Origin of the sequence: Microbacterium sp. 18062 (assembly GCF_902706225.1) — a bacterium.
Taxonomy (GTDB): Bacteria; Actinomycetota; Actinomycetes; order Actinomycetales; family Microbacteriaceae; genus Microbacterium.
This window is the reverse complement of the sequence record NZ_CACSKB010000021.1, coordinates 1-56,913: the sequence shown is the minus strand read 5'-3', so window position 1 is coordinate 56,913 and position 56,913 is coordinate 1. Positions and strand designations below refer to the sequence as shown.

50 protein-coding genes and 1 pseudogene (1 of these 51 only partly in view) are annotated in these 56,913 nt (G+C 69.5%); 31 read left to right on the top strand and 20 right to left on the bottom strand.

Features of this window, described 5'->3' with window-relative positions; translation table 11 throughout:
- Positions 1 to 922 carry the 3' end of a bifunctional [glutamine synthetase] adenylyltransferase/[glutamine synthetase]-adenylyl-L-tyrosine phosphorylase gene (locus GVL03_RS09755; RefSeq protein WP_159500798.1) on the top strand. The gene continues 2,084 nt to the left of window position 1, outside the view, so 922 of the gene's 3,006 nt are visible here — the last part of the coding sequence; its start codon lies beyond the left edge, outside the window; its stop codon occupies positions 920 to 922.
- Positions 923 to 992: 70 nt separating this feature from the next.
- On the opposite strand, the gene GVL03_RS09750 is transcribed toward GVL03_RS09755, so the two are convergent.
- Positions 993 to 1,685, bottom strand: a complete 693-nt coding sequence (locus GVL03_RS09750) for a DJ-1/PfpI family protein (protein ID WP_159500797.1) — start codon at positions 1,683 to 1,685, stop codon at positions 993 to 995.
- Positions 1,686 to 1,813: 128 nt separating this feature from the next.
- Between GVL03_RS09750 and GVL03_RS09745 the strand changes: the two genes are divergently transcribed.
- Genes GVL03_RS09745 through GVL03_RS09730 form a run of 4 tightly spaced genes read left to right on the top strand, consistent with a single transcriptional unit; the run spans position 1,814 to position 4,571 of the window.
- The gene (locus GVL03_RS09745; protein ID WP_159500796.1) at positions 1,814 to 2,191 is read left to right on the top strand and encodes a helix-turn-helix domain-containing protein; all 378 of its coding nucleotides are present in this window, start codon (positions 1,814 to 1,816) and stop codon (positions 2,189 to 2,191) included.
- A 34-nt stretch (positions 2,192 to 2,225) separates the two neighbouring features.
- A complete protein-coding gene (locus GVL03_RS09740) occupies positions 2,226 to 3,290 on the top strand; it encodes an LLM class flavin-dependent oxidoreductase (RefSeq protein ID WP_159500795.1) in 1,065 nt (354 codons plus the stop codon).
- Positions 3,287 to 3,901: an FMN reductase gene (msuE, locus tag GVL03_RS09735; protein WP_159500794.1), complete on the top strand. Its 615-nt coding sequence runs from the start codon at positions 3,287 to 3,289 to the stop codon at positions 3,899 to 3,901. Before GVL03_RS09740 ends, msuE begins: the two co-directional genes overlap by 4 nt.
- 40 nt (positions 3,902 to 3,941) lie before the next feature.
- A complete protein-coding gene (locus tag GVL03_RS09730) occupies positions 3,942 to 4,571 on the top strand; it encodes a superoxide dismutase (protein WP_159500793.1) in 630 nt (209 codons plus the stop codon).
- A gap of 103 nt (positions 4,572 to 4,674) precedes the next feature.
- On the opposite strand, the gene secA2 is transcribed toward GVL03_RS09730, so the two are convergent.
- Together secA2 and glnA are read right to left on the bottom strand one after the other, a co-directional pair.
- Positions 4,675 to 7,050, bottom strand: coding sequence for an accessory Sec system translocase SecA2 (gene secA2 / locus GVL03_RS09725; protein ID WP_200847129.1), 2,376 nt, complete (start codon positions 7,048 to 7,050; stop codon positions 4,675 to 4,677).
- A 175-nt stretch (positions 7,051 to 7,225) separates the two neighbouring features.
- Positions 7,226 to 8,650, bottom strand: coding sequence for a type I glutamate--ammonia ligase (gene glnA / locus GVL03_RS09720; protein WP_159500792.1), 1,425 nt, complete (start codon positions 8,648 to 8,650; stop codon positions 7,226 to 7,228).
- A 134-nt stretch (positions 8,651 to 8,784) separates the two neighbouring features.
- Between glnA and GVL03_RS09715 the strand changes: the two genes are divergently transcribed.
- A complete protein-coding gene (locus GVL03_RS09715) occupies positions 8,785 to 9,186 on the top strand; it encodes an RDD family protein (RefSeq protein ID WP_159500791.1) in 402 nt (133 codons plus the stop codon).
- 81 nt (positions 9,187 to 9,267) lie between these two features.
- On the opposite strand, the gene GVL03_RS09710 is transcribed toward GVL03_RS09715, so the two are convergent.
- Complete coding sequence (locus GVL03_RS09710) at positions 9,268 to 9,978, bottom strand: DUF4191 domain-containing protein (protein ID WP_159500790.1); 711 nt, start codon at positions 9,976 to 9,978, stop codon at positions 9,268 to 9,270.
- A gap of 118 nt (positions 9,979 to 10,096) precedes the next feature.
- Here GVL03_RS09710 and GVL03_RS09705 point away from each other — a divergent pair, with 118 nt between their 5' ends.
- Positions 10,097 to 11,407 carry a hypothetical protein gene (locus tag GVL03_RS09705; protein ID WP_159500789.1) on the top strand — a complete coding sequence of 437 codons (1,311 nt, stop codon included), beginning with the start codon at positions 10,097 to 10,099 and terminating at the stop codon, positions 11,405 to 11,407.
- A 14-nt stretch (positions 11,408 to 11,421) separates the two neighbouring features.
- Here GVL03_RS09705 and sucB read toward each other — a convergent pair whose 3' ends face one another.
- The 3 genes from sucB to GVL03_RS09690 are packed head-to-tail and all read right to left on the bottom strand — an operon-like array spanning position 11,422 to position 16,033.
- Positions 11,422 to 13,152: a 2-oxoglutarate dehydrogenase, E2 component, dihydrolipoamide succinyltransferase gene (gene sucB / locus GVL03_RS09700; protein WP_159500788.1), complete on the bottom strand. Its 1,731-nt coding sequence runs from the start codon at positions 13,150 to 13,152 to the stop codon at positions 11,422 to 11,424.
- A 54-nt stretch (positions 13,153 to 13,206) separates the two neighbouring features.
- A complete protein-coding gene (gene lpdA / locus GVL03_RS09695) occupies positions 13,207 to 14,571 on the bottom strand; it encodes a dihydrolipoyl dehydrogenase (RefSeq protein ID WP_159500787.1) in 1,365 nt (454 codons plus the stop codon).
- A gap of 1 nt (position 14,572) precedes the next feature.
- A complete protein-coding gene (locus tag GVL03_RS09690; RefSeq protein WP_159500786.1) occupies positions 14,573 to 16,033 on the bottom strand; it encodes a leucyl aminopeptidase in 1,461 nt (486 codons plus the stop codon).
- Between the two features lie 64 nt (positions 16,034 to 16,097).
- Between GVL03_RS09690 and GVL03_RS09685 the strand changes: the two genes are divergently transcribed.
- The 6 genes from GVL03_RS09685 (at position 16,098) to GVL03_RS09660 (ending at position 22,394) form a co-directional block, all read left to right on the top strand.
- Positions 16,098 to 17,027: a proteasome assembly chaperone family protein gene (locus tag GVL03_RS09685; protein ID WP_159500785.1), complete on the top strand. Its 930-nt coding sequence runs from the start codon at positions 16,098 to 16,100 to the stop codon at positions 17,025 to 17,027.
- 260 nt (positions 17,028 to 17,287) lie between these two features.
- Complete coding sequence (locus GVL03_RS09680) at positions 17,288 to 18,622, top strand: RNA polymerase sigma factor (protein WP_159500784.1); 1,335 nt, start codon at positions 17,288 to 17,290, stop codon at positions 18,620 to 18,622.
- Positions 18,623 to 18,629: 7 nt separating this feature from the next.
- Entirely contained in the window at positions 18,630 to 19,925 is a 1,296-nt protein-coding gene (locus GVL03_RS09675) for a MurT ligase domain-containing protein (RefSeq protein WP_235038105.1), read from the top strand.
- The gene (locus GVL03_RS09670; RefSeq protein WP_159500783.1) at positions 19,922 to 20,677 is read left to right on the top strand and encodes a glutamine amidotransferase; all 756 of its coding nucleotides are present in this window, start codon (positions 19,922 to 19,924) and stop codon (positions 20,675 to 20,677) included. Before GVL03_RS09675 ends, GVL03_RS09670 begins: the two co-directional genes overlap by 4 nt.
- A gap of 41 nt (positions 20,678 to 20,718) precedes the next feature.
- A complete protein-coding gene (locus GVL03_RS22315; protein WP_235038104.1) occupies positions 20,719 to 21,363 on the top strand; it encodes an alanine racemase in 645 nt (214 codons plus the stop codon).
- Positions 21,360 to 22,394 (top strand): alanine racemase, encoded by a 1,035-nt coding sequence (locus tag GVL03_RS09660; protein WP_159500782.1) that lies wholly within the window; start codon positions 21,360 to 21,362, stop codon positions 22,392 to 22,394. Before GVL03_RS22315 ends, GVL03_RS09660 begins: the two co-directional genes overlap by 4 nt.
- A 178-nt stretch (positions 22,395 to 22,572) precedes the next feature.
- Here the strand turns inward: GVL03_RS09660 and GVL03_RS09655 are convergent, their stop codons facing one another.
- Complete coding sequence (locus GVL03_RS09655) at positions 22,573 to 22,797, bottom strand: hypothetical protein (RefSeq protein ID WP_200847128.1); 225 nt, start codon at positions 22,795 to 22,797, stop codon at positions 22,573 to 22,575.
- Between the two features lie 166 nt (positions 22,798 to 22,963).
- Here GVL03_RS09655 and GVL03_RS09650 point away from each other — a divergent pair, with 166 nt between their 5' ends.
- Positions 22,964 to 25,042, top strand: coding sequence for a type IIA DNA topoisomerase subunit B (locus GVL03_RS09650; RefSeq protein WP_373683837.1), 2,079 nt, complete (start codon positions 22,964 to 22,966; stop codon positions 25,040 to 25,042).
- An 81-nt stretch (positions 25,043 to 25,123) separates the two neighbouring features.
- Here the strand turns inward: GVL03_RS09650 and GVL03_RS09645 are convergent, their stop codons facing one another.
- Positions 25,124 to 27,583, bottom strand: coding sequence for a DNA topoisomerase (ATP-hydrolyzing) subunit A (locus tag GVL03_RS09645; RefSeq protein WP_159500781.1), 2,460 nt, complete (start codon positions 27,581 to 27,583; stop codon positions 25,124 to 25,126).
- Between the two features lie 57 nt (positions 27,584 to 27,640).
- Here GVL03_RS09645 and GVL03_RS09640 point away from each other — a divergent pair, with 57 nt between their 5' ends.
- The gene (locus tag GVL03_RS09640; RefSeq protein ID WP_159500780.1) at positions 27,641 to 28,756 is read left to right on the top strand and encodes an alkaline phosphatase family protein; all 1,116 of its coding nucleotides are present in this window, start codon (positions 27,641 to 27,643) and stop codon (positions 28,754 to 28,756) included.
- A 137-nt stretch (positions 28,757 to 28,893) separates the two neighbouring features.
- Here the strand turns inward: GVL03_RS09640 and sepH are convergent, their stop codons facing one another.
- A complete protein-coding gene (gene sepH / locus GVL03_RS09635) occupies positions 28,894 to 29,907 on the bottom strand; it encodes a septation protein SepH (protein WP_159500779.1) in 1,014 nt (337 codons plus the stop codon).
- Positions 29,908 to 30,121: 214 nt separating this feature from the next.
- On the opposite strand from sepH, the gene GVL03_RS09630 reads away from it, so the two are divergent.
- Entirely contained in the window at positions 30,122 to 30,415 is a 294-nt protein-coding gene (locus GVL03_RS09630) for a DUF4193 domain-containing protein (RefSeq protein ID WP_159500778.1), read from the top strand.
- On the opposite strand, the gene GVL03_RS09625 is transcribed toward GVL03_RS09630, so the two are convergent.
- Complete coding sequence (locus tag GVL03_RS09625) at positions 30,390 to 30,875, bottom strand: DUF3093 domain-containing protein (RefSeq protein WP_235038103.1); 486 nt, start codon at positions 30,873 to 30,875, stop codon at positions 30,390 to 30,392. The genes GVL03_RS09630 and GVL03_RS09625 overlap by 26 nt on opposite strands.
- A gap of 21 nt (positions 30,876 to 30,896) precedes the next feature.
- Between GVL03_RS09625 and dut the strand changes: the two genes are divergently transcribed.
- The 5 genes from dut to dxs all read left to right on the top strand — a co-directional run bounded on the left by dut (position 30,897) and on the right by dxs (position 37,766).
- On the top strand, positions 30,897 to 31,349 hold the full coding sequence (gene dut / locus GVL03_RS09620) for a dUTP diphosphatase (protein WP_200847126.1): 453 nt from the start codon (positions 30,897 to 30,899) through the stop codon (positions 31,347 to 31,349).
- Positions 31,346 to 31,945 carry a DUF3710 domain-containing protein gene (locus GVL03_RS09615; protein ID WP_159500776.1) on the top strand — a complete coding sequence of 200 codons (600 nt, stop codon included), beginning with the start codon at positions 31,346 to 31,348 and terminating at the stop codon, positions 31,943 to 31,945. Before dut ends, GVL03_RS09615 begins: the two co-directional genes overlap by 4 nt.
- A gap of 38 nt (positions 31,946 to 31,983) precedes the next feature.
- The gene (locus GVL03_RS09610) at positions 31,984 to 32,703 is read left to right on the top strand and encodes a DUF3159 domain-containing protein (protein WP_159500810.1); all 720 of its coding nucleotides are present in this window, start codon (positions 31,984 to 31,986) and stop codon (positions 32,701 to 32,703) included.
- Between the two features lie 138 nt (positions 32,704 to 32,841).
- A complete protein-coding gene (locus GVL03_RS09605) occupies positions 32,842 to 35,676 on the top strand; it encodes an aconitate hydratase (RefSeq protein WP_159500775.1) in 2,835 nt (944 codons plus the stop codon).
- 134 nt (positions 35,677 to 35,810) lie between these two features.
- The gene (gene dxs / locus GVL03_RS09600) at positions 35,811 to 37,766 is read left to right on the top strand and encodes a 1-deoxy-D-xylulose-5-phosphate synthase (RefSeq protein ID WP_159500774.1); all 1,956 of its coding nucleotides are present in this window, start codon (positions 35,811 to 35,813) and stop codon (positions 37,764 to 37,766) included.
- Positions 37,767 to 37,949: 183 nt separating this feature from the next.
- Here dxs and GVL03_RS09595 read toward each other — a convergent pair whose 3' ends face one another.
- The 4 genes from GVL03_RS09595 to GVL03_RS09580 all read right to left on the bottom strand — a co-directional run bounded on the left by GVL03_RS09595 (position 37,950) and on the right by GVL03_RS09580 (position 43,163).
- Positions 37,950 to 40,097, bottom strand: a complete 2,148-nt coding sequence (locus tag GVL03_RS09595) for a 3-hydroxyacyl-CoA dehydrogenase NAD-binding domain-containing protein (protein ID WP_159500809.1) — start codon at positions 40,095 to 40,097, stop codon at positions 37,950 to 37,952.
- An 11-nt stretch (positions 40,098 to 40,108) separates the two neighbouring features.
- Positions 40,109 to 41,314, bottom strand: a complete 1,206-nt coding sequence (locus GVL03_RS09590) for a thiolase family protein (protein WP_159500773.1) — start codon at positions 41,312 to 41,314, stop codon at positions 40,109 to 40,111.
- Between the two features lie 72 nt (positions 41,315 to 41,386).
- On the bottom strand, positions 41,387 to 42,583 hold the full coding sequence (locus GVL03_RS09585) for a ribonuclease D (protein ID WP_159500772.1): 1,197 nt from the start codon (positions 42,581 to 42,583) through the stop codon (positions 41,387 to 41,389).
- Complete coding sequence (locus GVL03_RS09580; protein WP_159500771.1) at positions 42,576 to 43,163, bottom strand: DUF3000 domain-containing protein; 588 nt, start codon at positions 43,161 to 43,163, stop codon at positions 42,576 to 42,578. Before GVL03_RS09580 ends, GVL03_RS09585 begins: the two co-directional genes overlap by 8 nt.
- A gap of 25 nt (positions 43,164 to 43,188) precedes the next feature.
- On the opposite strand from GVL03_RS09580, the gene GVL03_RS09575 reads away from it, so the two are divergent.
- Positions 43,189 to 44,412, top strand: coding sequence for a S9 family peptidase (locus GVL03_RS09575; RefSeq protein ID WP_159500770.1), 1,224 nt, complete (start codon positions 43,189 to 43,191; stop codon positions 44,410 to 44,412).
- A 129-nt stretch (positions 44,413 to 44,541) separates the two neighbouring features.
- Here GVL03_RS09575 and GVL03_RS09570 read toward each other — a convergent pair whose 3' ends face one another.
- The gene (locus GVL03_RS09570; protein WP_159500769.1) at positions 44,542 to 44,982 is read right to left on the bottom strand and encodes a SufE family protein; all 441 of its coding nucleotides are present in this window, start codon (positions 44,980 to 44,982) and stop codon (positions 44,542 to 44,544) included.
- A gap of 130 nt (positions 44,983 to 45,112) precedes the next feature.
- A complete protein-coding gene (locus tag GVL03_RS09565) occupies positions 45,113 to 46,015 on the bottom strand; it encodes a sulfurtransferase (RefSeq protein ID WP_159500768.1) in 903 nt (300 codons plus the stop codon).
- A gap of 120 nt (positions 46,016 to 46,135) precedes the next feature.
- Here GVL03_RS09565 and zapE point away from each other — a divergent pair, with 120 nt between their 5' ends.
- The 9 genes from zapE (at position 46,136) to GVL03_RS22625 (ending at position 54,349) form a co-directional block, all read left to right on the top strand.
- Complete coding sequence (zapE, locus tag GVL03_RS09560; protein ID WP_159500767.1) at positions 46,136 to 47,170, top strand: cell division protein ZapE; 1,035 nt, start codon at positions 46,136 to 46,138, stop codon at positions 47,168 to 47,170.
- Between the two features lie 195 nt (positions 47,171 to 47,365).
- Entirely contained in the window at positions 47,366 to 48,592 is a 1,227-nt protein-coding gene (locus GVL03_RS09555) for an ammonium transporter (RefSeq protein ID WP_159500766.1), read from the top strand.
- Between the two features lie 79 nt (positions 48,593 to 48,671).
- On the top strand, positions 48,672 to 49,166 hold the full coding sequence (locus GVL03_RS09550) for a type II toxin-antitoxin system PemK/MazF family toxin (protein WP_159500765.1): 495 nt from the start codon (positions 48,672 to 48,674) through the stop codon (positions 49,164 to 49,166).
- Between the two features lie 484 nt (positions 49,167 to 49,650).
- Positions 49,651 to 50,811 (top strand): sensor histidine kinase, encoded by a 1,161-nt coding sequence (locus tag GVL03_RS09545; protein WP_159500764.1) that lies wholly within the window; start codon positions 49,651 to 49,653, stop codon positions 50,809 to 50,811.
- Positions 50,808 to 51,455 (top strand): response regulator transcription factor, encoded by a 648-nt coding sequence (locus GVL03_RS09540; RefSeq protein ID WP_159500763.1) that lies wholly within the window; start codon positions 50,808 to 50,810, stop codon positions 51,453 to 51,455. Before GVL03_RS09545 ends, GVL03_RS09540 begins: the two co-directional genes overlap by 4 nt.
- A gap of 140 nt (positions 51,456 to 51,595) precedes the next feature.
- Positions 51,596 to 52,276: an ABC transporter ATP-binding protein gene (locus GVL03_RS09535; RefSeq protein WP_235038102.1), complete on the top strand. Its 681-nt coding sequence runs from the start codon at positions 51,596 to 51,598 to the stop codon at positions 52,274 to 52,276.
- Between the two features lie 209 nt (positions 52,277 to 52,485).
- Complete coding sequence (locus GVL03_RS09530; protein WP_159500761.1) at positions 52,486 to 53,049, top strand: hypothetical protein; 564 nt, start codon at positions 52,486 to 52,488, stop codon at positions 53,047 to 53,049.
- Positions 53,050 to 53,056: 7 nt separating this feature from the next.
- The gene (locus GVL03_RS09525) at positions 53,057 to 53,800 is read left to right on the top strand and encodes an ABC transporter permease (RefSeq protein WP_159500760.1); all 744 of its coding nucleotides are present in this window, start codon (positions 53,057 to 53,059) and stop codon (positions 53,798 to 53,800) included.
- A 138-nt stretch (positions 53,801 to 53,938) separates the two neighbouring features.
- Entirely contained in the window at positions 53,939 to 54,349 is a 411-nt protein-coding gene (locus GVL03_RS22625; RefSeq protein ID WP_306770327.1) for a hypothetical protein, read from the top strand.
- Positions 54,350 to 55,006: 657 nt separating this feature from the next.
- On the opposite strand, the gene GVL03_RS09515 is transcribed toward GVL03_RS22625, so the two are convergent.
- From GVL03_RS09515 to GVL03_RS22310, 3 genes and pseudogenes are all read right to left on the bottom strand, one after another.
- Entirely contained in the window at positions 55,007 to 55,681 is a 675-nt protein-coding gene (locus GVL03_RS09515; protein ID WP_200847125.1) for a DUF6036 family nucleotidyltransferase, read from the bottom strand.
- The gene (locus GVL03_RS09510) at positions 55,678 to 56,169 is read right to left on the bottom strand and encodes a hypothetical protein (RefSeq protein WP_159500759.1); all 492 of its coding nucleotides are present in this window, start codon (positions 56,167 to 56,169) and stop codon (positions 55,678 to 55,680) included. The genes GVL03_RS09515 and GVL03_RS09510 overlap by 4 nt, the downstream gene beginning before the upstream one ends.
- A gap of 305 nt (positions 56,170 to 56,474) precedes the next feature.
- A pseudogene (locus tag GVL03_RS22310) lies at positions 56,475 to 56,913 on the bottom strand (hypothetical protein); the annotation flags it as partial.

Sequence of the window (56,913 nt, the reverse complement as noted above, 5' to 3'; positions counted from 1 at the left end):
GACGATCACCGAGGTCACGATCCAGGCCACGCTCCGTGCGGTGCGGCGCGAGGTCGTGCCGCCGGAGGACGACGCGCTCGACTTCTCGGTGATCGCGATGGGGCGCTTCGGCGGGCGCGAGCTCGGGTTCGGGTCGGATGCCGACGTGCTGTACGTGTATCGCGCGAACGGGGTGGACCCCGAGCGGGCGCACGCGCTGTCGCTCAAGCTCGTCGCGGGCCTCCGCGCCCACTCCGAGGACCACCGGGTGCCGCTCGACCTCGACGCCGGCCTCCGCCCGGAGGGGCGCAACGGTCCGCTCGTGCGCTCGTTGGACTCGTACGTCGAGTACTACGAGCGCTGGTCGCTGTCCTGGGAGGCGCAGGCGCTGCTGCGTGCTCGCGGGGTGGCCGGCAGTCTGAAGCTCATCCGGGAGTTCACGGCCCTGGCGGACCGGGTGCGCTATCCGGCACGCGCCGACCCGCAGGGACTGCGCGAGATCAAGCGGATCAAGGCGCGGGTCGAGAGCGAACGGCTCCCTCAGGGCGTCGATCCCGCGAGACACCTGAAGCTCGGTCCCGGCGGACTCAGCGACGTCGAGTGGCTGGTGCAGCTGCTGCAGCTTCAGCACGCGCACGACATCGCGGGCCTGCAGACGACCTCGACGATCGCGGCGCTCGATGTCGCGGGCGAGGCGAACGTCATCCCGGCCACCGCCGTTCCGCGGCTGCGCGACGCATGGCGCCTGGCGAGCCGTCTCCGCTCGGCGAACACCCTGCTGTCGGGCCAGACGAGCGACGTGCTCCCGAGCGATCGTCGTCGTCTCGACGGCATCGGGCGTCTCCTGGAGTATCCGCCGCATTCGGCGACAGAGGTCGAAGAGGACTGGATGGGGACGGCGCGCCGCGCGCGGCGGCTCTTCGAGAAGCTCTTCTACGGCTGACGTGTGGCTCTCCCCGTGCGATGCGGGCATCGTTCCGACCTCTCCGGAGGGCATCGAGGACGGGCCGTTCTCAGTGGGCCTCGGCGAGTTTGCGTGCTGCGCGATCGACGAGCGGGCCGCGGTGCCGATCGACGCTCGCGATCGTGTCGGCGACGTGGACGGGGTCCGCATCCGGACGTCGCGGCGATCCCGCGTCGAACGGCGGCGCCGGGTCGTACTCGATGGCGAGCTGCGCCTGCTTGGCCGTCTCCGCACCGAACAGCTCGGAGGCGAGCGTCAGCGCGAAGTCGATCCCGCTGGACACTCCGGCTCCGGTGAAGATGTCTCCGTCACGGACGACACGTTCTGCGACCGGGACGACGCCGAGACGCTCCAGAAGGTGGAGCGATGCCCAGTGGCTCGTCGCTCGTCGTCCATCCAGGAGACCTGCGGCGGCCAGCGCGAAGGAACCCGTGCACACACTCGTGATGTATCGTGCCCCGGCTGCCTGTCGGCGGAGGAACGCGAGGGCGATCTCGTCCTCGAAGAGATCGAACGCCCCCTGTCCGCCCGGCACGAACAGCACGTCGGCCTGCGGAGCCTCCGCGAGCGTCGTCGTCGGCAGGATCGAGAATCCCGCGTCGGTCGGCACGGGTTCGACCCGATGCCACGCGAGGTGCTGCTCCGCGTCCGGCAGACGCGAGAACACCTGGGCAGGACCCGTCAGGTCGAGCTGAGTGACGGCGGGGAACAGCAACGACACGAAGCGCACTGGCTGCGGCATGATTCCGAGCGTACTCGGGGAGCGGACAGCCGCCGGACGTCGCCGTGTCTTCCTGGCACGTCCGAGGCCTGACGCGCGCGAAGCCCACGGGCCGCGCCGCCCCGCCTCGGATGCGTTACTCTGTTTTTATGAGTAAAGAGACGACGGATGGCGCGGCGACGGCGTCAGCGCCGGACGCTGCTCTGTGTCCCTCGTTCCTGGCGGCGATGGACATCCTGGGCAAGCGGTGGAACGGCGCTCTGATCCAGGTGCTCCGCGGCGGCGCGCTGCGTTTCGTCGATCTCAAGAGCACGGTCCCGGGGATCAGCGACGCGGTGCTGACGACGCGCTTGGGGGAGCTGCTGCGGTGCGGGCTGGTCGAACGCGTCCTCCCCGGCACGGGCTCGACCCGAGGCGTGTACGCGCTGACCGAGAAGGGTCGTGCGCTGCTGCCGGTCCTCGACGATCTGACCGCGTGGAGCGAGAGATGGGTGCCGGCCGACGCCCATCGTTCCTCCCGATCCTGAGTGTTTCCGCAACGACTGAGAGAAGAGAGTTCTGATGGTGTTCGAGATCGGTGTCTATCACTTCGGCGAGCTGACGCCCGACCCGGTGACGGGGGAGACGGTGTCGCCGTCGCAGCGTCTGCATCAGCTGATCGAACAGGCCGAGGTGGCCGATGAGGCGGGCCTCAGCGTGTTCGCGGTGGGGGAGCACCATCGCCCCGACTTCGCCGTGTCGGCCCCCGCAGTGGTGCTCGCGGCGATGGCCGCACGAACGAGTCGTATCCGCCTCTCGAGCGCGGTGACGGTGCTGAGCTCCGACGACCCGGTCCGGGTCTTCCAGCAGTTCTCCACGCTCGACAACATCTCCGACGGTCGCGCCGAGATGATCGTCGGACGCGGCTCGTATACGGAGTCGTTCCCCCTGTTCGGGTATGACCTGGCTAGCTACGGCGACCTGTTCGAGGAGAAGCTCGACCTGCTCGCGCGCATCCAGGACAGTGACCCGGTGACCTGGTCGGGCGACCTTCGCCCGCCATTGCACGAGGCGAGCATCGCGCCACGTCCTTACGAGGGCCGCAGAATCCCGCTCTGGGTCGCCGTGGGGGGCACCCCCGCCTCCGTGATCCGCGCCGCGACGCGTGGACTGCCGATGGCATTGGGGATCCTCGGCGGCCGGGTCGACGGGTTCACGCCCTTCGTCGACGCCTATCGCGCGGCGGGCGAGGAACATGGTTTCTCGTCCGACACCCTGAGGGTCAGCGTGAACGGGCCCGGCTTCGTGGCGAAGACGAGCCAGGCCGCACTCGACATCTCCTACCCGTACTTCGCGGCGGGGATGAAGGAGAACTTCCACCAACGCGGCCAGGGTCACCTCATGCCCCGACGCGCATACGAGGCGTCGGCCTCGGAGATGGGCGCGCTGTTCATCGGGAGCCCGCAGCAGATCATCGACAAGATCCTGCTGCAGCACGAGGCGTACGGTCACGAGCGGTACATCATGCAGCTCGGATTCGGGAACAGCCCCCAGAAGGAGTCGCTCGAGGCGATCGAGCTGCTCGGCACCGAGGTGCTGCCGGTCGTGCAGCGCGAGCTGGCCTCCCGCGATGCTGCCGCCGCATGAGCAGGCCGCTTCGGACCGTCACGGTCAACGGCAGCTACAGCACGCCGAGCAAGACCGGCGCGCTCATCGAGCTGATCACCGATCAGATCGCATCGACCCGCGAGATCGAGGTCCGTCGCATCGAGGTGTCCACGCTCGGACCGGGGCTCACGAGTGCGCTCGCGCGCGAGGACCTCTCCGCAGAGGTCCGCGCAGAGGTCGCCGCTGTCGAGGACGCCGACCTCGTGATCGCGGGCACCCCGGTGTTCCGCGGCTCGTACACCGGCCTGTTCAAGCACTTCTTCGACTTCGTCGACCAGTACGCCCTGGCCAACAAGCCGGTGATGCTCGTGGCGACCGGCGGAAGCGACCGGCACGCCCTGGTCATCGAGCACGAGCTGCGCCCGTTGTTCGGGTTCTTCCAAGCAGCGACCGTCCCGGTGGGGATCTACGCCAGCGCAGGCGACTTCGATCGCACGACACTGCTCGCCCCCGAGACCTACGCGCGCATCGAGATCGCCGTCCGTGACATCGTCCCGGTCCTCGACGCGCTCACCGCCGCACCGGCGACAGCCGCAGTCCCCTCCGGCCCCGGCAGGCCGGAGGGAGCCGGGGCCACCGCACTTCATTGACGCGCATTCCGCGCACTCCATCACATCGAGAGGAATCCCCATGACCGTGTACACACTCCCCGAGCTGGGCTACGACTATGCCGCGCTGGAGCCGGCGATCAGCGGCACCATCATGCAGCTGCACCACTCCAAGCACCACCAGGCGTACGTCACCGGTGCCAACACCGCCCTCGAACAGCTGGCGGAGGCGCGGGACTCGGGCAGCCTCGGCAACGTCAACAAGCTCCAGAAGGACCTGGCGTTCAACCTCGGCGGACACACGAACCACTCCGTCTTCTGGACGAACCTCTCCCCGAACGGAGGCGACAAGCCCACCGGCGAGCTCGCCTCCGCGATCGACGACCACTTCGGCTCGTTCGACAAGTTCCGCGCTCATTTCACTGCCGCCGCGCTCGGCGTGCAGGGTTCCGGCTGGGCCGCCCTGGTCTGGGACTCGATCGGGAGCCAGCTGATCGTGCAGCAGTTCTTCGACCAGCAGTCGAACTTTGCCGCCGGCACCATCCCGGTCCTCCTTCTGGACGTGTGGGAGCACGCCTACTACCTCGACTACAAGAACGTGCGCGCCGACTACGTCACCGCCTTCTGGAACATCGTCGACTGGGCGAATGTCGCCGACCGCCTCGCCGCGGCTACCGCGAGGACCAGCGGCCTGATCGTCCCGACCGCGTAGCAGTCCCTCGAATCGCCGTCGGGCCACGTCTACGCGCATCCATCGCGCCGGACGTGGCCCGACGTGATCTCCACGATGCGGCCGGGGCGGAGGCCGTGTCCGGTCAGTCGGCCTTCGCGCGGACGACTCTGCGCACGAGACCGCGGATGCTCTCGGCGGCGCGGCCGCCTGCGGTTCCCAGGGGGTTGTCGCGGATCATGTAGGTCCAGGTGGCCGACGGCCGCCGCCGCCCGAGGAACTCGAGCGCGTCCTGGATGCGTTCTGGCGGAACCGCCCGGATGTCCTCGGCGACAGCGTCATCCACGGCGTCGAAGAAGCCGCGGAACTCGCGGAGCGCGATGCGGTGGAACTCCTCCACCGGATTCTGGCCGGCCAGCACCCGTAGGTGGATGCCGTCGCGTATCTCGGTGAGCAGTTCCAGGTGCTGCTGCCATCGCTCGTCGAGGTGGTGGAGCCTCAGGGCTGCGAGGGCACGGTCGACGGCCTCACCGCCCGCGGCACGCGCGAGGTGCGCGAGCTCGTCCGCCACGAGGGCGTGGACGCGGTCATCCCGGGCGGCGCCGCTCAGGACTCGCTCCCGCACGGCGAGCACCTTCTCCCGCTGTGCGGCGATGGCGCGGTTGTACTCCCAGGTACCGCGGTGCCGTCCCAGCCGCACGCTCTCGGCGATCCTCTGCGCCTCGGTCACGATCGCGCGACGGGCGTGCGGGTCGAGTCCCGAGCCGCGCTCTGCCCGGCGAAGGCTCCGCCGGGTCGCATTCTGCCGCACGAGATCGTCGTCCAGGCAGGCGAAGGCGATCGTCGTGCCGGGGTCTCCCTGTCTGCCCGATCGTCCACGCAACTGCTGATCGAGGCGTCTGGACGGGTACAGCGCCGTCGCGACGACTGCCAGTCCGCCTGCTGCGACGACCCGCGCTCGGTCACGTTCATCCGATCCGCCGAGGCGGATGTCGGTGCCGCGCCCCGACATCTGTGTGGAGATCGTCACCGCCCCGCGCTCGCCCGCCCGGGCGACGACGGCGGCCTCTTCCGCGTCGTTCCGGGCATTGAGGACCCGTGCCCGCAGCTCCGCCGGAAGCCGGGCTGCGAGCTGTTCGGATTCCGCGACGCTCTGCGTCCCGACGAGCACGGGCTGGCCGGTCGCGTGGCGGCGGAGGATCTCCGCGACGATCTGTGCGGTCTTCTCCTCCTGTGAGACGAGTACGCGCATCGACTCGTCCGTGCGTATGCGCGGACGGTGCCGTTCGATCCGACCGGAGCGCAGCTCATAGAACTCCATCAGCTCGTCGGCGACGGCCAGGATCGTTCCGCTCATCCCGGACAGCGTGCGATAGTGCAGGAGAAGGTCCTGGACGGTGATCGTGTCGAGGACTACGCCCGGAGGCGTGACCGGCAGGTGCTCCTTCGCCTCGATCGCGCGATGCAAGCCGTCCGGCCAGCGCTGCTGCTCGGCGATGCGTCCCCGTGCGGTGTTGATGAGCCGGATGCGGCCGTCCGCGATCAGATAGTCGACGTCGCGGCGGACCAGAGCACGCGCGTGCAGGGCCAGGTTCACATGGGTGAGCGTCGCGCTGTGGTCGAGGTCGAACAGATTCACCCCACCCAGGCGCGCCTCGATCAGGTCGAGACCCGCATCGGTCAAGGAGACGGTCGCCCCGTCCTCGTCCACCGTGAAGTGCTGCTCCGGATCGAGCGAGCCGACCAGTTCCGTCGCGGCACTGACGTCCTCGGCATCCTCCGGACCGGAGCCGGCGAGCACGAGCGGAGCCATCGCCTCGTCGATCATGACCGCATCGGCTTCGTCCACGATCGCGACGTCGAACACCGGTGCCACCCGATCCGCATCGACCGTGGCCTGGCGATCGCGGAGCACGTCATACCCGACCTCCGACACCGGCGCATATACGACCTGCGCTCGGTACGCGTCACGACGTGCGGCCGTCGTGGACGTCTGTCCGATCCACGCGACGCGCACCCCGAGCAATGCGAGCAGCGGAGACATCCACTCGGCGTCCCGCCGGGCGAGGTAGTCGTTGATCGAGAGCACATGCACCCGCCGCCCGGCGAGGGCGTGGGATGCTGCGGCCAGCGCACCGACGAGGGTCTTGCCCTCGCCGGTGTCCATCTCGATGGCATAGCCGTCGAGAAGCGCCGCCACCGCCAGCAGCTGCTCCTCGTACGGCGCGAATCCGAGACTGCGCGCCGCGGCTTCCGCCACGAGCGCGAGCAGCCGCGGCGACAGCGCCCCATCTGCCGCCGGGGAGTCGCGCAGCCCTCGGAGATCCTCTGCGAACTCGGCTTCAGTGAGCTGCTGCAGGGCAGCGGCGTATCCGGCGCGCGCAGCCAGGATTCCGGACATTGCCCGGAACGATGCCGCGCCGGGCAGTCCGAGAACTCCGGCCAGCCGCGACGGCAGGAACCGGCGGAGATCGAAGCCCGGCGTGTCGACCCGAGCAGCGGTGCGGTCGTCGGACGTCATCCGCGTGCGTTCCGGTGAGCCGCGGCGGTCCGCCCCGTCTTCCGATCCACTGCTCGGCTCAGGCCCGTGACTCTGCAATGAGGGTCGCCGCGTCGATAGGGCTCTGGAGACAGCGCACCGGCCCGGCTCCCTCGGATCTGAGCGGGAGTCGGGCCGATGCGTGTCGTGCGAGGAGTCAGACGCCGAAGTACAGCTCGTACTCGAACGGGTGCGGACGAGCCGCGAGCGGCTTGATCTCGTTCTCGATCTTGTACTCGATCCACGTCTCGATGAGCTCGGGCGTGAACACGTTGCCGCGGGTCAGGAACTCGTTGTCGGCGCGCAGCGCCTCGAGCGAGTCGAGCAGCGAGTTCGGCACCTGCGGGATGTTCTTGGCCTCCTCGGGGGGAAGCTCGTAGAGATCCTTGTCGACCGGCTCATGCGGCTCGATGCGGTTCAGGATGCCGTCGAGTCCGGCCATCATCTGCGCCGCGAACGCGAGGTACGGGTTGCCCGACGCATCCGGAGCGCGGAACTCGATGCGCTTGGCCTTGGGGTTCGATCCGGTGATCGGGATGCGGATCGCCGCCGAACGGTTGCCCGCCGAGTAGACGAGGTTGACCGGCGCCTCGTAGCCCTTGACCAGTCGCTTGTAGCTGTTCAGGGTCGGGTTCGTGAACGCCAGCACGGCGGGCGCGTGGGCGAGGAGGCCGCCGATGTACCAGCGCGCGATGTCGGAGAGCCCGCCATAGCCCTTCTCGTCGTAGAAGAGGGGCTTGCCCTCGAGCCACAGCGACTGGTGCGTGTGCATGCCCGAGCCGTTGTCGCCGAAGAGCGGCTTCGGCATGAAGGTCGCGACCTTGCCCCACTGCTCGGCGGTGTTCTTGACGATGTACTTGAACTTCAGAATGTCGTCGGCCGCGTGCACCATGGTGTCGAAGCGGTAGTTGATCTCCTGCTGTCCGCCGGTGCCCACCTCGTGGTGTGCGCGCTCGAGGTGGAGGCCCGACTCGATCAGCTTCAGGCTGATGTCGTCGCGGAGGTCCGCCGTCTTGTCCACGGGGGAGACGGGGAAGTAGCCGCCCTTGTAGGCGGTCTTGTTGGCAAGGTTGCCGCCCTCCTCGGCGCGACCCGTGTTCCAGGCGCCCTCCTCGGAGTCGACCGAGTAGAAGCTCGAGTTCTGCTTCACCTCGAAGCGGACGTCGTCGAAGATGTAGAACTCGGCCTCGGGGGCGAAGAACGCCGTGTCGGCGATGCCGGTCGAGGCCAGGTACTTCTCGGCCTTCTTCGCGACCTGACGCGGGTCCTTCGCGTAGATCTCGCCGTTGCGCGGGTTGTAGATGTCGAAGATCATCACGAGGGTCTTCGCCTCGCGGAACTGGTCGACGTAGGCCGTCGACACATCCGGGATGAGCTGCATATCGGACTCGTGGATGTTGGCGAATCCGCGGATCGAGGAGCCGTCGAACAGCTGGCCGACCGTGAAGAACTCTTCGTCGACGGTCTCGGCGGGAATGTTGAAGTGCTGCTGCACACCAGGAAGATCCGTGAAACGGATATCGAGGAACTTGACGTCCTCGTCCTTGATGAACTTCAGCACCTCGGATGAATCACTGAACATGGAGACTCCAGAGGTAGGGCATTCGGGAAGTTCCGCCCGCCAGAACGGGCTGTCTCGACGCTATCGGCGGGGCGTTGCTCGCCAGTGTCCCATATGTTTCCGGGATGTTACGCATGGGCGGTTAGGGTAGGGACATGCCCGAGATCCCGGTCGAGTCCCGCTATCCCGGCGAGCGATTGGACCTCCCGGACGCCGGCATCGGCTCGATCGCCCGGGCGGGTCGGCGCTTCGCGGCCGTCGCCATCGACTGGGCGTGCGCCGTCGTCATCTCGATCGCGTTCTTCCAGTACGACCCATGGGCGACGACGATCGTGTTCGCCATCGCGCAGATCGTCTTCATCCCGACCGTCGGCGGCAGCCCGGGGCACCGCATCCTGGGAATGCGCGTCGTCCGGCTCGGCGGGGGATGGGTGGGGCTGTGGCGACCCGTGGTCCGGACGCTGCTGCTGGTCCTCGTGATCCCCGCGGTGATCTGGGACGCCGATCAGCGCGGGCTCCACGACAAGGCCGCCGGCACCGTGCTCCTGCGCTTCTGATCCGAAAGTCCTCACGCTTCGTCTCGCTGCGCTCGCTCAGCGACCGGACTTTCGCACCCCACGGAGCGCCCCGCAGCGGGATCAGCGGGGACGGGGGGCGCGCACCTTCGTCGGGTCGATGCCCTTGGGGATCGGCATCGAGGCGAGCGACTGCGACACCGAGTCGATGCGCTTGATGACGGCTGCCATGGTGGCGCGATCGATCTTCTTGGGCAGCGACTTGATCGTCGATGAGAGCTTCGCGATCGGGACCTCATCGTCGCCGTGGCCCACATAGATGACGGTGACGGGCACGCCGGAGGCCACCCGCTGCACCTTCGCCCGCTCGTCGCCGACCAGCCGCGTCAGGCGGCCGCGGGCGCCCTCGCCGACGATCACGACGCCCCCGCGACCGATCGCCCGGTACACAGCCTCCTGCGTGCGCGGGTTGACGCCCACCGGCATGTCGCCGGACTGCCACTTGCGGCCGAGCGAGGTGGACAGGACGTGCCCGGCGGCGCCCGGCATCCCGTCGATCTTCTTGTACATCGCGGTCGTCGACAGGCGCGTCATCGTCATGAGAGCGGCGAGGACGCCGAAGAGGAGTCCGGTGAACCCCCAGAGGATCACGCTCCAGACGGCCACCGGCGGGACGAGGAAGCCGATCCCCACCCCGAGGGCGACGCCCGCCAGCAGGATGCCGATCAGGAGGTAGGGCAACCAGGAGTACGCCTCGACCGTGAACCGGTAGAGGGTCTTGAGCTGGGAGAAGAACCCGGGACGCTTCTCGGGTGCGGAACTGCGCGCTGCCATGCCTCCAGCCTACCTTCGCGCGACCTTCCTCTCCTCCCCAGCGCGACGCCGTCCCTCCGCGTCCACCGACGCTCCGCGGCGGCCCGCGCGAGAGGATGCGAGCGTCCAGTCTGGGGGGATGAGCGCGTCGTCGATCACCGGACCCTTGCTTCCGCTCCTCGAGGAGCCGGTGCTTCGGATCGTCCCGGAGGGCACCGGCCCCTACCCGGGCGAGATCGTGAGCTGGGACGGCCGTGCCGCGGTCGCCGTGCCGGTCGCCGACCTCGACGGGACGGAGCTCTGGAAGGCGGACGGCGAGCACGTCGCCGCGCCGTGGGAGCTCGTGCGCACTCCGACCGGCCTCGCAGTGCTGCTGCCGCCGTGCGGGCAGTCGGTGGCCGACCTCGCCGCGCGGCGGGCCGCCGGCGGACATCCGTTCGCGCCGGGTGAGGTCGTCACCCTGGTCGTCAGCATCCTCCGCGGAAGCCTCGCGGAGCACGGGATGCATCCGGATCCGGCGTGCCGGGGCCGTTGGTGGATGAGCGAGGACGGCACGCCGTTGTTCGTGCACGAGCCGGGCGCGCAGGACGACCCGACGACCGCCGCGGACCGCGCCCTCCGCGCGATCGAGGCGGCGTGCGAGGCGGAGGACACGAGCGTCGGCCCGGTCATCGGGCGGGCGCGGGAGGCCGTCGCAGATCCGGAACGCCTCGATTCCGCCGTGCCCGCTCTGGAGGACGCCCTGTTCGCGAGCGCAGCGCCGGCAGCGGTCGGCACCCAGCTGCTGGCGCGGCGGGGTGCGATCGCTCGCCCGGTGGCCGAAGACCCGATCGAGCCGGGAGAGCGCCGCGCGTGGCGGCGGCTCGCCGACGCGGCCGACGCCGGGATCGCGGAGATGGCGTCCGAGGCCCTCACCTCGCTGTGGCGGAGCATCCGGAACCGACCCCGGTCGCGTCCCCGGAACCGCCGCGGGGCCCTGATGCTCGCCGCGGCGGCGGGGGCGCTCGTGGTCGCGGGGGGACTGCTCTGGCCGGCGGACGACGCCGCCGATGGTGGCCCGGGCACCGGTCCCGACTCGGGCGTCTCCGAGCCGAGCGCGTCCGACGCGGGTACCGTCACCGACCCGGCTGTCGACCTGGAGGAGACGGCGGAGGACGGCGATGTCGTCGTGGCGGCCGGTGCGCTCCTCGAATCGCTCCGCGGCTGCGGCGGCGACGCGGACTGCCTGCGCGAACTGCGGGATCAGGAGGGCGCCGTGCCGCAGGACGGAGCGGCGTTCGCCGAGTCGTCCTCACGCCGGCTGACCCTCCTCGACGACGTCGGCGGCCTCGCGCTCCTGCGCGCCGACGACGCCTCCGGCACGCGCGCCTCGCAGATCGTCGCGATCGTCCGCCACGAACACGGATGGGTGCTGCGCGACATCCACGATGTCGCGCAGCACCCGGGGTGAGTGTGCGGGGGAGGTCAGATCCCCAGCCGGCCCGCGAAGTCGGCGGCCTCGAGCCGCGACTTCACCGCGGAGAGGAAGCGAGCCGCATCCGCCCCGTCGATGATCCGGTGATCGTACGAGAGGGCGAGGTAGACGTAGGAACGCACGGAGATCGCGTCCTTCCCGTCGACGGTCACGACACCCGGGCGCTTCACGACGACGCCGAGACCCAGGATCGCGGACTGCGGCAGGAAGACGATCGGCGTGTCGAACAGCGCGCCGCGCGAGCCCGTGTTGGTCAGCGTGAAGGTGCCGCCGGCCAGCTCATCTGGCTTCAGCTTGTTGTCGCGCGTGCGAGCGGCGAGATCGGCGATCTCGCGCGCGAGCTCCGCGATGTTCTTGTCGCCGGCATCGCGCACGACCGGGGTCAGCAGACCGCGCTCGGTGTCGACCGCGATCGACACGTTCTCCGAGGCCGGGTAGACGATCTTGCCGTCGTCGACCGTCGCGTTGATGATCGGGTACGCCTGCAGCGCCTCGACGGCCGCGATCGCGAAGAACGGCAGGAAGGAGAGCTTGTCGCCCGTCTTCTGCTGGAACTCGCCCTTGACCGAGTCACGGTAGTTCGCGAGCTTGGTCACGTCGACCTCGACGACGGTGGTGAGTTGGGCCGTCGCCTGCATCGAGGCGACGGCGCGCTCGGCGATCACCTTTCGCAGACGGGACATCGGCTGCGTGGTGCCGCGCAGCGGCGAGACCTCAGGGGCCGGTGCTGCCGCGGCGGCGGGCGCCGCAGCCGGTGCCGCGGGCTTCTCGGCGGCCTTGAGGACGTCTTCCTTGCGGATGCGCCCCCCCACGCCGGAGCCGGTGATCGAGCTCAGATCGACGCCCTGCTGCTGCGCGAGACGCCGCACGAGCGGGGTGACGTAGGACACACCCTCGTCGGCGTCGGTCGCCGGCGCGGGCTTCTCGGGCGAGGGCGCCTCGGCCGGTGCCGCGGGCTTCTCGGCCTCGGGCACCGGCGTCTCCGCCTGCGCGGCGGGGGCCTCCGCCTGCTCGACGTCGACCGGCTTCTCCGTGGACGGCGCCTCGGGCGCGGCCACGGAGGCGGGTGCCTCGGGGGCGGCGGAGGACTCCTGCGCGGGCGCGCCGTCGCCGATGCGGGCGAGCGGGCTGCCGACGGCGACCGTCTCGTCCTCCTGGACGAGGATCTCCTGCAGGACCCCGGCGAACGGGGCCGGGATCTCGGTGTCGACCTTGTCGGTCGAGATCTCGAGCAGCGGCTCGTCGACGGCGACGTCGTCGCCGATCTGCTTCAGCCAGCGGGTTACGGTGCCCTCGGTCACGCTCTCGCCGAGCTCCGGGAGCACGACGTCGCGTCCACCGGATGCAGCGGCGGCGGGCTGGGGCGCGGTCTCGGCCGGCTCCTCGGCCGCGGGCGCCTGCTCCTGCGGCGCGGCGGTCTCGGCGGCGGGGGTCTCCGCGATGGGCTGCTCAGCGGCCGGCTCGGAAGGAGCGGAAGCGCCGGAGCCGTCACCGATCTTCGCCAGGACGGCACCGACCTCTACGGTCTCGTCCTCCTGCACGAGGATCTCCTCGATCACGCCGCTGATCGGCGAGGGGATCTCCGTGTCGACCTTGTCGGTCGAGATCTCCAGCAGACCCTCGTCCGCCTCCACCGTGTCCCCGACGTTCTTGAGCCAGCGGGTGACCGTTCCCTCGGTGACGCTCTCGCCGAGAGCGGGGAGGACCACGGAAGTGCTCATGGGATTTGCTCCTTCTGAATGCGATGTCGTGTCTAGCTTAGTGATGCCCTCGTCCTACAGGACGTGCAAGGGCTTGCCGGCGAGGGCGAGGAATGCCTCGCCCAGCGCCTCGCTCTGGGTCGGATGCGCATGCACGAGCGGTGCCACGTCCTCGGGGTGCGCGTCCCAGCCCACGACGAGCTGGGCCTCGGAGATCAGCTCTCCGACGCGGGGGCCGGCCAGGTGCACGCCGAGGACCGGCCCGTCGGTCTTACGGATCACGCGCACGCTGCCGCTGCCGCCGAGGATCTCCGTCCGGGCGTTTCCGGCCAGGTTGTAGTCGAGCACGGTGATGGCGTCGACGCCGTGACGCTCCTCGGCCTGCGCGCGGGTGAGGCCTACCGAGGCGAGCTCCGGGCTCGTGTAGACGATCCGGGGCACGAGCTCGTCCGCGACCGGAGCGGGGGTCGATCCGGCGATCCGCTCGGCCACCTGGATCCCGTGCTGGAAGCCCCGGTGGGCCAGCTGCGGACCGACGACGACGTCGCCGACGGCCCAGACGCCCTCGACCGACGTACGCAGGTCCACATCCGTCACGACGAATCCGCGATCGAGGCGGACACCGGCCTCCTCGAGGCCGAGCCCCGTCGTCGCCGGTCCGCGCCCGACGGCGACGAGCAGATAGTCCGCGGTGAGCGATGCGCCGTCTTCGAGCTGCACGGACACTCCGGAGTCGTCCTGTGCGGCGGTCGCGACCCGCGCCCCCAGCCGGGTCTGGATGCCACGCTTGCGGAACGCCCGCGCGAGCTGGGTCCGGAGGGTCTCGTCCTCCGTCGGCACGAGGTGGTCGAGCGCCTCGACGATCGTGACCTCGGCACCGAGCGAACGCCAGAGGCTGGCGAACTCGACGCCGATCACACCGCCGCCGAGGACGATGACGCTCGCGGGGATCTCGCCGAGCTCCAGGGCCTGTTCGCTCGACAGGACGCGCCCGCCGATCTCGAGGCCCGGCGGCACGCGGGTGTACGCCCCCGTCGCGATGACGATGTTCGTGGCCAGGATCTCGGTCTCGCCCGCGCGGACCCGGCCGGGGCCGGCGATCGTTCCCTCCGCGGCGACGACCTCGATGCCGCGCGCTTTCAGCAGCCCCTGCAGCCCCTTGTGCTTCTTGGCGACCAGGCCCTCGCGGAACGCGTGCATGCGGGACACGTCGACCCCCTGAAGCTCGGCGAGGACACCGAGGCCGGCGGCCTCACGCACGGCGTCGACGGTCTCGGCGACGTGCAGCAGAGCCTTGGTCGGGATGCATCCGCGGTGCAGGCATGTGCCGCCGACCTTGTCGCGCTCGACGACGATCACCCTCTTGCCGAGCTCCGCGGCGCGCAGCGCCGTCGCATAGCCGCCGCTGCCTCCGCCGATGACGACGATGTCGGTGTGCACGTCACGCCTGCCCTGTGACGAGCGCGATCAGGCTTCGCACGGTGGCCGCCGTCGGGCCCTTGTCGGTGAACCCGTATCCGCCGCCCTTGTTCATGCCGACTCCGGCGATGTCGAGGTGCACCCAGGGGATGCGAGGTGCGTCCTTCTCCTCGCCGGTGCGCCCGAGGAACCGCTGCAGGAAGAGGCCGGCGAAGAGGGACCCGCCCGCCGGATCGCCGATCTTGGCGTTCACGAGGTCGGCGATGGGAGAGTCGAGGTCGTCCTCCATGTGCGTAGGCAGGGGAAGCCGCCACGCGGGCTCGCCGGCGCGCTCCGCGGCGGCGAGGTACTCGGCGACCGCGTCGTCGGAGCCCATGACGCCGGTGTGCCGGTTTCCGAGCGCCACGGTGATCGCGCCGGTGAGGGTGGCCACGTCCACGATGAGATCCGGGTTCTCGCGGCTCGCGGCGACGAGGCCGTCCGCGAGGACGAGCCGGCCCTCGGCGTCCGTGTTCAGGACTTCGACCGTGGTGCCGTCGAGCATCCGGAGCACGTCGCCCGGGCGGGTGGCTCGTCCGGAGGGCATGTTGTCGGCGATGCACAGCCACGCCGTGACGTGCACGGGCGCCGCGAGCTCGGCCGAGGCCGCGAGCACCGCGAGGGCCGTGGCGGCGCCGCACATGTCGTACTTCATCCCGACCATGGAGGCCGCCGGCTTCAGCGACAGCCCGCCGGTGTCGAACGTGATGCCCTTGCCGACCAACGCGATGTGACGGGTCGCGCCGGCGGGGGAGTAGTCGAGCCGCACGAGCCGCGGCGGGCGGTCCGAGCCCTGGCCTACTCCGAGGATCCCCCCGAAACCCTCGGCGCGCAGTTCCTCCTCGTCGAGCACGCGCACCTCGACCGGCAGGTGGGCGACGGTCTGCGCGGCCCGCCGGGCGAAGTCCTCGGGTCCGAACCATTCGGCGGGGATCGAGACGAGATCCTTCACGAGCGCGGCGGCGTCGGCGGCGACGGTCGCGGCGCGCACGTCCTCGTCGGTGCCGTCCGCGTGGATCACCACACGCGCCGCGCGCTTGGTCGCCCCCGCGGCCTTGTAGCCCTCGAAGCGATAGCCGCCGAGCCCGGCGCCCTCGGCGATCGCCCGGAACCCGCTCGACACGCCGGGAACGGCGACCGCGACGGTGTCGAACCCCACGAGGGAGCGGATGCCGGCGCCCACGGCGAACCGCAGCGCCGTCGCATCCGGTGCGCTTCCGGTGCCGACGACGGCGAGCGGGCGGTCGTCGTGGCCGGGCAGGAGCACACGCTGGTAGGTGCCGGGCGCGCCGGTGAAGCCGACGGCCCTGAGCGCCGTGCGCGCCGCGGGCCAGTCCTCCGTGTCGTACAGCGGGTCGTCGAGCGGCGGCAGGGCGAGCAGGACCGCGTCTGCGGAGGTGTCGTCGAGGGGAGCCGGGCTGAAGAGGAGATCCGGATGCGGCATGCCTCCATCCTATGGAGGCGGCCGCGCGGGAGCCGTTCGTCCCCGCTGCTCGTAGCATGGGGGTATGTCCTGGAATCCGTCGCTGTTCGCGAACACAGCCGACGCGCCGTCCGTCCCGCGCGGACTGCCGCTCGTCGTGATGCTCACCGGCTTCACCGACGCCGGTGCCGCTGTGGCCCAGGCCATCACCTATCTGCGCGAGGAGCTCTCGCCCGAGACCCTGCGCCGGTACGAGAACGACGTCCTGCTGGACTACCGCGCGCGTCGGCCGACGATCGCGTTCGATCAGGATCACCTCGCCGACTACCAGCCGCCCCGGCTCGAGCTCGCACTGGCGCACGACGCGATCGGCCAGCCGTTCCTGCTGCTCACCGGCTACGAGCCCGATTTCGCCTGGGAGGCCTTCGCCGCCTCGGTCGTCGACGCGGCCACCGCGTTCGGTGTGTCGACCGTGACCTGGGTGCACGCGATCGGCATGCCCGTGCCGCATACGCGCCCGCTCGGAGCGACGGTCTCGGGCACGCGCGCCGAGCTCGCGGAGGCCCATTCGGTCTGGAAGCCGCACACGCAGGTGCCCGCGACCGCGGGGCATCTCCTGGAGTACCGGTTCGCCGCCGCCGGGGCCGCGGTCGCCGGATTCGTCCTGCTCGTTCCGCACTACCTCGGCGACACCGAGTACCCCGCGTCGGCCATCGCGGCGCTCGACAGCGTGACGGCCGCAACGGGACTCGTCTTCGCCGTGGACGAGCTGCGCGCCGACAACGAGGAGTTCCTGGGAAAGGTCGCGCAGCAGATCTCGGAGAGCGACGAGCTGACGACGATGCTGCAGGGCCTCGAAGAGCGGTACGACGCCTACATGGCAGGGGCCACGCAGGCGTCGCCCCTGCTCCATGAGGCGGACCTGCCGAGCGCCGACGAGATCGCCGCCGAGCTCGAGCGGTTCCTGGCCAGCGGCCCGCACGACGACGATCCGCGCGGTCCTTCGTTCGGCTGAGGCGAAGGTCCCGGCCGCGGAGATCCCGCGTCCGTCCTGCCGGATCGGCGAGCCGAGGCCGCTGCTCCACGGAATACCAACGCCCGGCCGGGCGTTGGATCCAGGACCGGGTGTTGCGTCGAACGGGCGCTCGGGGTATGCGACAATAGAGGACCGACCCGTTGTCAATCGGGGGACGTCTCGGCGTCCTCAGGACTTGACAAGGGTCTTACTAGTGTCCGAGAACGACCGTGGAGACGATCCTCGGTGAAAGGCGAACCGTGACTCCAGGCACGAAGACCGACACCCGCTCGCGGACTGCAGCCTCCACGGCGGACGCCACCGACGACGTGGCTGCCGAAGACACTGCCGTGGCCACGAAGGCTCCGACCAAGAAGGCGCCCGCGAAGAAGGCGCCCGCGAAGAAGGCTCCGGCGAAGAAGTCCGCGAAGAAGGGCGACGACGAAGAGGAGTTCGACGACGACGTCGAGATCGGCGACGCGGTGACCGGCGATGACGAGCCCGAGGAGGCGCCGACCGCGCCCGCGGCGGCGACCAAGACCGCGGACTCCGACGACGACGGCGACGGCGACGGAGAGAGCACGAAGCTCGCGTTCACCGAGCCGCTGCCCACGGGCGCGATCGTCATCTCCTCGAACGACGAGGACGACGTCCCCGTCTACTCGACCCAGATCACCGGCGCGACCGCGGACCCGGTCAAGGACTACCTGAAGCAGATCGGAAAGGTCCCGCTCCTCAACGCGGCCGAAGAGGTCGAGCTCGCCATGCGCATCGAGGCGGGCCTGTTCGCAGAGGAGAAGCTGTCGGCGATGTCCGCGGCCGAGAAGTCCAAGCAGCTCGGTCTCGACCTGCAGTGGGTGGCGCGCGACGGACAGCGCGCGAAGAGCCATCTGCTCGGCGCGAACCTTCGCCTCGTGGTGTCGCTCGCCAAGCGCTACACGGGTCGTGGAATGCAGTTCCTCGACCTCATCCAGGAGGGCAACCTCGGCCTCATCCGTGCGGTCGAGAAGTTCGACTACACCAAGGGCTTCAAATTCTCGACGTACGCGACGTGGTGGATCCGGCAGGCGATCACGCGCGCCATGGCCGATCAGGCGCGCACCATCCGCATCCCGGTGCACATGGTCGAGGTCATCAACAAGCTCGCCCGGGTGCAGCGGCAGATGCTGCAGGACCTCGGTCGTGAGCCCACGCCCGAGGAGCTCAGCCGCGAGCTCGACATGACCCCCGAGAAGGTCATCGAGGTGCAGAAGTACGGTCGTGAGCCGATTTCGTTGCACACCCCGCTCGGCGAGGACGGCGACAGCGAGTTCGGCGACCTGATCGAGGACACCGAGGCGGTCGTCCCCGCCGACGCCGTGGGCTTCACGATGCTGCAGCGGCAGCTGGAGTCCCTGCTCGACTCGCTCAGCGAGCGCGAAGCGGGCGTCATCCGGATGCGGTTCGGCCTGGGCGACGGTCAGCCGAAGACCCTCGACCAGATCGGCGACACGTTCGGCGTCACCCGTGAGCGGATCCGCCAGATCGAGTCGAAGACCATGGCAAAGCTTCGCCACCCGAGCCGTTCGCAGTCGCTGCGCGACTACCTGGAGTGATCCGGGCGTGACGGGAAGCAGCATCCGTTATGTCCCGGCGGTGCTCGCCGGAAAGCTGGCGCGGTTCGCGACCCGGTTGCGCGGGGGAGGCTCGGCCTTCCCCGGGCACCTCGCGAACCGGATGGCGCCGACGCTGCTGAGCACCCTGGGCGGTCAGTTCCCCTACGGGGTCGTGTTCGTGCTCGGCTCGAACGGCAAGACGACGACGACGCACATGGTGAGCGAGATCCTGCGTGCGCACGGTCTGCGCGTGTTCACGAATCCCACCGGGGCGAATCTGCCGCAGGGCGTGACGAGCGCGCTGCTGGCCGACGCCACCCTCACCGGCAGGGTGCGGGCGGATGTCGCCGTGCTCGAGGTCGACGAGGGGTTCGCGGCCGAGCTCGCCGACATCCTCTCGCCGCGCGTGATCGTGGCGCTCAACGTGCAGGTGGACCAGCTCTACCGGTTCTATGAGACCGAGCGTGTCGCCGACATGATGCTCGACGCGTCCCGTCGAGCGGACGTCCGCGTGGTGATCAACCGGGACGACCCCTACCTCAGCAAGATCGACGAGACCGCGCTTCGTGCCCCGGTGTCGTTCTTCGGCGCGTCGGCGGACGTCGTGGGCGCCTCCGCCCACGGTCTCGTCAACGCCGCCGACACCCGCAGCGGCGACGCCGGGGCGAGGCCCCGCTCCGCCGAGAGCGAGGTCGTGTCCGTCGACGGCCGCGCGGTGGAGATCTCGCTCGAGGGGCGGGCATTCCCCATCACGCTGCCGGCGCGGGGGCTGCACTACGCGGTCGACGCCGCGGCGGCGGTGAGCGTCGCTCGGCACGTGCTCAGCGATCGGTTCCGCACGGATGCCGCGGCCGAGGGCTTCTCCCGCATGGCGCCGGCCTACGGTCGGGGCGAGCTCGTCCCGCTCCGCCGCGAGGGCGACGAGCAGGTCGAGTTCGTGATGTTCAAGAACGGGCCGAGCCTGCAGCTGAACGTGGATGCGCTCGACGGTCCTCCCGAGCGCGTTCTGATGGCGATCGACGAGGGCACTCCGGACGTGTCGTGGCTGTACGACGTCGATCTCGCCGGCCTCGACCACGTCGATGTCGTCGCGGGGGAGAAGGCCCATCAGATCGCCACGCGGCTGGCCTACGCGGGGATCCCCATCGGGGCGGTCGAACCGGACATGGAGAAGGCGGTCGCGCTGATGCGGGGCTTCGCCCCGACCCGCACCGGCCGTCAGATCTGGTTCGTCAACTACGAGCTCATGATGATCGGCCGCCGTATCCTCGGGCACGGCGATCAGGAGGTGGCGCGCCGATGACGGCTCTCAGCATCGTCCAGCTGTACCCCGACCTCCTCGGGGTGACGGGCGACCGCGGCAATGTCGAGGTGCTCGCCGCCCGCGCGTCGCTCGCCGGGCACCCGGCCGAGGTCGCGCTCGTCGGGATCGGCGACGCGGACCCGGCGTCGACCGACATCGTCGTGATCGGGAACGGCCCGCTCTCGGCGCTCCGCACCGTGCAGCAGGATCTCGCCGCTCGCCGCGACTGGCTGGCCGAGCACCTGGCGGGCGGCGGTGTCGTGCTCGCCGTCGGCGGCGGCGCGGAGCTTCTGAGCGCGGGGGTCGACCTGCTCGACGGCACGAGCGTGCCGGGGCTCGGGCTCGTGTCGGCGCGCGTCGCCCGCACCCGTCAGCGCCGCGTCGGCTACGTCGTGGCGGACACCCCCGACGGACGTCTCGTCGGGTTCGAGGACCATGCGTCCGTGTGGACGCCCGAGCCGGGCGCTGATCCGGCGAGCCGATACGGTTCGGTCGTCGCAGGCAACGGCAGCATCGTCGACGGCTACGAGACCTTCCGGGTCGACGGCCTTTACGCGACGAACGTGCAGGGCCCGGTGCTGCCGCTGAACCCGCAGCTGGCCGATGCGCTGCTCTCGCGGGCGTTCGCGCGTCACGGCGTCGAGTACGCGGCGGGCCCGGAGCACGACCGCGTCGACGCCCACGCTCGCGCCGCGCGTGCCGAGATCGAGCGGCTTGCCACGAGCAAGCGCTTCACCGCGATCCAGCTCTGACCCCGACCGCCGTGCCTGCCGACTCCGCTCCACGAGCCCGGGTGTCCCTCCCGTCGATCGTCGCGAACGTCCTCTCCGCAGGACGACACGGCGATGTCGTCGACCTGCGTCGCGACGCGCGGGGACACGGACTCGAACAGGTCGCCGAGGCGCTGCTGGAGGGGACCGACAGCGATCTCCTGGTGGACGCGACCGACCTTGAACGATGGGGCGGGCGGTCCTCGCGGCTGTGGACGGCGGGACGGGCGACCCTCGAGCCGGCAGCTGCCTTCGGCCTCGGTCCGTCGGGGCGCCCGGCGATGACCCTCGTCGGCACGGTGCTCGGCGTCAAGGGTCTGCGTGCGGGCGAAGGGGTGTCGTACGGCTACACCCACCGCGCTGCGTCGGACACCCGCATCGCGCTCGTCACCGGCGGATACGCCCAGGGGATCCCACGCATCGTCGGCAACCGCGTGTCGGTCGCGATCGAGGGACGCCGCCTCCCGATCATCGGACGCGTGGCGATGGACGTCTGTGTGGTCGACCTCGAGGACTCGGACGTCCGTCGCGGCGCGGAGGTCGTATACTTCGGCGATCCGGCTGCGGGTGCCCCGTCCCTCTCCGATTGGACGGCGGCCAGCGGTCTCGGCGCGGCGGAGCTCGTCACGGGGGTCGGCCTGCGAGTCGCCCGGGAGTACGACGTATGAGCGCGACGCTGCGGATCGATCTGACCGCGTTCGAGGAGAACCTCCGGGCGGTGCGGGACCGGGTGGCTCCCGCCGAGACGATGCTCGTGGTGAAGGACGACGCGTACGGCCACGGCCTCGCGCCGATCGTGTCGCGCGCGTGGCTCTCCGGCGTCCGCTGGTTCGGCGCGTTCGACGTCGAGACCGGCGTGCAGGTGCGGCGAGAGCTCGGCCGGGACGCACGGGTGTTCTCATGGATGGTGTTCGGTGCCGCCCAGACGACCGCGGCGGTGTCCGCCGATCTCGACATCGGCGTCGGCGACGCCGCGACCCTCGAGGAGGTGGCCGCCGCGGCGCAACGCGCCGGTGCCGTCGCACGCGTGCATCTGAAGGTCGACACGGGCCTTCACCGCAACGGGGTGCGGCCGGAGGACTGGGCGGTCTTCGTGGATCGGGCCGTCGAGCTCGCGGCCCGGCGGGCCATCGACGTCGTCGGTGTCTGGAGTCACATCGCCGAGGCCTCGGACGACGAGGACGACGCGGCCCGCGCCCGTTACGAGGTCGCCGTCGCGCAGCTGCGGGCCCGGGGCGTGGCCGAGCCGCTCCGACACCTCTCTGCGAGTGCGGCCGCGTTCGCGCGGCCGCAGTTCCGCTACGACATCGTCAGGATCGGAGCCTTCTGCTACGGCATCCGTCCGGCGGGGGGTCCGGACGAGCAGCAGCTCGGGCTCGCCCCCGTCGCAACCCTCGAGGCCGATGTGATCGCCCTGGAGAACGGCGCGACACGCCTCGGAGTCGGTTCGTGCGACGGCCTGCCGTCGACTCTGGCTGGCCGCGTGCACGTGCGGACTCCCGGCGGCGATCGCCGGCTGCTGGGCATCGAGGACACCGAGGCGCTGGTCGAGTCCTGGCCGGATGCCGCCATCGGGCAGCGGGTGCAGATCTTCGGCGGCGGGGCGCCGTCACAGACCGACCTGGCCGAGAAGATCGACTCGATCGGCGAAGAGATCGCCGTCCGGATCTCGCCCCTCGTGGCTCGCTGCCACCGCTGAGCCAGCGACGCCCGGTCGATGAACGGTTGAGGAGGCGGAAGCCGCTCCCGGAGGTGTCAGCCCTTCCGCGCCCCTGCACGCACTCCAGGGGGGTGGCGAAAGTCTGGTTCATCCGTCGCTTCCGGTCGCCGAGACCGGCGGGACGCGACAGGCGAGCCGGGCACCGCGCCCCTTCGCATCAGTTCGCGTCGATGAGGCGCGCGGTCTCGTCATGCCACGAGGTGGCGACGGTGCGCAGCTTCTCCTCGTACTTGCGACCGTGGTGCGCGCAGAAGAGCAACTCGCTCCCGTTGACCTCGGCGGCGATGTACGCCTGTGCGCCGCACGAGTCGCAACGATCGGCGGCGGTGAGGCGGTACTCGAGGACGGCGGTCTGATCGGTGGGCGTCGACATGGTGTTCATCGTGGACCTCCTCGGTGCGTCGCGCGGGTGCGGGTCATGACATACAACCACGGGGCACTGTGGACGATGCCCGCATGCCGGGGTGTTTCGCTCAGCGCGTACGCCGATGCCGGGCTGCCGTGTCTGTGCAGGGCCGGATCGGGTGCCGCGATTAGGCTCAAGGATTGTGACCGCCGAGTATTCCGCACATCATCTCCAGGTCCTCGAGGGACTCGAGGCGGTCCGCAAGCGCCCCGGCATGTACATCGGCTCGACCGACTCGCGCGGCCTCATGCACTGCCTCTGGGAGATCATCGACAACTCGGTCGACGAGGCGCTCGGCGGCTTCGGATCGCGGATCGACATCGTGCTCCACGACGACGGAAGCGTCGAGGTGCGCGATCGCGCGCGCGGCATCCCCGTCGACGTCGAGCCCCGCACCGGTCTGTCCGGCGTCGAGGTCGTCTTCACCAAGCTGCACGCCGGCGGGAAGTTCGGCGGTGGCTCGTACGCGGCCTCGGGCGGCCTGCACGGCGTCGGCGCATCGGTGGTCAACGCTCTCTCCGAACGGCTCGACGTCGAGGTCGACCGTGGCGGCAAGACCTGGGCGATGTCCTTCCGTCACGGCGAGCCGGGCGTCTTCGCCGACAAGGGTGAGCCGCGGCCGGACTCCGACTTCACCCCGTTTCGTGACAAGAGCGTGTTGCGCGTGGTCGGCAAGGCCGCCAAAGGCGTGACCGGCACCCGCATCCGGTACTGGGCCGATTCGCAGATCTTCACCAAGGACGCCGCGTTCCACGCCGAGGAGCTCGAGCAGCGTGCGCGGCAGACCGCGTTCCTCGTGCCCGGCCTGGAGATCGTCATCCGCGATCAGCGCGAGACCGAGCCCCGGGAGTCGGTGTACCGTTTCGACGGCGGCATCTCCGAGTTCGCCGAGTTCCTCGCCGCAGACAGCGGTGTCACCGATACCTGGCGGCTGACCGGCACCGGCACCTTCGCCGAGACCGTGCCCGTCCTGCAGCCGGGCGGTGCGATGGTGCCGACCGAGGTGCAGCGCGAGTGCGTCGTCGATGTGGCGCTGCGCTGGGGCATCGGATACGACACGACCGTGCGCTCGTTCGTGAACATCATCGCGACGCCGAAGGGCGGCACGCACCAGGCGGGCTTCGAGCAGGGCCTCATGAAGGTGCTGCGCAGCCAGGTCGAGCAGAACGCCCGCCGGCTGAAGGTCGGCAACGACAAGATCGAGAAGGACGACATCCTCGCGGGACTCACCGCGGTGCTCACCGTGCGTCTGCCCGAGCCGCAGTTCGAGGGGCAGACGAAGGAGGTGCTCGGCACCCCCGCGGTACGCCAGATCGTCACCTCCGTCGTCACGAAGGAGCTCACCGCCCGATTCGCCTCGTCCCGTCGCGATGACAAGGCGCAGACCGCGCAGCTGCTGGACAAGATCGTCTCGGAGATGAAGGCGCGCATCTCGGCGCGCACGCACAAGGAGACGCAACGACGCAAGAACGCGCTGGAGTCCTCCTCGCTGCCCGCGAAGCTCGTCGACTGCCGTTCGAACGACGTCTCGGACTCCGAGCTGTTCATCGTAGAGGGCGACTCCGCGCTCGGCACGGCCAAGCTCGCCCGCAACAGCGAGTATCAGGCGCTCCTGCCGATCCGGGGGAAGATCCTGAACGTGCAGAAGGCGTCCGTCAGCGACATGCTCTCGAACGCGGAGTGCGCCTCGATCATCCAGGTGATCGGCGCGGGCTCCGGACGATCGTTCGAGCTCGACGTGGCTCGGTACGGCAAGGTGATCCTGATGAGCGACGCCGACGTCGACGGCGCGCACATCCGCACGCTCCTGCTCACGCTGTTCTTCCGCTATATGCGGCCGCTGATCGAGGCGGGCCGGGTATTCGCCGCCGTCCCGCCGCTGCATCGCGTCGTCGTGATCAACCCGGGCTCCAAGCCGAACGAGACGATCTACACATACAGCGAGCCGGAGCTGCACCAGCTGCTGGCGCGCCTGACCAAGTCCGGCAAGCGCTGGCAGGAGCCTGTGCAGCGGTACAAGGGACTCGGCGAGATGGACGCCGACCAGCTCGCCGTCACCACGATGGACCGAGCGGGCCGTACGCTCCGCCGGGTGCAGGTGACGGATGCGGAGGCGGCCTCGACCGTGTTCGAGCTGCTCATGGGCAACGAGGTCGCTCCGCGACGCGAGTTCATCGTGACCTCGAGCGACCGGCTCGCGCGCGACCGCATCGACGCCTGACGCGGTCCGACCTCACGAGCCCCTCTGCCCGCACATCGATCCGCCATTCCGTCCGCGAACCGGCGCCGCGACGCGCGACGGTCAGGCGACGGCGGTGCCCAGAGCGCCGATGACGGCGTCGAGAGGCTGACCCGAGGCGTCCCGCTTCGCGCCGGCCTCGGGCAGCGCGCGGACCGCTCCGTCGGTCCCCACGGCGCGGGGGACCGCGCCGACCCACGCGAGGGTGAGCAGGTCCTCCCCGCGTAGGAACCGCTGCGCCCGCACCCCGCCGGTCGCCCGGCCCTTGGGCGGGAACTCCTCGAACAGCGAGACCTTCGCGGATCCGGCGTCGGCTCCGACGAGCGCCTGCGACGCGCCGGCGATCGTCACCACGACCACGTCCGGGGCATTCGCCGGGACGACGTCGAACGCGATGACCTGAGCCGTGCCGGCGAGGCGGATGCCGGCCATGCCGCCCGCGGAACGTCCCTGGGGTCGCACGCTCGCGGCCTCGAAGCGCAGCAGCTGCGCGTCGGAGCTCACGAAGACCAGCTCTGCGCCGTCGGCGGCGGGCGCGGCGCCGACCACCCGGTCGCCGGGTTTGAGCGCGATGATCTCGACATCGTGCTTGGCGGCGAGCTCCGTCGCCGCGACACGTTTGACGACCCCCTGCGCGGTGCCGAGGGCGATCACCGGCTCGGCGACGATCGGCACCACCGCGACGACGTGCTCGGTGCCGGAGAGCCCGAGGTACTGATCCGCGCGCGTGCCCGCGGCCAGCTGCACCGCGTTCGCCGGCACCGACGGCAGGTCGACGGGGGAGAAGCGGATGAGGCGCCCGCCGCTCGTGACCGCGCCGACGTCGCCGCGCACGGTCGTGTCGGCCCAGGAGCGGACGGCGTCGTGCTTGGCCCGCCGCGCGGGCGCGGTGATGCCGCCGCCCGGGGCATCGGCCACGAGCTCGGCGCGCACCATCCGTCCGGTCGCGGAGAGGAAGATGCGGCACGGCACGTCGGCCAGCTGCAGGTCGGCCGCCGCGGCGCGCGACGACGAGCGTGCCGTGACCGGGCCGCCGTTGAGCAGGAGCGTGCGGCGGGGGGTGCCATAGGTCTCAGCGGCCGCGTCGAGCTCGCGCGCGACCTGCGCACGCAGCAGCACGTCGGAGCCGAGCAGCTCGCGGAGGGCGGCGATCTCGCCCGCCAGGGTCTCCTTCTCGGCCTCGAGTTCGATGCGGGAGAACTTGGTGAGCCGGCGCAGACGCAGCTCGAGGATGTACTCCGACTGCACCTGCGAGAGGTCGAAGACCTCGATCAGACGGGTGCGCGCCTGCTCGGCGTCCTCGGACGACCGGATGACCTGGATGACCTCGTCGATGTCGAGGATCGCGATGAGCAGACCCTCGACCAGATGCAGCCGATCGAGCTTGCGGGCGAGACGGTACTCGCTGCGACGGGTGACGACGCGGAGGCGGTGATCGAGGTACACCTGCAGCAGCTCGCGCAGCCCGAGGGTCTTCGGCTGGCCGTCGACGAGGGCGACGTTGTTGATGCCGAACGAGTCCTCGAGCGGGGTGAGCCGGTAGAGCTGGTCCAGTACCGCCTGCGGGTCGAAGCCGGTCTTGATCCCGATCACGAGGCGCAGCCCGTTGCGGCGATCGGTGAGGTCGGTGACGTCGGAGATGCCGGTGAGCTTCTTCGAGCCGACGGCGTCCTTGATCTTCTCGATGATCCGCTCGGGACCCACGAGATAGGGGAGCTCCGTGACCACGAGCCCGGACTTGCGCGGACCGAGCTGTTCGATGCTCACCTTGGCCCGGGTGCGGAACGAGCCCCGTCCCGCGGTGTATGCGTCCTTTATCCCGTCGAGTCCGACGATGATGCCGCCCGAGGGCAGATCGGGCCCGGGCACGAACTCCATCAGCTGCTCGAGCGTCGACTCCGGGTTCTCGAGCAGATGCACCGCCGCCGCGACCACTTCGATGAGGTTGTGCGGGGCCATGTTCGTCGCCATGCCCACCGCGATGCCTGCGGCGCCGTTGACGAGCAGGTTGGGGTACGCGGCGGGCAGCACCTCTGGCTGCTGGAACTGACCGTCGTAGTTGGGGATGAAGTCGACGACGTCCTCGTCGAGGTTCTCGGTGAGCGCGAGGGCAGCGGGCGCGAGACGCGCCTCGGTGTAGCGCGGGGCCGCGGGCCCGTCGTCGAGGGACCCGAAGTTGCCGTGGCCGTCGACGAGCGGGACACGCAGCGAGAAGGGCTGTGCGAGCCGCACCAGGGCGTCGTAGATCGGGGCGTCGCCGTGGGGGTGCAGTTTTCCCATGACCTCGCCCACGACGCGCGCGCTCTTCACATGACCGCGGTCGGGACGCAAGCCCATGTCGGCCATCTGGTACAGGATGCGGCGCTGTACAGGCTTCAGTCCGTCGCGGGCGTCGGGGAGCGCGCGGGAGTAGATGACGGAGTAGGCGTACTCCAGGAACGAGCCCTGCATCTCGGTGGACACATCGATGTCCTCGATACGCCCCTGGTCGGCGGGCATGGACTCGGAGCGGGTGGGGGGCATGACGTTCAGACCTCGGGTAGCGAAAGGGTCGTGCGCGGGTATGCGAGACTGACCCCGATGACCCTCAGCCTACCGGCGGACCCCTCGCACGCCCTGCGCCTCACCGGCGTTGTCCCGGAGTTGATCGCCGCCGTGGAGGGCCGGTCGGAGCGGTTGCCCGCGGTGCGGAGCGCCGTCCTGTTCGTCGTCGACGGGCTCGGTGCCCGGTCCCTCGCGACACACACCGGGCACGCCCGGTTCCTCGCGTCGCACAGCACGAAGAAGGCCGTCGCGACGACTGTGTTCCCGAGCACCACCGCGGCCGCCCTCACGAGCCTGCTCACGGGCGCGGACGTGGGCGCTCACGGCATCGTCGGGTATCGCGCGCGGGTGCCCGCCACGGGCGCAGTCCTCAACCAGCTGACCGACTGGGGGCCGCGGGCGCTCGACCCGTCGACCTGGCAGCGGGCTCCTTCGCTGCTGGACGGCCCGTCCCGCTTCGTCGTCTCGAAGCCCGAGTACGCGTCGAGCGGGTTCACCGTGGCCACGATGCGAGACGCGGTCTTCCACGGCGAGCGCGAGCTCGAGGCCCGCATCGAGCTCGCGGCGCATCTCGCGCGCACGAACGACGGCGCGATCGTCTACCTCTATGCGCCCGAGCTGGACTCAGCCGGTCACAAGCACGGCATCGCGTCCGACGCGTGGCTCACGACGCTGGAGGCGATCGACGCCGCGACGCGTCGCCTGCACGCCGCCGTCGGTCGCGACGTGGGCGTTCTGCTGACCGCCGACCACGGGATGGTGGACGTCGAGCGCCACCGCCACGTGATCCTCGATGAGGGCGATGCGCGTCTGGACGGGGTGGCGGCGATCGGCGGCGAGCCGAGGATGCTGCACCTCTACGCGGAGCCGGGTGCTGCGTCGGCCGTCCGCGCCGCGTGGAGCGGCGAGCAGGAACAGGCCTGGATCATGAGTCGGGGCGAGGCGATCGGCGCAGGCCTGTTCGGGGCACTCGTCGACCCGGGGATCCGGGATCGGATCGGAGACGTGCTCGTCGCCGCCCGAGCGCAGATCGCCTACTACGACGGCAGGCTCGTCGACACGTCGGCGCAGAACATGGTCGGCCAGCACGGATCGCTCACCCCCGAGGAGAGGATCGTGCCGCTCCTGCGTCTGGGCTGCTTCGCGGTCTGACCGGCGGCCGTGAGGCACCGGCTCCGTGGTGCTCTTTCGCTTCAGCTTCTCCGCGCCCCTGCGGGGCGCTCTGTGGGGTGGGGAAAGTCCAGGCAATGCGCCTGTTCAACCAGAACCGGGGCGGGGAGACTTTCGGGTCAGTTCTCGTCGGTGCGGGCGCCGAAAACGATCTCGTCCCACGAGGGCATCGACGTCCGGCCCTTTCGACGTTGCGCATCCGCGTTCGACGGCTCCGCTCGCTCCGAAGGATCGTCGGGCGCCGAATCCTCGTAACCGGGCTCCAGGGCGTCGAACAACGCCACCGGCGCAGACGGCCGTGCCGGCTCAGGGCTCTCGGCGGTCGGAGCCGATGTGCGCTGGCCGCGGCGGCGGCGCAACGCCTCGAGCAGGTCGGCGGTCTCGGCGGAGGTCACCGGGGCGTCCGGGGCGCGCTTGATCGCGGCGTCCTGCACGGCAGGGCTCGACGCCGACGGCGGGGCCGAGGGGCTCTCCGTCTCGTGGCGCGGGCCGAACGCGCCGCTGTCGAAGCGGGACTCGTCCTTGATCCCGGGCGAGTCGAGGGCGCGCAGCCGCGGGATGAGGCCCTCGGGGAGGGAACCCTGGCGGGAGAGCTGCGTCGCGTCGTCGTTGAGCGGGGAGAGCGAGCTGCGCCGGGGGTCGAAGCCCCAGCGTGCATCGCGCTCCACATCGCCGGCGACGAAGGAGAGCTTCACGATCCAGCCGGAGGCCTCCTTCCAGCTGGTCCAGCGTTCGGCTGTCGCGCCGACCTCGGCGAGCTTCGACCGGACCGCGTCCCCGAACGTCGTGGGCGCATCGTCGCCGAGGTCGGAGCCGAGGAGCACCGGGACCGACAGGGCCTGGCCGACGATGAACTCACGCTCGGCGAGCACGGGCGGCTCGAAGCGGAGGACGTCCTCCAGCGTCGCGCCGAGGACCTCGGCGACCTCGCGCGCGGAGAGTCCTGCCCGGATCTGCGCCTGGATCTCGCGGGGACTCGGGCGCGGTCCGCGCGAGGGCTCCTCGCGCTCCTTGCGAGCACGCCGGAGCTCGGCGCGCAGCACGTCGTCGACCACGAGGGAGTACCGCTGGCCGGATTCGGACGCGACGACGAGCACGCCGTCCTCGGTGCCGATCACTCTGAGCTGTTCCATAGGTCACACGCCTCCCGTCTGCCGTGTGCGCCCATGGTGTCACAGGGGATGGCCGAGGTCGGGAATATCCCTCGCGTGGCGCGAGTTTCCCCCGCAGACGATGGCACAGCGGCGCGTCCCGCCCTGCATTTGCCAAATGGGCGGGCGTCATGCAAACTATGGCCGCCCGCCGCCACCGGCGGACGCTCCACCCCTGACTAAGAGACACGGAAGAATGGCTACGGATTACGACGCCCCCCGCAAGACCGAGGACGACAGCGAGTCCATCGAGGCGCTCAAGGAGCGCGTGCCGGACAAGATGTCCGGATCGGTCGATGTCGAGGACGCGGACAACCCGTCCGGCTTCGAACTGCCCGGTGCAGACCTCTCCGACATCGATCTCGATGTCGTCGTGCTGCCCGCCCAGGAAGACGAGTTCACCTGCGTCAGCTGTTTCCTCGTGAAGCATCGCTCGCAGGTCGACCACGAGGAGCCCGCCGGGTTCATCTGCGTGGAGTGCTCGGCCTAGCCCGCGCTCGACGCAGCGCGGCGGCAAGACGATCCGGTGTCCGACTGGAGATGATCCAGTTCGGCGCCGGATCTTCTGCATCCGCGATCGGTACGACGAGCACGCCGTCGATGCCTCCGCGCACCACGGTCCAAGAGCGCGGATCCAGATCTCTGCCGCGCGCGTTCCGTGCGTCCTCGCTGACCAGCGCCACCGGATCGCCGAGCAGGCCGACGTCGATGTGGGCGCGCCCGGCGTACAGGACGCCGTCCTCGACCCGTATCCGCGGTGAGGCGGCGACGAGCCCCGCGATGATCAGCACCGCCGCGACCGCGCCGGCCGCGAGGGCGACCGTCGTGTCGACCGGGGTCAGGACGAGTGCCACCATCGGTGCACACAGCGCTGACGCGACGAGCACCCGTAGGGACGGGCTGAGGCGCTCGCGGTACACGAAGGCGTCGGAACGGGCGTCTGGGCTCATGATCTGCATTACCCTCGTTGGGTGACCGAAAGCGTGGATGTCCCCATTATCGCGTCGGTCGTCCCGGCCTATGCGCACCCCGGCGATGCGGGAGCGGACCTGGTGGCCGCCGAGGCGGTACGGATCGAGGCCGGCGCACGCGCCCTGATCGCGACCGGTGTGCGCATCGCCCTCCCCGACGAGCACGTGGCGTTCGTGGTTCCGCGCAGCGGCCTGGCGGCCAAGCACGGCATCACGGTGCTGAACGCGCCGGGCACGGTGGACGCCGGATACCGCGGCGAGATCAAGGTCACCCTGCTGAACACGGACCGCGATGCGGCGTACGACGTGGCCGTCGGCGACCGGATCGCCCAGCTCATCGTCATGCACGTCCCCCCGGTGCGTTTCGTTCCCGTCGACGAGTTGCCTGCCAGCGTGCGCGGCGACGGCGGGTTCGGATCGACCGGCTACGACACCCAGAGGAGTCCCCGATGAGCGACGCGTCGCTGGAACCGCTCGACAAGTCCGCTCCCGACGACCGCGCCGAGGCGGGTCCGTTCGACGAGTCGGAGGTGAACCCGGTCCGTCCCTACATCGATCTGGGCGCGATCAAGGTGCTGCCGCGGGAGGGCCTCAACCTCAGGCTGGAGGTCGAGGAGCAGAGCAAACGCATCGTCGCGGTCGGGCTCGACTACGCCGACTCGACCCTGCAGGTGCAGCCGTTCGCGGCGCCGCGTTCGACGGGCCTGTGGGAGGAGACGCGCGAGCAGATCCGTCAGCAGGTCCGTCAGCAGGGCGGACGGGTCGAGGAGCGCGAAGGCCCTCTCGGTCCCGAGCTGCTCGCGGAGGTCCCGGTCGTCGTCGGCGGCGACACGGGGTCGGCCGCGAAACGGCTCGCCCGGTTCGTCGGCGTCGACGGGCCGCGGTGGTTCCTGCGCGGGGTCATCGGGGGCGCCGCGACCGGCGATGTCAAGGCTGCGGCGCAGATCGAGGACCTCTTCCGCTCGCTCGTGGTCGTCCGTGGATCCTCGCCGATGCCGCCGCGCGATCTCATCCCGCTGAAGATGCCGGCCACGCCGGGCAGCGCGTGAGCGAGGAGAAGCCGCGGCGCGAGCCGCGCCCCTCGGAGATGATCGGAGAGGCGCTGGGGTCGGCGGCCCGTCGCGCGGGACTCGATCCGGCGGACGAGGCGTCGACCGGGCATGTCGTCTGGCGTGCGATGGGCGGATGGCGGGGCATCGTCGAGTCGGTCCTGCCGAGCCTCCTCTTCGTCGTGGTGTTCACCGTCACGGCGCAGCTGATCCCCTCGCTCGCCGCATCCGTGGGCGTGGCCGTCGTGTTCACGATCGTGCGTTTCGGGCAGAAGTCCCCGCCCGCTGCGGCCATCGGCGGACTCGCCGCGGCCGTGATCGCCGCGGCGCTCGCGCTCATCACCGGCAACCCCTCGGACAACTTCGTGCCGGGATTGCTCACCAACCTCGTCTACGGACTGGGGATGCTGATCTCCGCGCTCGTCGGCTGGCCGCTCATCGGACTCGCCGCCGGCTACCTCATGGGCGAGGGCGTCGCCTGGCGCGCCGACCGCCGCAAGCGCCGCACCTTCTTCTGGCTGACCATCGCGTGGGCGGGCCTGTTCGCCGCGCGCCTGGCGGTGCAGTTCCCGATCTACCTGAGCTCGCTCGACCCGGCGAACCGCGAGAGCGCGGTGGCGCTGCTCGGCACCCTCAAGATCGCGATGGGACTGCCGCTGTTCGCCCCTCTCGTGGCCGTGACGTGGCTCACGGCGCGTGCCCTGTATCCGCGCCGTGCCACGGACGACCGGCGGGGCCGTGCCGGGGCGGCCGAGTGATATATTTATCTTGACATCAAGATAAATGTGCGGGCTCCCGGTAAGGCATGCCTTGCTAGCTCCCCGCCGCGGACGCGGGGAGGATGGGGTCAGCGAGCCCCGCGACGACGCCCGTCCACGCCGACGAAGGAGACACACGTGTCCACGGTTGACAGCTTCGGTGCCAAGAGCACCCTGACGGTCGGCAGCACCGACTACGAGATCTTTCGGATCGACACCGTCGCCGGTCACGAGAAGCTCCCGTTCAGCCTGAAGGTCCTCCTCGAGAACCTGCTGCGCACCGAGGACGGTGCCAACGTCACGAAGGAGCAGATCCAGGCCCTCGGCTCGTGGGACCCGAACGCGGACCCCGACACCGAGATCCAGTTCACCCCGGCGCGTGTGGTCATGCAGGACTTCACCGGCGTGCCCTGCATCGTCGACCTCGCGACCATGCGCGAGGCGGTGACCGCCCTGGGCGGAGACGCCAACAAGATCAACCCGCTGTCGCCGGCCGAGATGGTCATCGACCACTCGGTGATCGCCGACCTCTTCGGCTCCGAGAACGCCCTCGAGCGCAACGTCGAGATCGAGTACGAGCGCAACGGCGAGCGGTATCAGTTCCTGCGGTGGGGCCAGGGCGCGTTCCAGGACTTCAAGGTCGTGCCCCCGGGCACCGGCATCGTCCACCAGGTCAACATCGAGCACCTCGCCAAGGTCGTGTACGACCGCGAGGTCGGCGGCGTGCTGCGCGCCTACCCCGACACCTGTGTCGGCACCGACTCTCACACGACCATGGTCAACGGCCTCGGCGTGCTGGGCTGGGGCGTCGGCGGCATCGAAGCCGAGGCGGCCATGCTCGGTCAGCCGGTGTCGATGCTCATCCCTCGCGTGGTCGGCTTCAAGCTCACGGGCGAGATCCCCCCGGGCGTCACCGCGACCGACGTCGTGCTGACGATCACCGACATGCTGCGCAAGCACGGCGTCGTCGGCAAGTTCGTCGAGTTCTACGGCGAGGGCGTCGCGTCGGTGCCGCTCGCCAACCGCGCGACCATCGGCAACATGAGCCCCGAGTTCGGATCGACGGCCGCCATGTTCCCCGTCGACGACGTCACGCTCGAGTACCTGCGCCTGACCGGCCGCAGCGAGCAGACGGTCGCGCTCGTCGAGGCATACGCCAAGACGCAGTCGCTCTGGCACGATGCGTCCCGCGAGATCGCGTTCAGCGAATACATGGAGCTGGACCTCGCGACCGTCGTCCCCTCGATCGCCGGCCCGAAGCGCCCTCAGGACCGCATCCTGCTGTCCGAGGCGAAGTCGCAGTTCGAGAAGGACATCCTGAACTATGCGACGGCCGAGACGTCCGACTCGATCGTCGACCTCGAGGGGGAGGGATCGTTCCCGGCCTCCGACCCGGGCCCCGTTCCGGGCGAGGAGAACGCCGACACCGGCGAGATCCTGATCTCGTCCGGTGGTCCTGCCGCCGCATCGCGGCCCGTCAAGGTCACGACCCCCGAGGGATCGTCGTACATCCTCGACAACGGCGCGGTGACCCTCGCGGCGATCACGTCCTGCACCAACACGTCGAACCCTTCGGTGATGCTCGCCGCGGGACTGCTGGCGCGCAACGCCGTCGACAAGGGGCTCAAGCGCAAGCCGTGGGTCAAGACGACGCTCGGCCCGGGCTCGAAGGTCGTCACCGACTACTACGAGAAGTCCGGTCTCGACAAGGCGCTCGAGGGCCTCGACTTCTACACGGTCGGATACGGCTGCACGATCTGCATCGGCAACTCCGGTCCGCTCATCGAGGAGGTCTCCGCGGCGATCAACGACAACGATCTCGCCGTCACCGCCGTCCTGTCGGGGAACCGCAACTTCGAGGGTCGCATCAGCCCCGACGTGAAGATGAACTACCTCGCGTCGCCGCCGCTGGTGGTCGCCTACGCCCTCGCCGGTTCGATGAACTTCGACTTCGAGACGGACGCGCTCGGCAAGGACCAGAACGGCGACGACGTCTTCCTCAAGGACATCTGGCCCTCCCCGGAGGAGGTGCAGGAGGTCATCGACTCGTCGATCTCTCGTGAGCAGTTCATCAAGCAGTACGCCACCGTCTTCGAGGGCGACGACCGCTGGAAGAACCTGCCGACCCCGACCGGTCCCATCTTCGAATGGGACACCGACTCGACGTACGTCCGGAAGGCGCCGTACTTCGAGGGCATGACGATGGAGCTGACCCCCGTCTCCGACATCTCGGGCGCACGGGTGCTCGCGACGCTCGGCGACTCGGTCACGACCGACCACATCAGCCCCGCCGGAAATATCAAGCCCGGCACGCCCGCGGCGCAGTATCTCGCCGAGCACGGCGTCGACCGCAAGGACTTCAACTCCTACGGCTCGCGTCGCGGCAACCATGAGGTCATGATCCGCGGCACGTTCGCCAACATCCGTCTGAAGAACCTGCTCGTGAGCGCCGTCAACGACGGTGCGGTGGTCGAGGGCGGCTACACGCGCGACTTCACCCTGGAGGGCGGCCCGCAGTCGTACATCTACGACGCGAGCCGGAACTACCAGGATGCGGGCACGCCGCTCGTGATCTTCGGCGGCAAGGAGTACGGTTCCGGCTCGTCGCGCGACTGGGCGGCGAAGGGCACGAGCCTGCTCGGGGTCAAGGCCGTCATCACCGAGAGCTTCGAGCGCATCCACCGGTCGAACCTCATCGGCATGGGCGTCGTTCCGCTCCAGTTCCCCACGGGTGAGAGCTGGGAGTCCCTCGGGCTCGACGGGACCGAGATCGTCTCGATCTCGGGGCTCGAGAAGCTCAACGAGGGTGTCACGCCGAAGACCGTCCGCGTCACCGCCGCCCCGAGCGAGTTCTCGGCGGCCGGCAAGGAGACCGTGGAGTTCGACGCGATCGTGCGTATCGACACCCCCGGCGAGGCGGACTACTACCGCAACGGCGGCATCCTGCAGTACGTGCTGCGCTCGCTCGTCTGAGCCCGACCACGACGGCCCCGGCGTTCCGCGTCGGGGCCGTCGTCGTCCCGATCGGGTTCCGCGCTTCAGCGTCGCGCCCGAACTAGACTGGGCCGACGTTCTTCCGAACGGTCCTCGACGGCGAAAGGAGTGGGATGTCCCTGCTCACCTCCCTCTCGGGACCTCGTGATCTCGACGCGTTGACGCTCGAGCAGCTCGAGCAGCTCGCCGCGGAGACCCGATCGTTCCTGATCGAGAACGTGGCGCGCACGGGCGGTCACCTCGGCCCGAACCTCGGTGTCGTGGAGCTGACGATCGCCCTTCACCGCGTGTTCGACTCGCCGGGCGACCCCATCATCTTCGACACCGGGCATCAGTCCTACGTGCACAAGCTCCTCACCGGCCGTCGCGACTTCTCGGGACTGCGCTCACGCGGGGGACTCGCCGGATACCCGCAGCGCGCCGAGAGCCCGCACGACATCGTCGAGTCCTCGCACGCGTCGAGCTCGCTGAGCTGGGCCGACGGCATCTCCCGCGCTTTCGCCCGCACCGGACGCACGGACCGGCACGTCGTGGCGGTGGTCGGCGACGGCGCCTTGACCGGCGGCATGACGTGGGAGGCGCTGAACAACATCTCTGACGACAACGACCGCAACCTCGTCATCGTCGTGAACGACAACGGGCGCTCGTACGCCCCGACGATCGGCGGAATGGCCCGGTATCTCAACCGGGTGCGCACGGGCGACGCGTACCAGACCCTGCATCGCGGATCGCGGAACCTGTTCACCAAGCTGGGGCCGGCCGCTCGCGCCGTGTATCGAGGCGTGCGCGGCGGCACGCACGGCTTCCTCTCCCGTTTCACGAACAACGAGGCGCTGTATTCGAACCTCGACATCAAGTACCTGGGCCCGGTCGACGGTCACGACATCCCCACCCTGCTGGAGACGCTGCAGCTCGCGAAGAACTACGGAGCGCCCGTCATCGTCCACGTGATCACCGAGAAGGGGCGCGGATACCAGCCGGCGATCGACGACGAGGCCGATCAGTTCCATGCGGTGGGCCGCATCGATCCCGTGACCGGCGAGACCCTCGGCGGCGGGGGCGGCACCGCCTGGACGGACGTCTTCGCCGAGCAGCTGGTGTGCATCGGCGACGAGCGCACCGACGTCATCGCGATCACCGCCGCGATGCTGCGCCCCACGGGGCTCCTGCCGTTCGCGCAGAAGCACCCCGACCGCGTCTACGACGTGGGCATCGCGGAGCAGCACGCCGCGGCATCCGCGGCGGGCCTGGCGTACGGCGGCCTCCACCCGGTCGTCGCGCTCTACGCGACGTTCGTGAACCGCGCCTTCGACCAGGTCCTGATGGATGTGGCGCTCCACCGTGCCGGTGTGACCTTCGTGCTCGACCGTGCGGGCGTCACCGGTCCCGACGGCCCGAGTCATCACGGCATCTGGGATCTCGCGATCCTGCAGCTCGTGCCCCGCATCCGCATCGCCGCACCGCGCGACGCGGCGCGGCTGCGCGAGGCGCTGGCGGAGGCGGTCGCGGTGGACGACGCCCCGACGGTCCTGCGCTATCCGAAGGGCGAGGTCAGCCCCGATCTTCCGGCGATCGAGCGTCTGCCCGACGGCGTCGACGTGCTCGCCCGACCGGCCGCGGCCGATGTCCTGATCGTCGGCATCGGCCCGATGGCCCACGTGGCGATGGACGTCGCCGCGCGCCTGGCGGCACAGGGCATCGGGGCGACCGTCGTAGACCCGCGCTGGGTCGTGCCCGTCCCGGCATCGGTCGTCGAGCTCGCCGCCGCTCATCGGCTCGTGATCACGATCGAGGACGGCATCCGCGTGGGGGGCATCGGCACCCGGATCCGTCAGGTGCTCCGCGAGGCGGGCGTCGACACCGCCGTCGACGAGCTGGGCGTGCCCGACGAGTTCATCGACCACGCCTCGCGGGACCAGATCCTCGACGACGCGGGGCTGACCGCCGCCAAGATCTCCCAGGACGTCGTCGCGCAGGTGCTCGGCATCCGGATCCCGATCGCGCGTCCCTCGGGCGACACAGGGGCGCTCTTCATCCCGGATGCGGCACGCACCCCCGACGATCGCTGATCCGCTCACGACGGCGAATGCGGCGTAGGCGTCGGTCTGACGCTGCGTGAGCCCGGTGGCTGAGCGAGCCGAAGGCAAGACGAATGCGAGACGAAGCACCCACCGGGCTCCTTCGTCTCGTCGCTTCGCTCCTCGTTCAGGGACCGCGAGCGCGCAGCGAGACGCAGCGGGAGGGCTTTCGGGTCAGCGCGAGGCCACGCCACGGACCGGCGGATGGTGGAACGTGTCGCCGAACACGCGTTCCGATGCGCCTTCCCGGTCGAGGTAGGGCGACGCCCCGCCGTCGATGAAGGGCCACCCGGCGCCGAGGACGAGGCACAGGTCGACGTCCTCGACCTCGGGCACGACGCCCTCGTCGAGCATCAGCCGGATCTCCTGCGCGAGGCCGTCCTGCACGCGTTGCAGGATGGTCGCCTCGGACGCGGGGGACGACCCCACCGCGCCCTTCAGCACCTTCTCCGCGGCCTTCGTCCAGCCGCTGACGGCACCGCGCTTGTCCTTCTCTACGACCTCCGGAAGCTCGGCGAGGGCGTGGAAGTTCTCTGAGGCGAAGAAGCGGTCGGGGAAGGCGTGCGCCATGGTGTCCTGCACGTGCGCGGCGACCTTCCAGCCGACCAGATCGATCAGCTGGAACGGCGTCATCGGCAGGCCGAGCGGGGCGAACGCCTTCTCCACGGTCAGGAGCGGGGTCCCCTCGTAGACGGCGCGCGCCGCCTCGCCCATGACCTTGGCGAGCAGCCGGTTCACGACGAAGCCGGGGGCGTCCGCGGTGAGCACCGCGTTCTTGCCGAGGCCCTTGGCGACCACGAACGCGGTGGCGAGGGACGGGACGTCGGTCACCGGGGTCTTCACGATCTCGATCAGCGGCATGACCGCGACCGGGTTGAAGAAGTGGAAACCGACCAGGCGCTCCGGGCGGGCGAGCTTCGCACCGATCTCCGCGACGGACAGCGACGACGTGTTCGTCGCGAGGATCGCGTCGTCGGCGATGAGCGGCTCGATCTCGGCGAACACCTGCTGCTTCACGCCGACCTCTTCGAAGACCGCCTCGATGACGAAGTCGCAGTCGGCGTACTCCGACTTGTCTGTCGTCCCGCGCACGAGCGCGCGCAGCTGGTTCGCGGTGTCGGCGTCGAGCCGCCCCTTGGCCTCGAGCTTGCCGATCTCCTCGTGGATGTGGGCGATGCTCTTGTCGACGCGCGCCTGGTCGAGGTCGGTGATCAGCACCGGCACCTTCAGGCGGCGCACGAACAGGAGCGCGAACTGGCTCGCCATGAGCCCGGCGCCGATGACGCCGACCTTCGTGACCTTCTTGGCGAGGGCCTTGTCGGGGGCGCCGACGGGGCGCTTGGCCCGCTTCTGGACGAGATCGAACGCGTACATCGACGCCGCGAACTGGTCGCCGACGACGAGGTCCGCGAGGGCCTCGTCCTCACGGGCGAAGCCGTCCTCCTTGGTGCCGCTGCGTGCCCTCTCGAGCAGGTCGAGCGCCACGTACGGCGCGCGCGGCACCGTTCCGATCCGGCTCTCCAGCATGCCGCGGGCCACCTTGATCGCGATCGGCCACTTCGTCAGCCGTTCGATCTTGCCCGGCTCGTTCCTGCGCTCGACCTTGACCGCGCCCGAGAGCACGCCGTCGGCCCAGGCGAGGGAGTCCTCGAGGTAGTTCGCGGGGGAGAAGATCGCGTCGAAGATCCCGAGGTCGAAGGCCTGCTGCGGCTTCAGGGTGCGGTTCTGCTTCAGCGGGTTCGAGATGACCACCTCGAGCGCGTTCTCGATCCCGATCAGGTTCGGGAGCAGGTACGCGCCGCCCCATCCCGGGATGAGGCCGAGGAACACCTCGGGCAGGGCGATGGCGGCGGCCGAGGAGTCCACCGTGCGATACGTCGAGTTCAGCGCGATCTCGACACCGCCCCCGAGCGCGAGGCCGTTGACGAACGCGAAGGAGGGCACGCCGAGCTCGGACAGTGAGCCGAGCACCTGGTGGCCGCGCTGGGCGATCAACGTGGCCGCCTCGCGGGAGGGCACGCGGGACACGTCGGAGAGATCGGCGCCCGCGGCGAGGATGTACTGCTTCCCGGTGACGCCGACGGCCTGGATCTCGCCGGCCGCGGCTCGGACACGAAGACCCGTGAGCGTCTCGCCGAGCTCCTTCAGAGTCGCGGGCCCGAGGGTGTTGGGCCGCGTGTGGTCGCGTCCGTTGTCGAGCGTGATGAGCGCGAGGACCTTGCCCGACGCGAGACGGACGTCGCGCACCGGTGAGTGCGTGACGACCTCGTCGTCGGTGAAGGCGTCGAGGGGGGAGAAATCGATCGAGTCGTAGTTCGTCATCGTGGTCGCTCTCACTTCTTCTTCTTGCCGTCGAAGTAGGGGTTCTCCCAGATCACGGAGCCGCCCTGGCCGAGGCCGACGCACATGGCGGTGAGGCCGTAGCGCACGTCGGGGCGCTCGCGGAACTGCGCGGCGAGCTGGATCATCAGACGCACACCGGATGCGGCCAGCGGATGGCCGAGGGCGATGGCACCGCCCCACTGGTTGACGCGCGGATCGTCGTCGGCGATGCCGAAGTGGTCGAGCAACGAGATGACCTGGATCGCGAACGCCTCGTTCAGCTCGAAGAGCCCGATGTCGGGGATCGACAGACCGGCCTTGCGGAGGGCCTTCTCGGTCGACGGGATCGGGCCGATGCCCATGATCTCCGGCTGAACGCCCGCGAACGCGAAGGAGACGAGCCGCATCTTCGGCGCCAGTCCCAGCTCCTTGACCGCGCTGCCGCCGGCGAGGAGCCCCATGGTGGCGCCGTCCGTCAGCGGCGACGACGTGCCCGCCGTGACCCGGCCGTGTGGGCGGAACGGGGTCTTGAGCGCCGCGAGGTCCTCCATCGTTGTCTGCGGACGGCGGCCCTCGTCCTCGGTGGCGAGCCCCCAGGCGCCCGCGGCATCCTTCACCCCGACCGCGACGAGATCGGGCTGGAACCTGCCCGCGTCATACGCCGCCTGCGCCTTGTGCTGGCTCAGCATCCCGAACCGGTCGCTGCGCTCCTTGGTGAGATGCGGGAACCGGTCGAAGATGCGCTCGGCGGTGACGCCCATGTTGAGCGCGCCGGGATCGACCAGCCGCTCGGCCACGAAGCGGGGGTTCGGATCGGAGTCGGCGCCGATCGGGTGGTGGCCCATGTGCTCGACGCCGCCGGCGAGGGCGAGGTCGTACATGCCCACCCCGATCGAGCCCGCCATGGTGGTGACGCTCGTCATCGCGCCCGCGCACATGCGGTCGATCGCGAAGCCGGGAACCGTGAGGGGGAGCCCCGCCAGGATCGCTGCGGAGCGGCCGAGGGTGAGTCCCTGGTCGCCGGTCTGACTCGTCGCCGCGATGGCGACGTCGTCGATGCGGTCACCGGGAACACCGGGGTTGCGCTCCATGACCCCGATGATCGTCTTCACGACGAGGTCGTCCGCGCGGGTGTTCCAGTACATGCCCTTCTCTCCGGCGCGACCGAAAGGGGTGCGTACGCCGTCGACGAAGTAGACGTCCGAAATCTCGGCCACTCTGCCTCCAATATCTGGGTTTCGTCCACCCTAGGAGGGGCGTCCGGACGCCTGGAATCGGTTGGGTCGAACCTACGAACTCGTTTCCGGCGGGCTCACGGTCTCTTGCACGGAACCCACAAAGGCTTCGGCGATCACCTGTGCGGTTTCGTGTACCTGCCAGGGGCGCGCGCCCGCGGCCGCGAGCGCCTGCGCGATCGACGTAGCGTCGACGGACGCGGGCGGGTCCCACGCCAGACGGCGCAGGAGCTCGGGGGTGAGCAGATTCTCGGTCGGCATGTTGAGCTCTGCGGCTCGTGCCTCGACGAGAGGACGCGCGGCCTTCAGCCGTGCATCCGCACCCGGGTTGCGGTCGGCCCACGCGCGCGGCGGCGGCAGGGTGTCGCTCGGCACGCGGTCCGGCGGCAGCTCGGTCATCGTTCGCCCGCGTTCGAAGGCCGCCCACCATCTGTCGAGCTCGCTGCGGCTGGCCCTGCCGTTGAACTCCTTCAGCCCGCTCAGCGCGCGCTTGGTCTCCGGGTCGGCGGCGATGGCCGCGATGAGCGAGCGATCGGGAACGAGCCGGCCAGGCGCGACGTCCTGCGCGATCGCCAGCTCCTCGCGGGCCGTCCACAGCTCGCGCGCGATCGCGAGCGAACGTCGTCCGCGGAGGGAGTGCAGGCCGCTGAGGCGACGCCACGGATCGGCGCGGGGCGCTTTCACCGGGCGCTCCAGCACGGCGCGGAACTCCTGAGCGGCGGCCTCCGTCTTGTGCTGCTCGACGAGCTCGGCCGCGAGGATGTCGCGTACGTCGACGAGGTGCAGGACATCGAGGGCCGCATACTCGAGCCAGGACGGCGGAAGAGGGCGGGTCGACCAGTCTGCGGCCGAGTGCGCCTTCGCCAGTGTGATGCCGAGGGTGTCCTCCACGACCGCGCCGAGGCCGACCCGATCGCGTCCCAGCAGTCGCGCGGCGAGCTCGGTGTCGAAGATCTGCTGCGGCTCGAGCCCGAGCTCGCGCAGAGACGGGAGATCCTGGCTCGCCGCGTGCAGGACCCACTCCTCGGTCCCCAACACCTCCTGGAGCGCCGGGAAATGGGAGAGCGCGGGCGGATCCAGCAGGAAGACCCCGGCTTCGCGACGGAAGATCTGCACGAGGTAGGCGCGCTGCGAGTAGCGGAAGCCCGACGCCCGTTCCACGTCCACCGCCAACGGCCCCTCGCCCGAGGCGAGGACCGACACCGCCGCATCCAGCGCCGCGTCATCGGTGATCACGGGGTACTCAGCCACGTGCCTGTCCTCTCGTTCTGATCACGTCGATGTCCTCCGACCCCGGAGGGAGTCCGGCGAGCATGCACAGCAACTCGGCCCAGGCCTCGACGTGCGCGCCGAAGCGGTCGGTCGGCGACCAGGAGGCGCGCAGCTCGATCTGCGCGCCTTCGCCCTCGTCGGCGAGCCCGCCGAAGCCCTTCGACAGCGTCTTCGTCGCGGTGCCCGAGGGGGAGTGGTAGCGCGCGCCGTGCGTGGCGAGGGCGTCGACGAGCCAGGACCATGCCACATCCGCCACGAGCGGGTCGAGCCCGATGTCGGTGTCGAGCGGCGCCTGGGCGAAGCAGACCACACGCCACGGCCCGCCCCAGGGATCGGGCTCCTCCGGGTCGTGCAGGAGGAGGAAGCGGCCGGTGCCGTACGTCGACTCCCCATTCTCGGCATCGGGGCGGATGTCGCCGGCCAGCGCGATCGCGCGGGGCGCGAGCCCGGTCGGCGCCGGGATCTCGCGCACCACCAGGTCGGCGCGGAACTCGACCGATGCCACATCCGCCACGGCGTCCTCGAACGACGACGGGAACGGGGCAGAGTGGTGGGCCATGGCGACAGACTAGGCTGAACCCACGATGAAGAACTCCAGGCGCGCCGCCCGACTCGGCGCCTCTCCCGTTCTCCGCGGCGCTCTGAGCGGGGCTCTCGTCGGCCTCGCCGCAGCGACCGCGCTCACCTCGGCGGCCCTCGGCGCTGTGGCGATCCGCGTGGCCCGCCAGGTCGTGACACCGGCCGTGCGGCGTGCGGACACCCGCATCCTGGCGCTCGATCCGGCCTCGCAGACGGTGACCCTCGAGCGCAACGACGACACGACGCTTCCCGGCCGGTACGGCCTGTTCACCCGCGGCACCGAGGACTACGTGAAGCTCGGCAGCGTGCTCGCGGAGAACGACGGCGGCGTCAAGCGCAAGCTGCTCACCCACGTCGGCCACGACGCGCGGCTGTCGGCCGAGGCCGCGTTCAGCGGCTGGTACTACGACCGCCCCGAGCAGCTCCAGCTGCCCTTCTCCTCGCAGCTGATCGGCTCGGCGGTGGGTCCGTGCCCGGCGTGGCTCTTCCCGGCGGGGACCGAGACCGACGTGTGGTGCATCCAGGTGCACGGCCGGGGCACGACGCGGGCCGAGTGTCTCCGGGCGGTGCCGCTGATGCACGGCCTCGGGATCAGCACGCTCGTCGTCTCGTACCGCAACGACGGCGAGGCGCCGCGCAGCCGCACCGGCACCTACGGGCTGGGCGCGACCGAGTGGCGAGACGTGGACGCCGCGATCGGGTTCGCCCGTCGCGCCGGCGCCCGCCGGATCGTGCTCATGGGCTGGTCCATGGGCGGCGCCGTCGTGCTGCAGCTCGCGCTGAGCTCTGCGCACCGCGACATCATCGCGGGCATCGTCCTGGACTCGCCGGTCGTCGACTGGCGGGTCGTGCTCGACTACCAGGCGCGGACCCTGAACCTGCCGCGGTCCGTGACGAACATCGCGATCTCGGCGCTCGAGTCGGACTGGGGCACCGCGTTCACGCGCACCGGCCGGCCGATCCCGTTCGATCGGCTCGACGTCGTCGCCCGTGCCGGCGAGCTGCGCCATCCGATCCTGATCCTGCACAGCGACGACGACGGCTTCGTGCCGTCGGACGCGTCGCACGATCTCGCGGTCGCCCGCCCGGATCTGGTCGAGCTGGAGGTGTTCGAGGTCGCTCGGCACACGAAGCTCTGGAACTACGACGAGCAGCGGTGGACGGCCCGTATCCGCGAGTGGCTGCGGGCTTGTGGACTCACCCGCGAGGACGTTCCGGCGGACGGCTGAGCCCGGTCTCGGTCAGCTGCTCAGCGCCCCTGTGGGGCGCTCCGTGGGGTGGGGAAAGTCCAGGCAATGCGCCTGTTCAACAGAACCGGGGCGGGGAGACTTCGGGTCAGCGGCCCGGGTCGATGACCGTCAGACCGGCTGCTTCGCCCGGACCTGCCGCTTCGCGCGCAGCAGCATCCCGGTCATGCCCGCGATCCGGAGCGGCGAGACCGCCCGGGTGAGCCCGATGCTCTGCGGGTAGTCGTCGGGGACCGAGAGCGCCTCGTCCACGGTGAGACCGGTGAGCCCCTGGACCAGGATGCTCGCGAACCCCCGGGTCGTGGGTGCCTCGGCGGGAGCGGTCGCGTGCATCGCCACGATGCCGTCCGCCGACACGTCGACGACGATGTACACCGGCGACTGGCACTCCACGACGCGCTCGCACAGTTCCGGATGGTTCTCGAACTCGGCCGGAACGGCCGGCAGGTCCTGCGAGAACTCCAGCAGCAGCTGCAGTCGCTCCGGCTCCGGCAGCGCGAGGAAGTCCTCGCGGATCTCGGCGAGGGAGTCGGGGAGTGCACTGTCGCTCATCCGGCACATTCTCCCACGCGGGCGGAGCGTCTCGGCCTCTCGCAGGGCACTCCGTTCGGCGGATCAGCGGCCTGGGTCGCTGGCGACCGACGAAGGATACGAAGTCTCCCCCTCCGAGGAGACTCTCGAGTCAGCGGCCGGGGACCGCGCCCGGTTCGGACCCGGCGACGATCGGCACACGCACGGCGCTGCCCCATTCGGTCCACGAGCCGTCGTAGTTGCGGACGTCCTCGAAGCCGAGGAGGTGCTTCAGCACGAACCACGTGTGGCTCGAGCGCTCACCGATCCGGCAGTACGCGACCACCGAGTCGCCATCGGCGAGTCCCGCCTCGTCCCGGTAGATGGCGTCGAGCTCGGCGCGTGACTTGAACGATCCGTCCGGTGCGACCGCTCGGGCCCACGGCACGCTCTGCGCCGAGGGGATGTGCCCGGCGCGGAGGGCGCCTTCCTCGGGGTAGGCGGGAGCAGTGGTGCGCTCACCGCTGTACTCCTCGGGAGAGCGCACGTCGATGAGCGGATTGCCCAGGTGCGCCAGAACATCCTCCTTGTAGGCGCGCAGAACGCTGTCGTCGCGCTCGACGACCGGGTAGTCGGTGGGTGCCGGTGTCGAGGGATCGGTGGTGAGCGGGCGATCCTCGGCGATCCAGCGGTCGCGTCCGCCGTCGAGCAGGCGCACGTCCTCGTGGCCGAAGAGCGAGAACACCCAGAGCGCGTATGCGGCCCACCAGTTGTTCTTGTCGCCGTAGATCACGACCGTGTCGTCGCGCGAGATGCCCTTCCGGCTGAGCAGCTCGGCGAAGCCGGCGCCGTCGACGTAGTCGCGCACGACGGGGTCGTTGAGCTCGGTGTGCCAGTCGATCTTGACCGCGCCGGGGATGTGCCCGGTCTCGTAGAGCAGGACGTCCTCGTCGGACTCGACGATGACCAGGCCGGGGGAGTCGAGGCGCTCCTGCAGCCAATCGGCCGATACGAGACGCTCCGGGTGGGCGTAGGCGGCGAACTTCTCGGACGTGGTGTCGGTCTCGACGGTCACGGGTGCTCCTCGCGATCAGGGTATGGAGGACGGCGTAGGGTGGAAGCCGTCTGCATCGACCCTAGGTTTCTCGGGCGGGAGACGCATCCGAATCGTAAACAGGGGACACAGGCTGCCCGCATGACTTCCACTGCGACTCCGACCGGGATCGTCCACCTCGTCGACCGCACACCCCAGGTGACCGGCGCGGAGATGGTGGCGGCGCTCGTGCCGCCACCTCAGTTCGCCGACGCGAGCTTCGCCTCGTACCGCACCGACGACGCCTATCCCTCGCAGGAGGACGCGAAGGAGACGCTGATCGCGTTCGCCGGAGGCGTCGCCCCCCACGCGAAGCGGGGGCTCTTCCGGCGCGCACCGAAGTCCCCCGACCGCAAGCCCGGCGTCTATCTCGACGGCGGCTTCGGCGTCGGCAAGACCCACCTGCTGGCCTCCATCTACCACGCGATGCCCGCGCGCCGGAAGTACTTCGGCTCGTTCATCGAGTACACGGCGCTCGTGGGCGCGCTCGGCTATCAGCAGACCGTGGAGCTCTTCCGCGGCTCGGATCTGCTCTGCATCGACGAGTTCGAGCTCGACGACCCGGGCGACACCATGGTGATGACCCGGCTGCTCGGCGAGCTCGTCTCGTCCGGGACGAAGCTGGCGGCGACCTCGAACACGCCGCCGAACGCGCTGGGCGAAGGGCGCTTCGCCGCGCAGGACTTCCTCCGCGAGATCAGCGCGATGTCGGCGAGCTTCGAGACGCTGCGCATCGACGGCGTGGATTTCCGGCAGCGTGCCGTGGACGGGCACGCCGCAGTGCTGCCCCATTCCGCATACGAGAACGAGCTCGCCGCCGCTGCAGCCACCGGCACCGTCTCGGACGATGCGTTCGGCGCACTGGTCGCGCACCTGGCGACGGTCCACCCCTCCCGGTACATCCGTCTGCTCGAGGGACTTCAACTGATCGGGGTGCGCGATGTATCGGTGCTCACCGATCAGTCGGCGGCACTCCGCTTCGTCGCGTTCGTCGACCGCGCCTACGACGCGCAGATCCCGGTGCGCTCGACCGGGGTCGCGCTCGACGGCGTCTTCGGCGAGGAGATGCTCGCCGGCGGGTACCGCAAGAAGTACCTGCGCGCGATCTCGCGTCTCATCGCGCTCACACACGCCTGAGAGCGGATGTCGGGGAGCTTCCCTGGCCGACGAAACATGATGTTCACCTCATCGGCGTTCCTGTAACACGCCCGTAACGATGCACGCCTGCGGCTGGAACCGCCGGTCGGGAGACTGGCGGAGCCCGATGCCTCTGCGACCCGACGAAGCGGACGCGCGGGAAATCCGAGTAACACGACATGGATGAGGAATCTCATGGACAGCGGAAATCTCGCCTGGTCCGTCGCTGCGACGGCACTAGTGCTCTTTATGACGCCGGGAGTGGCGTTCTTCTACGGCGGACTGGTCAAGGCCAAGAGCGTCGTCAGCATGATGATGATGAGCTTCGGTGCGCTCGGTCTCGTCAGCGTGCTGTGGGTCCTCTACGGATTCAACATGAGCGGCGTCGAGAGCACGTGGGCATTCGCCGGCAACCCGTTCGCCGACTTCGGTCTGGGCAGCGCCGACAGCGACACCCTCGTGGGGGCGACCTACGGTGCGACCTTCGCGATCATCACGGTCGCGCTCATCTCCGGAGCGATCGCCGACCGCGCCAAGTTCGGCTCCTGGCTGATCTTCGCGGGCGTCTGGGCCACCGTGGTGTACTTCCCGGTGGCGGCCTGGGTCTGGGGCGGCGGCTGGATCCTGAACCTCGGTGAGACCTTCGGCTTCTCGACCGGCGTCATCGACTACGCCGGTGGCACGGCCGTGCACATCAACGCGGGCGCCGCGGCTCTTGCCCTCGCCCTCGTCCTCGGCAAGCGCATCGGGTTCCAGAAGGGCATCACCAAGCCCCACAACGTTCCGCTGGTCATGCTCGGTGCGTCGATCCTCTGGTTCGGCTGGTTCGGCTTCAACGCCGGTGCCGAGGGCACCGCGGGCCTCCTCGGCACCGGGGAGACCTCGGTCGGGCTCATCATCATCAACACCCTCGGCACGACCGCCGCGTCGATCATCGGCTGGCTCGTCATCGAGAAGCTGAAGGACGGCAAGGCCACGTCGGTGGGCGCCGCATCCGGTGCGGTCGCCGGTCTCGTCGCCATCACCCCTGCGTGCGCCAACCTGACCCCCGGCTGGGCGCTCCTGCTCGGCATCATCACGGGTGCCGTCTGTGCGCTGGCCGTCGAGCTCAAGTGGAAGCTCGGCTTCGACGACTCGCTCGACGTCGTGGGCGTGCACCTCGTCGGTGGCCTCATCGGCACCCTCTACCTCGGGTTCTTCGCGACCGAGACGGGCCTGTTCGTCGGCGGCAACATCGAGCAGCTGGTCCTGCAGTTCGTCGCGGCGTTCGGCGTGCTGATCTACTCCTTCGTGCTCGCCTGGGTCATCGGCTTCGCGATCGAGAAGACGATCGGCTTCCGCATCAAGAACGACGACGAGCTCGCCGGTGTCGACACCACCGTGCACGGGGAGGCGGGCTACTCGCTTACCGAGCAGGCCTGAGTCACTCGTCACACAGCCCGCAGGAGGGGCGTCGCGGTTCGGCCGCGGCGCCCCTCCTCCGGCGTCTAGGGTCGTCTCCATGGCTTCGATGCGCACGCTCTTCACCCGTGTCCTCCGAGCGCTCGCGCCGCGCCGCACCGGCGCGGCGTCCGTGGTCGCCGCCGACACCGAGACGGTGGAGCTGTCGCCTCTCGGCATCCGTGGCCTGAACGTGACGTACGACCCCCGTCCCGATGGGCGCGCGGATGCGGGGGAGATCGTCTGGACCTGGGTGCCCTTCGCGGAGCGCGACGGGCGGGGCAAGGACCGCCCCGTGCTGATCATCGCGCGGCAGTCGGCGGAACGGGTGTACGCCGTGAAGCTCACGAGCCGCTCCCGCGACGGGGAGCGCGAGTACGTGTCGATCGGGTCGGGCCCCTGGGATCCGCAGAACAGGCCCTCGTGGGTCGATCTCGATCAGCTCTACAGCGTCCACGTCCGCGGGCTCCGGCGCGAGGGCTCCGCGCTCTCGCCGGCGGCCTTCGGGCGTGTGGCGGATGCCCTGCGCGAGCGGTACGGGTGGCGGCGCGCCTGAGGTCCGGTTCCCGTCGGAAGAGGCGAAGCCCCGGAGCGCGCTCCGGGGCTTCATCGGTGGACCTTCCCAAGCGATTCTCAGACAAGCGTCCGGCGCTGAAATCGTTGATTCGCCGTGTTCTCAAGGGCTCCGAAGGGCGCGGAGCGCGCGGTCGAACCTCGGTGAGAAGCGATACGCGGGGCGTTGTCGCAAGAAACTCGGTGAAGTCTCAAACACGATTGACCCCTGAGCAGCGGGCGGAGCTGGTCGCCGATTACTGGGCCTGGACGACGACGGTCGCGGTAGGGCGGGTGACCTCTACGAAGCGGGGTTGACGTTGGCGGAGGTAGCCGAACGACTCGCCGTTGATTCGATAACGGTTCGCGATGCCGTTGTCGGCACTGGGGCAGAGATTCGCCCGCGAGGTAGACAAACACGTGGGGCGTCTCGACCCGCTTCTCATCCCGCTCAGAGCGTGTCGATGGCCGCCTCGTACGATTGATGGATGGGAGCCAGCTCGGAGGGTGCGGATCGTGATCTCCACGATTCGCGCTCGCGTGGGTTCTCCGTTCTTTGGATTCGGTCGCGCCTGCTGACGAGCCTGCTCCTCGGGTTCGCGGTATTCGTAGGGCTCTGGTTGACCGTCACGCCAGATGGGGTCATTGCTCGCTGGGCTCAGCTTGCGTTGGGCGCGATCGCTGTAACCGGTGTGATGGTCAGTTCGCGTCTGCCGCTTCTCGCAGTGATCGTGACGGCTGCTGCGACTGCCTGTGCGTGGCTCCTCGGCGTGACTGCTGATCCGTTCGTGCTGACAGGATTCGCGGTGTTTGGGTTGGCGGAGACACGTGGAGGACGCAAGTTTCCGTGGTGGATGTTTGCCGGTGCGTTCGTCGTGGTGGTCGCGTCTGCGATCTTTGGTGCGGAGGGCGCCGAAGATCGCTTCCGTGGGATGTTGCTGAGTGCGCTCGTGTTGTCCGTCGCGTGGGTGCTCGGCGTGCGGACACGAGAGGTCAAACGCGAGGCTGCAGCTCGGTCACGGGCGGAGGAGCGTCTTCGCCTCGCACGCGATGTTCACGATGTGCTGTCGCACTCCTTGGGATCGATCGGGGTGCAAGCGGGCGTTGCTGCCCACGTCACCGTTCTCGGCGCTGACGATCTGCGTGAAGTGCTGCGCGGTATCGAGAGCGACGTGCGGTTGTCGCTGTCAGAGCTGAAAACCCTCCTGCAACTGGAACGGTCGGACATCGAGGCGGATGACATGGCGTCGAGTCCTCTCTCGGCGGCGCTTGCGGGCGTTGCGCTGACCGCGGAAAAGGCGGGTGTTGCCGTTCACCTCGACACGGAACAAGCAATCGATGTTCTTCCTGCCGATGTGCGGACGACGGTGCTCCGGATCGTGCAGGAAGCGGTGACAAACGTCGTCCGGCACGCGTCGGCGTCTTCCGTGGCCGTGACGCTCCGCATTTCCTCCGAGGCGGTCACGGTTGGTGTCGAGGATGACGGCCAGGGAGCGCGGGGCGAGATCAGACCCGGACACGGCTTGATGGGTATGCGCGAGAGAGCCGAGCTGCTGGGCGGCACGGTGGACTTCACCTCCTCGACCTCCGGATCCACGGTGTCAGCAGCCGTGCCGCTACAAAGGCGCTCGGTGGGAGGTCAAGGATGACTGCGATCAGGGTGCTGATAGCCGATGATGAGCCGGCGATCCGCTCGTCGCTTCGGCTGCTGGTTGACAGCGATGTCGGCATGGAGGTCGTGGGCGAGGCCGGCGACGGCGAGGCGGCGGTCGAAAGCGCTACGCGCCTGTGTCCGGATGTCGTGTTGATGGACGTGCAGATGCCCCGGATGACTGGGTTGGAAGCCACCCGTGCCCTCGTCGCGGAACCGGATGGGCCGCGGGTGATCGTGCTGACGATGTTCGACTTGGACGAGTACGTGTACGAGGCACTACGGGTCGGGGCGTCGGGGTTCTTGCTGAAGAACAGTCCTCCCAGCGAGGTGTTGCACGCGATCCGCGTCGCGCACGAGGGCAACGCGCTGCTCGCCCCGGAGGTGACGAAGCGACTGATCGGACGCTTCGCACCCCCGCGCGAGGATCACCGGCTCGACCACCTCACGGAGCGGGAGCGCGAGACGCTGGCGCTCATCGGGCAAGGCAGATCGAATGCGGAGATCGCGGCTGAGCTGTTCGTCACCGTGACGACGGTACGCACCTACGTCAGCCGCATCCTGACTAAACTCCAGACCCGCGACCGCGCGGGGCTCGTCGTGATCGCCTACGAGAGCGGCATCGTGACCCCCACATCTTAATGATCCCGTGACCGCCACTGGCGCATCCGACTGTCAACTCTCGCAGACTGACATCTGCCGGCCGAGTCGGTTGGCTTGTCGACATGATCGAAGTCAGCCATCTGGTCAAACGTCACGGCTCACGCGCAGTCGTAGACGACGTGAGTTTCATCGCACTTCCGGGCCGGGTCACCGGCTTCCTCGGACCCAACGGTGCGGGAAAGAGCTCGACATTGCGCGTCCTGCTCGGGCTGGATCGCGCGACCAGCGGCGCGGCACTGATCGACGGGAGCCCCTATCGCTCCTTGGAGCGCCCACTGTGGAAGGTCGGGGCGATGCTCGATGGCCCGGGCGCGAACAAGGGCCGCACGGCGAGGGCGCATCTGAGATGGGTGGCGCAGTCCAACGCGATCCCCACCCGACGCGTGGACGAGGTACTGGAGCTCACCGGTCTTCGGGATGCCGCGAAGACGAGGATCGGCGGGTTCTCGCTCGGGATGGGGCAACGTCTCGGGATCGCCGCTGCACTCCTCGGCAACCCCGACGTGCTGGTGCTGGACGAACCGACGAACGGGCTCGATCCTGACGGCATCCGGTGGACCAGGCGCTTCCTGCGCTCCCTCGCCGATGACGGCAAAGCGGTTCTGGTGTCCAGCCACCTGATGAGCGAGATGGAGGATACCGCCGACGATTTCGTGGTCATCGCCCGCGGCCGGGTGCTTGCGGCGGGCACCGCGGCAGAGGTTACCGGTACACACGACACCTTGGAGGACGCGTTCTTCGCACTCACCGACGAGCACACGGAGTACCGCGCCACCGGTGCGGACGGGGCGACGGCATGAGCGGTCTTCTGCGAAACGCTCTCCCTCTCGCGCGTTCGGAGTCCACCAAACTAGTCACCGCTCGCGCCACCTGGATACTCGGGCTGGTCACGATCCTCGGCACCTGGCCGATGGCATGGAGCAACGCCGCGTCAGCAGTGGGCATCGCACCCGATGACCCTCGACTGTTCTCTGCCGAGCCGATCCCGATCGAGTACCAGGGCTTCGACATGGCCGGCTTCGGATACGTCCTCGTCGTCGCTCTCGCTGCGTTGTGGGCCGGAAGCGAGTACGGCGGCGGCACCCAGATCCGCACCACGCTTTTGGCCACCCCGCGAAGACTTCGCGTGTTCCTGATGAAGACGCTGCTCCTCGCGACCACGGTTGCGGCGATTGCATTCTTGGCGATGTGGGGCACGTTGTTGATCACACACGCGGCCGGTGAGACCGGCGTCGATCCGTGGGCGTTGAACCCGGCGATCTGGGCGAATCTCGGCGGCGTCACGATCGCATGGACGCTCACTGCGCTGATCGCGTTCGCCGTCGGTGTCCTCGCACGCACTGCCCTCCTGCCGCTGATCGTCGTCGTGCCGCTGGTGATCGGCGTAGGCGACTTCCTCGCGGGATTCTGGGTGGGCGCGAAGTATCTCCCCGTTGCCGCGGGAGCCGCCCTCTACTCTGATCCCGCGACCGGCATCCACCTGGACCCGCTCACCGGCGGCATCGTCCAAACCGCTTGGGCAGTGGTTCTGCTCACCGCCGCCGCGGCCGCCTTCGTGCGCCGAGACCTGTGAGGCACCGATGATTCACACCCTCCGCGCCGAATGGACCAAGGCGCTTACCCTGCGCAGCATCGAGGGCACACTCGCCGCCGCGCTCCTTGTGCCGCCCGCCCTCGCTCTCGCTTCCGGCCTCGCCTTCGACGGCACGACAGCCGCGGCGATGTCGTTCCCCGTCGAGTCACACGGATTCGAGACGGCCGGGTTCGGGCAGCCGTTGATCATTCTGCTCGCCGCGCTCATCGCCGGAACCGAATATACCGATGGCCAGCTCCGCACCACACTGACGGCCACACCCCAGCGAGGCCGTGTGCTTGCCGCGAAGTTCACGGTGATCGCGGCGGTGGCGCTGCTCGTCGGCATCCTTGCCACGAGTGCGGCTGTGCTCCTCAAACACGCAGCGCTCGGTGAACAGGGGCTCTCTTTCGGTGAGTTCACCGCGGGAATGGGGTGGAACCTGGTCGGCGTCGCCGGGAACTACACGCTGATCGGCCTGATCGCGGCAGCGATCACCGTCCTTGCCCGCACATTCATCGTGACGCTCGTCGTGCTCGTGCCCCTGGTACTCGGACTCACCATCTCCTTGCTCGGAGTCATCCCGGCGTTGAAGTTCCTGCCCGACCTTGCAGGAATCCAGCTTCTGACGAGCTATCCGGGAGTCGGACTCCTCGACCCGATACCCGGCGGAATCGTGATGGCCACGTGGACCGCACTGCTCGGGGTCGCGTCCTGGCTCTCCTTCCGCAAACGCGACACCAATGGCTGAGTATGGCTATAGCGGCCGCCCCGAACGGACTCCGCACCTGGCACGCAGGCGCTGAGGAATGGCGGGGCGGCCTTCTCGCCCTTGGCAGCTCGGACTCGTTCACATCACAGTCCAGTTGATCCTGTCGCGTTCGATTGTGTGAAGCTGATCATCGTCCGTTCTGGGAGCGCCCTACTATTCAGCGAGTTTGGTACCCGGCACGTGCAGGTCGGTGATGTCGTTCTTCTCGCCGCTCAGACGCTCTGCGGCGCGGAGCCAGAGGGCAGCGTGACGACGACCACGATCTACCTCGACCGCGACTACTTGATCGATCAGGTGTTCTGGCAGTACGCCGCGCAGTTCTGCGACCGTCACAACGCACGCGACTTCTTCGAGGCCCGCTACTCGACACCCGCGCAGATCGTTAGGATCGGCGAAGACCGCGCCGCCCATCTCATGCCGTGGCTGGATGAGCTCGCCTCCCTCCGTCTGGATGGGCCACAGCCTGAACAGTTCCTCCGAGCGCAAGCGCTGCTCTCTCAGTGCTCGACGTCGTTGCTTCTTTCATAACGACGGCCGCAGGCGTGCCGAGCATCGGTCGCGGCAGCGCTGTGGTACCTGCTGCTCCGCGGCATCGTCGGTTCAAACCACTACGCATCGAAGCCCGCCACGTCGCGCGGCTCATACGGGATGATCCGGCGCGCCGATGGACTGTCCCGGAACTGGCGGAGGCTGCGCACTTGTCGTCGTCGCAGTTGAGGCGTGTGTTTGTGGAGGCGTTCGGGAAGCACCCATCGCCTACCTGACGATGGTGCGGACCGAACGCATGGCGCAACTCCGCTCGACGGAGCTTCCGATCAAGCAGATCGCAGCAGAAGTGGGATGGGCAGACCCCGACTTCGCCGCTCGCCGGTTCCGTCGAGGTGGGGTATAGCCGCACACGAACCGGCGGTTCGTGTGCACGTCTGATTCGGACGCCGTTGCGTAGACATCAGCACCGGCGGGCTGCGACACTGCGGAGCTGGTCAAACCGATTGTCTGACCAGCTCTCCGTGGGGAGTTTGAACAACGGCGGTCGGGTCTCTCAAAGTGGGCGATACCGGACTCGAACCGATGACCTCTTCCGTGTGAAGGCGCCCGGGTCGCGGGTTCCCCTGATTCTCCGGGGCCTCCGGATGGCTCACAGACCCCTGAATCCGTCCTCGGGGTGATTTTGGGGTGAGCGGCTCAGCGTCCGAGTGGGGGTGGTTGAGGACCGTTCGATCGGTTCGAGCCGAGCCCGAACGCCTCCGGCGGCGGGAGCTTGGCGCGGCGCTCCGTGCCCCGCTGCGGTGGCCGCTGTGAGGTGTGTTTCTGCTCTGCGCGACGTGCCGCAGCCCGCTGGGCGACGTCCTCCACGATGTAGCGGTGCCGGGGCAGGAGCCGCCCAACCGGATAGGTGCTCGTCAGCAGTTCGATGCCCTGCTCGGCGGTGGTGTAGCCGAGGCGGAGGAACAGGGTTGCAGCGTCGTCCAGGTCGCGTTCGTCGCGGGAGGCGTGCAGCTTCATCGCCAGCAGGTACTCGGGCGAAGCGACCTGCACCAGCAACGACTCCGACTCGAACACAGTGGTCGGGTGCTCGTCCTGGCCGGGCAGGAATCCCTTGGCGGCATCGTTGAGCCAGTCCGGCTCCAGCTCGTGCGCGGCGCCGATCGCTTCGGCGGCCTGGCGCACCTCCGGCGCGGGAACGAACAGCGCGTCCACGTCGCGGGTGAGGCGGCCATGGTCGTAGGCCAGTGCCATTGCCGCCCCGCCCACGACGAACAGCTGCGCGTGAATCCCGGCCGCTGCGAGCTGATCGGAGAGTTCCTGGAACAGGGCGAGGACGCGCTCGGCATCCAACTCGGCGCCGTGCTCGATCATGCGCGGTTCAGCGACCGTCCGGTGATGAAGATGCCCCGCTGACGGAACGCCCGCGGACTGTCCTGCTCCGCCTCGCCGCGGAAGATCGCGGGCACGGCGGGGAACCAACGATCGGCGCGACGGGCTGGTTCGAGCGCCCATGCCTGTGCTCGCCAGCCGTCGCGCTCTGCCAGGTGATCGGCCAGCGCGGCAAACGCCGCATCGAGCTCCACCGATCCAGTGGGGGCGGGCTCATCCGTGAACACCTCGGCGGCAACCTGCACGCCGCCCCTACGGAGGGTCGAGGTGTAGTCGTCGAGGGTCTGGAGGATGCCGAACCGCCAGCACGCTTCCAGAGTGTCTCCGGCCGCGAGCAAAGCTGCGCTGCGGTCGGCATTTTCGGCCGCCGTGTGACGCACGCCGACGCCGACAGCCGGCACGGCGGCAGGGGCGGTCTGGGCGCGATCCAGCAGCGCACCTATCGACAGCACTTCGCCCTGGAACACCATGACAGCTTCCCTCCCTCAGTCTTCATTCTCCCAGACGATTCGCCGAAAGTCCCGAGGACCTCCGTCGCGTCAAATCGCAGGGATACGTCCGGCCTGCTCCAGATAGTCGGCGAGTCTGGTAGTCGACGGTAGTTGCCGCAGTTCGTCGGCCGTGACCACCGGGCATCGGCGGAGTCGTCTCCAGGAGCGAGGATGCCGTCCGTCGCAGCCGCGAGGAGCTCATGATTCTCGAACGGCGGCCGTCGCCGGTCGGCACGGTAGCGACCCACAGCTCTCGGACGGTCTGGACGTGCAGCCCAGTCTCCTCAAATGCCTCCCGAGCCGCCTGTCGCGCAGGACGTCATGGCGCTCTCGATCTTCGGGAGTGTGAACGCGGGGTCGCCGTCTGTCGAAACCTGCCCGGTGGGGGAGACACCACGACCGGGCCGATACCAGACGCGAAGCGATGCCCCATCGTCTTCGATGGCATAGGCGCCGTCATGGAAGGGCTGGTAGCCATCGTCTGCGAGAGTCGTCGCGACTTCGGTGAGCAAGATGCCGTCTACGCGGTAGACGGTCCCCGCTCCTTGAAAGAAGCGCGTTTCCTCTTCGATGACGTAGCCCGTGTTGCAGCCGCCGCTAAGCCCCGATCCACCGATGAGCCTCGGCTGAGCGCGGCTGGTGTGATGGACGGGCGGTGATGTGTCGAGGGCAGGGGTGAGTTCCGGGCGTCGCATCCCGGTCGTCCACGTGGTCCTCGGTCGT

Excerpts from the sequence above, each read along its gene's own strand:
- GVL03_RS09530 (WP_159500761.1), top strand. The coding sequence starts at position 52,486 with ATGGCCGGCTTCGGATACGTCCTCGTCGTCGCTCTCGCTGCGTTGTGG.
- GVL03_RS09595 (WP_159500809.1), bottom strand. The coding sequence starts at position 40,097 with ATGACGAACTACGACTCGATCGATTTCTCCCCCCTCGACGCCTTCACC.
- msuE (WP_159500794.1), top strand. The coding sequence starts at position 3,287 with ATGAGCAGGCCGCTTCGGACCGTCACGGTCAACGGCAGCTACAGCACG.
- GVL03_RS09715 (WP_159500791.1), top strand. The coding sequence starts at position 8,785 with ATGCCCGAGATCCCGGTCGAGTCCCGCTATCCCGGCGAGCGATTGGAC.
- GVL03_RS09625 (WP_235038103.1), bottom strand. The coding sequence starts at position 30,875 with ATGAGCCCAGACGCCCGTTCCGACGCCTTCGTGTACCGCGAGCGCCTC.
- GVL03_RS09570 (WP_159500769.1), bottom strand. The coding sequence starts at position 44,982 with ATGAGCGACAGTGCACTCCCCGACTCCCTCGCCGAGATCCGCGAGGAC.
- GVL03_RS09660 (WP_159500782.1), top strand. The coding sequence starts at position 21,360 with ATGAGCGCGACGCTGCGGATCGATCTGACCGCGTTCGAGGAGAACCTC.
- sucB (WP_159500788.1), bottom strand. The coding sequence starts at position 13,152 with ATGAGCACTTCCGTGGTCCTCCCCGCTCTCGGCGAGAGCGTCACCGAG.
- zapE (WP_159500767.1), top strand. The coding sequence starts at position 46,136 with ATGACTTCCACTGCGACTCCGACCGGGATCGTCCACCTCGTCGACCGC.
- GVL03_RS09545 (WP_159500764.1), top strand. The coding sequence starts at position 49,651 with ATGGGAGCCAGCTCGGAGGGTGCGGATCGTGATCTCCACGATTCGCGC.
- GVL03_RS09750 (WP_159500797.1), bottom strand. The coding sequence starts at position 1,685 with ATGCCGCAGCCAGTGCGCTTCGTGTCGTTGCTGTTCCCCGCCGTCACT.
- GVL03_RS09525 (WP_159500760.1), top strand. The coding sequence starts at position 53,057 with ATGATTCACACCCTCCGCGCCGAATGGACCAAGGCGCTTACCCTGCGC.
- secA2 (WP_200847129.1), bottom strand. The coding sequence starts at position 7,050 with ATGACGTCCGACGACCGCACCGCTGCTCGGGTCGACACGCCGGGCTTC.
- GVL03_RS09710 (WP_159500790.1), bottom strand. The coding sequence starts at position 9,978 with ATGGCAGCGCGCAGTTCCGCACCCGAGAAGCGTCCCGGGTTCTTCTCC.
- GVL03_RS09630 (WP_159500778.1), top strand. The coding sequence starts at position 30,122 with ATGGCTACGGATTACGACGCCCCCCGCAAGACCGAGGACGACAGCGAG.
- GVL03_RS09550 (WP_159500765.1), top strand. The coding sequence starts at position 48,672 with ATGGCTTCGATGCGCACGCTCTTCACCCGTGTCCTCCGAGCGCTCGCG.
- GVL03_RS09740 (WP_159500795.1), top strand. The coding sequence starts at position 2,226 with ATGGTGTTCGAGATCGGTGTCTATCACTTCGGCGAGCTGACGCCCGAC.
- sepH (WP_159500779.1), bottom strand. The coding sequence starts at position 29,907 with ATGGAACAGCTCAGAGTGATCGGCACCGAGGACGGCGTGCTCGTCGTC.
- GVL03_RS09730 (WP_159500793.1), top strand. The coding sequence starts at position 3,942 with ATGACCGTGTACACACTCCCCGAGCTGGGCTACGACTATGCCGCGCTG.
- GVL03_RS09510 (WP_159500759.1), bottom strand. The coding sequence starts at position 56,169 with ATGGTGTTCCAGGGCGAAGTGCTGTCGATAGGTGCGCTGCTGGATCGC.
- GVL03_RS09580 (WP_159500771.1), bottom strand. The coding sequence starts at position 43,163 with ATGGCCCACCACTCTGCCCCGTTCCCGTCGTCGTTCGAGGACGCCGTG.
- GVL03_RS09555 (WP_159500766.1), top strand. The coding sequence starts at position 47,366 with ATGGACAGCGGAAATCTCGCCTGGTCCGTCGCTGCGACGGCACTAGTG.
- GVL03_RS09640 (WP_159500780.1), top strand. The coding sequence starts at position 27,641 with ATGACCCTCAGCCTACCGGCGGACCCCTCGCACGCCCTGCGCCTCACC.
- GVL03_RS09685 (WP_159500785.1), top strand. The coding sequence starts at position 16,098 with ATGTCCTGGAATCCGTCGCTGTTCGCGAACACAGCCGACGCGCCGTCC.
- GVL03_RS09645 (WP_159500781.1), bottom strand. The coding sequence starts at position 27,583 with ATGCCCCCCACCCGCTCCGAGTCCATGCCCGCCGACCAGGGGCGTATC.
- GVL03_RS09655 (WP_200847128.1), bottom strand. The coding sequence starts at position 22,797 with ATGAACACCATGTCGACGCCCACCGATCAGACCGCCGTCCTCGAGTAC.
- GVL03_RS09540 (WP_159500763.1), top strand. The coding sequence starts at position 50,808 with ATGACTGCGATCAGGGTGCTGATAGCCGATGATGAGCCGGCGATCCGC.
- GVL03_RS09515 (WP_200847125.1), bottom strand. The coding sequence starts at position 55,681 with ATGATCGAGCACGGCGCCGAGTTGGATGCCGAGCGCGTCCTCGCCCTG.
- GVL03_RS09745 (WP_159500796.1), top strand. The coding sequence starts at position 1,814 with ATGAGTAAAGAGACGACGGATGGCGCGGCGACGGCGTCAGCGCCGGAC.
- GVL03_RS09670 (WP_159500783.1), top strand. The coding sequence starts at position 19,922 with ATGACGGCTCTCAGCATCGTCCAGCTGTACCCCGACCTCCTCGGGGTG.
- glnA (WP_159500792.1), bottom strand. The coding sequence starts at position 8,650 with ATGTTCAGTGATTCATCCGAGGTGCTGAAGTTCATCAAGGACGAGGAC.
- GVL03_RS09610 (WP_159500810.1), top strand. The coding sequence starts at position 31,984 with ATGATCGGAGAGGCGCTGGGGTCGGCGGCCCGTCGCGCGGGACTCGAT.
- GVL03_RS09705 (WP_159500789.1), top strand. The coding sequence starts at position 10,097 with ATGAGCGCGTCGTCGATCACCGGACCCTTGCTTCCGCTCCTCGAGGAG.
- dxs (WP_159500774.1), top strand. The coding sequence starts at position 35,811 with ATGTCCCTGCTCACCTCCCTCTCGGGACCTCGTGATCTCGACGCGTTG.
- GVL03_RS09690 (WP_159500786.1), bottom strand. The coding sequence starts at position 16,033 with ATGCCGCATCCGGATCTCCTCTTCAGCCCGGCTCCCCTCGACGACACC.
- GVL03_RS09575 (WP_159500770.1), top strand. The coding sequence starts at position 43,189 with ATGAAGAACTCCAGGCGCGCCGCCCGACTCGGCGCCTCTCCCGTTCTC.
- GVL03_RS09615 (WP_159500776.1), top strand. The coding sequence starts at position 31,346 with ATGAGCGACGCGTCGCTGGAACCGCTCGACAAGTCCGCTCCCGACGAC.